Source organism: Acinetobacter sp. AR_0276 (assembly GCF_003000705.1).
GTDB lineage: Bacteria > Pseudomonadota > Gammaproteobacteria > Pseudomonadales > Moraxellaceae > Acinetobacter > Acinetobacter nosocomialis.
The window spans coordinates 3,802,269-3,859,939 of the sequence record NZ_PSQO01000004.1; the positions used below are offsets into that span (position 1 = coordinate 3,802,269).

Annotated in this window: 49 protein-coding genes and 1 pseudogene (1 of these 50 only partly in view); 32 read left to right on the forward strand and 18 right to left on the reverse strand. The window is 37.2% G+C overall.

What is annotated here, in order from left to right:
• The 4 genes in view from entS to fes are tightly spaced (at most 29 nt apart) and all read right to left on the reverse strand, a layout consistent with a single transcriptional unit that may run on beyond the window.
• Positions 1 to 275 carry the beginning of an enterobactin transporter EntS gene (gene entS, locus CSB87_RS19210; protein WP_004887256.1) on the reverse strand. It extends 976 nt beyond the left edge of the window, so only the first 275 of its 1,251 coding nucleotides appear in the window; its start codon is at positions 273 to 275; the stop codon falls past the left edge of the window.
• Positions 272 to 7,423, reverse strand: a complete 7,152-nt coding sequence (locus CSB87_RS19215; RefSeq protein ID WP_031952544.1) for a non-ribosomal peptide synthetase — start codon at positions 7,421 to 7,423, stop codon at positions 272 to 274. Before CSB87_RS19215 ends, entS begins: the two co-directional genes overlap by 4 nt.
• A 12-nt stretch (positions 7,424 to 7,435) precedes the next feature.
• Positions 7,436 to 7,651: an MbtH family protein gene (locus tag CSB87_RS19220; RefSeq protein WP_004708805.1), complete on the reverse strand. Its 216-nt coding sequence runs from the start codon at positions 7,649 to 7,651 to the stop codon at positions 7,436 to 7,438.
• A 29-nt stretch (positions 7,652 to 7,680) separates the two neighbouring features.
• Positions 7,681 to 8,880: an enterochelin esterase gene (gene fes, locus CSB87_RS19225; RefSeq protein ID WP_004887252.1), complete on the reverse strand. Its 1,200-nt coding sequence runs from the start codon at positions 8,878 to 8,880 to the stop codon at positions 7,681 to 7,683.
• 265 nt (positions 8,881 to 9,145) lie between these two features.
• On the opposite strand from fes, the gene CSB87_RS19230 reads away from it, so the two are divergent.
• The 5 genes and pseudogenes from CSB87_RS19230 to CSB87_RS20130 all read left to right on the forward strand — a co-directional run bounded on the left by CSB87_RS19230 (position 9,146) and on the right by CSB87_RS20130 (position 13,750).
• On the forward strand, positions 9,146 to 9,916 hold the full coding sequence (locus CSB87_RS19230) for an SDR family oxidoreductase (protein WP_004887251.1): 771 nt from the start codon (positions 9,146 to 9,148) through the stop codon (positions 9,914 to 9,916).
• Between the two features lie 44 nt (positions 9,917 to 9,960).
• Positions 9,961 to 11,184: an isochorismate synthase gene (locus tag CSB87_RS19235; protein WP_004887250.1), complete on the forward strand. Its 1,224-nt coding sequence runs from the start codon at positions 9,961 to 9,963 to the stop codon at positions 11,182 to 11,184.
• Positions 11,185 to 11,195: 11 nt separating this feature from the next.
• Positions 11,196 to 12,860: a (2,3-dihydroxybenzoyl)adenylate synthase gene (locus tag CSB87_RS19240; protein ID WP_004887249.1), complete on the forward strand. Its 1,665-nt coding sequence runs from the start codon at positions 11,196 to 11,198 to the stop codon at positions 12,858 to 12,860.
• 20 nt (positions 12,861 to 12,880) lie between these two features.
• Positions 12,881 to 13,531, forward strand: a pseudogene (locus CSB87_RS19245) (isochorismatase family protein); the annotation flags it as partial.
• An 18-nt stretch (positions 13,532 to 13,549) separates the two neighbouring features.
• Entirely contained in the window at positions 13,550 to 13,750 is a 201-nt protein-coding gene (locus CSB87_RS20130) for a phosphopantetheine-binding protein (RefSeq protein ID WP_371508613.1), read from the forward strand.
• Between the two features lie 45 nt (positions 13,751 to 13,795).
• Here the strand turns inward: CSB87_RS20130 and CSB87_RS19250 are convergent, their stop codons facing one another.
• A complete protein-coding gene (locus tag CSB87_RS19250; RefSeq protein ID WP_106105132.1) occupies positions 13,796 to 16,930 on the reverse strand; it encodes a multidrug efflux RND transporter permease subunit in 3,135 nt (1,044 codons plus the stop codon).
• A 217-nt stretch (positions 16,931 to 17,147) separates the two neighbouring features.
• Between CSB87_RS19250 and CSB87_RS19255 the strand changes: the two genes are divergently transcribed.
• Positions 17,148 to 19,109, forward strand: coding sequence for a TonB-dependent receptor plug domain-containing protein (locus CSB87_RS19255; protein WP_004887246.1), 1,962 nt, complete (start codon positions 17,148 to 17,150; stop codon positions 19,107 to 19,109).
• Positions 19,110 to 19,245: 136 nt separating this feature from the next.
• Complete coding sequence (locus tag CSB87_RS19260; RefSeq protein ID WP_004887245.1) at positions 19,246 to 19,647, forward strand: Fur family transcriptional regulator; 402 nt, start codon at positions 19,246 to 19,248, stop codon at positions 19,645 to 19,647.
• 72 nt (positions 19,648 to 19,719) lie between these two features.
• On the opposite strand, the gene CSB87_RS19265 is transcribed toward CSB87_RS19260, so the two are convergent.
• Complete coding sequence (locus CSB87_RS19265; protein WP_006580913.1) at positions 19,720 to 21,501, reverse strand: bifunctional metallophosphatase/5'-nucleotidase; 1,782 nt, start codon at positions 21,499 to 21,501, stop codon at positions 19,720 to 19,722.
• 307 nt (positions 21,502 to 21,808) lie between these two features.
• Between CSB87_RS19265 and ppk1 the strand changes: the two genes are divergently transcribed.
• From ppk1 to CSB87_RS19315, 10 genes are all read left to right on the forward strand, one after another.
• Positions 21,809 to 23,884: a polyphosphate kinase 1 gene (gene ppk1, locus CSB87_RS19270; protein WP_004887241.1), complete on the forward strand. Its 2,076-nt coding sequence runs from the start codon at positions 21,809 to 21,811 to the stop codon at positions 23,882 to 23,884.
• Positions 23,885 to 24,107: 223 nt separating this feature from the next.
• Entirely contained in the window at positions 24,108 to 24,182 is a 75-nt protein-coding gene (gene pqqA, locus CSB87_RS19275; protein WP_001982218.1) for a pyrroloquinoline quinone precursor peptide PqqA, read from the forward strand.
• Positions 24,183 to 24,257: 75 nt separating this feature from the next.
• Positions 24,258 to 25,169 (forward strand): pyrroloquinoline quinone biosynthesis protein PqqB, encoded by a 912-nt coding sequence (gene pqqB, locus CSB87_RS19280; protein ID WP_004887239.1) that lies wholly within the window; start codon positions 24,258 to 24,260, stop codon positions 25,167 to 25,169.
• An 8-nt stretch (positions 25,170 to 25,177) separates the two neighbouring features.
• Positions 25,178 to 25,936 (forward strand): pyrroloquinoline-quinone synthase PqqC, encoded by a 759-nt coding sequence (pqqC, locus tag CSB87_RS19285; protein ID WP_000195110.1) that lies wholly within the window; start codon positions 25,178 to 25,180, stop codon positions 25,934 to 25,936.
• Positions 25,933 to 26,217, forward strand: a complete 285-nt coding sequence (gene pqqD / locus CSB87_RS19290) for a pyrroloquinoline quinone biosynthesis peptide chaperone PqqD (protein WP_004887236.1) — start codon at positions 25,933 to 25,935, stop codon at positions 26,215 to 26,217. The genes pqqC and pqqD overlap by 4 nt, the downstream gene beginning before the upstream one ends.
• On the forward strand, positions 26,214 to 27,368 hold the full coding sequence (pqqE, locus tag CSB87_RS19295) for a pyrroloquinoline quinone biosynthesis protein PqqE (protein WP_004887235.1): 1,155 nt from the start codon (positions 26,214 to 26,216) through the stop codon (positions 27,366 to 27,368). Before pqqD ends, pqqE begins: the two co-directional genes overlap by 4 nt.
• Positions 27,369 to 27,384: 16 nt before the next feature.
• The gene (locus CSB87_RS19300) at positions 27,385 to 28,437 is read left to right on the forward strand and encodes a dipeptidase (protein WP_004887232.1); all 1,053 of its coding nucleotides are present in this window, start codon (positions 27,385 to 27,387) and stop codon (positions 28,435 to 28,437) included.
• A 579-nt stretch (positions 28,438 to 29,016) separates the two neighbouring features.
• Positions 29,017 to 29,193 carry a hypothetical protein gene (locus tag CSB87_RS19305; protein WP_000920232.1) on the forward strand — a complete coding sequence of 59 codons (177 nt, stop codon included), beginning with the start codon at positions 29,017 to 29,019 and terminating at the stop codon, positions 29,191 to 29,193.
• Between the two features lie 252 nt (positions 29,194 to 29,445).
• Complete coding sequence (locus CSB87_RS19310; RefSeq protein WP_000044007.1) at positions 29,446 to 29,682, forward strand: hypothetical protein; 237 nt, start codon at positions 29,446 to 29,448, stop codon at positions 29,680 to 29,682.
• A gap of 162 nt (positions 29,683 to 29,844) precedes the next feature.
• The gene (locus CSB87_RS19315; RefSeq protein WP_000582748.1) at positions 29,845 to 30,432 is read left to right on the forward strand and encodes a uracil-DNA glycosylase family protein; all 588 of its coding nucleotides are present in this window, start codon (positions 29,845 to 29,847) and stop codon (positions 30,430 to 30,432) included.
• Positions 30,433 to 30,441: 9 nt separating this feature from the next.
• Here CSB87_RS19315 and CSB87_RS19320 read toward each other — a convergent pair whose 3' ends face one another.
• The gene (locus CSB87_RS19320; protein WP_002084057.1) at positions 30,442 to 32,001 is read right to left on the reverse strand and encodes a phospholipase D family protein; all 1,560 of its coding nucleotides are present in this window, start codon (positions 31,999 to 32,001) and stop codon (positions 30,442 to 30,444) included.
• 436 nt (positions 32,002 to 32,437) lie between these two features.
• Between CSB87_RS19320 and CSB87_RS19325 the strand changes: the two genes are divergently transcribed.
• Positions 32,438 to 32,905: a hypothetical protein gene (locus tag CSB87_RS19325; protein WP_006580909.1), complete on the forward strand. Its 468-nt coding sequence runs from the start codon at positions 32,438 to 32,440 to the stop codon at positions 32,903 to 32,905.
• A 728-nt stretch (positions 32,906 to 33,633) separates the two neighbouring features.
• Complete coding sequence (locus CSB87_RS19330) at positions 33,634 to 33,993, forward strand: hypothetical protein (protein ID WP_004887222.1); 360 nt, start codon at positions 33,634 to 33,636, stop codon at positions 33,991 to 33,993.
• 99 nt (positions 33,994 to 34,092) lie between these two features.
• Here CSB87_RS19330 and CSB87_RS19335 read toward each other — a convergent pair whose 3' ends face one another.
• The 3 genes from CSB87_RS19335 to CSB87_RS19345 all read right to left on the reverse strand — a co-directional run bounded on the left by CSB87_RS19335 (position 34,093) and on the right by CSB87_RS19345 (position 37,098).
• Complete coding sequence (locus CSB87_RS19335; protein ID WP_004887221.1) at positions 34,093 to 35,256, reverse strand: catalase family protein; 1,164 nt, start codon at positions 35,254 to 35,256, stop codon at positions 34,093 to 34,095.
• 99 nt (positions 35,257 to 35,355) lie between these two features.
• A protein-coding gene (locus CSB87_RS19340) for an IS5-like element ISAba27 family transposase (protein ID WP_076611894.1) occupies positions 35,356 to 36,178 on the reverse strand; the annotation gives its coding sequence in 2 pieces (ribosomal slippage) (positions 35,356 to 35,796 and positions 35,798 to 36,178; 822 coding nt in all).
• Between the two features lie 97 nt (positions 36,179 to 36,275).
• A protein-coding gene (locus CSB87_RS19345; protein ID WP_076611894.1) for an IS5-like element ISAba27 family transposase occupies positions 36,276 to 37,098 on the reverse strand; the annotation gives its coding sequence in 2 pieces (ribosomal slippage) (positions 36,276 to 36,716 and positions 36,718 to 37,098; 822 coding nt in all).
• A gap of 113 nt (positions 37,099 to 37,211) precedes the next feature.
• Here CSB87_RS19345 and CSB87_RS19350 point away from each other — a divergent pair.
• Positions 37,212 to 39,083 carry a hypothetical protein gene (locus CSB87_RS19350; RefSeq protein ID WP_031952546.1) on the forward strand — a complete coding sequence of 624 codons (1,872 nt, stop codon included), beginning with the start codon at positions 37,212 to 37,214 and terminating at the stop codon, positions 39,081 to 39,083.
• Between the two features lie 228 nt (positions 39,084 to 39,311).
• Complete coding sequence (locus CSB87_RS19355) at positions 39,312 to 40,421, forward strand: S-(hydroxymethyl)glutathione dehydrogenase/class III alcohol dehydrogenase (protein WP_004887215.1); 1,110 nt, start codon at positions 39,312 to 39,314, stop codon at positions 40,419 to 40,421.
• A 55-nt stretch (positions 40,422 to 40,476) separates the two neighbouring features.
• On the opposite strand, the gene CSB87_RS19360 is transcribed toward CSB87_RS19355, so the two are convergent.
• The 7 genes from CSB87_RS19360 to CSB87_RS19390 form a co-directional block, all read right to left on the reverse strand.
• Positions 40,477 to 41,433, reverse strand: a complete 957-nt coding sequence (locus CSB87_RS19360; RefSeq protein WP_004887213.1) for a DUF4882 domain-containing protein — start codon at positions 41,431 to 41,433, stop codon at positions 40,477 to 40,479.
• A 109-nt stretch (positions 41,434 to 41,542) separates the two neighbouring features.
• Entirely contained in the window at positions 41,543 to 42,553 is a 1,011-nt protein-coding gene (locus CSB87_RS19365) for a fimbrial protein (RefSeq protein WP_002049906.1), read from the reverse strand.
• Entirely contained in the window at positions 42,550 to 45,108 is a 2,559-nt protein-coding gene (locus CSB87_RS19370; protein WP_004887210.1) for a fimbria/pilus outer membrane usher protein, read from the reverse strand. Before CSB87_RS19370 ends, CSB87_RS19365 begins: the two co-directional genes overlap by 4 nt.
• A gap of 60 nt (positions 45,109 to 45,168) precedes the next feature.
• Positions 45,169 to 45,903 carry a molecular chaperone gene (locus CSB87_RS19375; protein WP_000774082.1) on the reverse strand — a complete coding sequence of 245 codons (735 nt, stop codon included), beginning with the start codon at positions 45,901 to 45,903 and terminating at the stop codon, positions 45,169 to 45,171.
• 86 nt (positions 45,904 to 45,989) lie between these two features.
• Entirely contained in the window at positions 45,990 to 46,523 is a 534-nt protein-coding gene (locus tag CSB87_RS19380) for a fimbrial protein (protein WP_106105133.1), read from the reverse strand.
• Positions 46,524 to 47,009: 486 nt separating this feature from the next.
• Entirely contained in the window at positions 47,010 to 47,300 is a 291-nt protein-coding gene (locus CSB87_RS19385) for a hypothetical protein (RefSeq protein ID WP_004887207.1), read from the reverse strand.
• 1,032 nt (positions 47,301 to 48,332) lie between these two features.
• A complete protein-coding gene (locus CSB87_RS19390; protein ID WP_032051889.1) occupies positions 48,333 to 48,539 on the reverse strand; it encodes a hypothetical protein in 207 nt (68 codons plus the stop codon).
• Positions 48,540 to 48,649: 110 nt separating this feature from the next.
• On the opposite strand from CSB87_RS19390, the gene CSB87_RS19395 reads away from it, so the two are divergent.
• From CSB87_RS19395 to CSB87_RS19435, 8 genes are all read left to right on the forward strand, one after another.
• Complete coding sequence (locus CSB87_RS19395) at positions 48,650 to 48,868, forward strand: hypothetical protein (RefSeq protein ID WP_032051890.1); 219 nt, start codon at positions 48,650 to 48,652, stop codon at positions 48,866 to 48,868.
• Complete coding sequence (locus CSB87_RS19400) at positions 48,868 to 50,025, forward strand: replication initiation factor domain-containing protein (protein WP_106105134.1); 1,158 nt, start codon at positions 48,868 to 48,870, stop codon at positions 50,023 to 50,025. Before CSB87_RS19395 ends, CSB87_RS19400 begins: the two co-directional genes overlap by 1 nt.
• On the forward strand, positions 50,025 to 50,345 hold the full coding sequence (locus CSB87_RS19405) for a hypothetical protein (RefSeq protein WP_106105135.1): 321 nt from the start codon (positions 50,025 to 50,027) through the stop codon (positions 50,343 to 50,345). Before CSB87_RS19400 ends, CSB87_RS19405 begins: the two co-directional genes overlap by 1 nt.
• Before the next feature lie 428 nt (positions 50,346 to 50,773).
• A complete protein-coding gene (locus CSB87_RS19415; protein WP_106105136.1) occupies positions 50,774 to 51,028 on the forward strand; it encodes a hypothetical protein in 255 nt (84 codons plus the stop codon).
• Between the two features lie 140 nt (positions 51,029 to 51,168).
• Positions 51,169 to 52,554 carry a hypothetical protein gene (locus CSB87_RS19420; RefSeq protein ID WP_106105137.1) on the forward strand — a complete coding sequence of 462 codons (1,386 nt, stop codon included), beginning with the start codon at positions 51,169 to 51,171 and terminating at the stop codon, positions 52,552 to 52,554.
• 95 nt (positions 52,555 to 52,649) lie between these two features.
• Positions 52,650 to 52,931 carry a DUF2523 family protein gene (locus tag CSB87_RS19425; protein ID WP_031953744.1) on the forward strand — a complete coding sequence of 94 codons (282 nt, stop codon included), beginning with the start codon at positions 52,650 to 52,652 and terminating at the stop codon, positions 52,929 to 52,931.
• Positions 52,931 to 54,160 carry a zonular occludens toxin domain-containing protein gene (locus tag CSB87_RS19430; RefSeq protein ID WP_106105138.1) on the forward strand — a complete coding sequence of 410 codons (1,230 nt, stop codon included), beginning with the start codon at positions 52,931 to 52,933 and terminating at the stop codon, positions 54,158 to 54,160. Before CSB87_RS19425 ends, CSB87_RS19430 begins: the two co-directional genes overlap by 1 nt.
• Before the next feature lie 392 nt (positions 54,161 to 54,552).
• Positions 54,553 to 54,786, forward strand: coding sequence for a hypothetical protein (locus CSB87_RS19435; protein WP_106105139.1), 234 nt, complete (start codon positions 54,553 to 54,555; stop codon positions 54,784 to 54,786).
• Between the two features lie 271 nt (positions 54,787 to 55,057).
• On the opposite strand, the gene CSB87_RS19440 is transcribed toward CSB87_RS19435, so the two are convergent.
• Positions 55,058 to 55,264: a hypothetical protein gene (locus CSB87_RS19440; protein ID WP_032051889.1), complete on the reverse strand. Its 207-nt coding sequence runs from the start codon at positions 55,262 to 55,264 to the stop codon at positions 55,058 to 55,060.
• Positions 55,265 to 55,374: 110 nt separating this feature from the next.
• Here CSB87_RS19440 and CSB87_RS19445 point away from each other — a divergent pair, with 110 nt between their 5' ends.
• Genes CSB87_RS19445 through CSB87_RS19455 form a run of 3 tightly spaced genes read left to right on the forward strand, consistent with a single transcriptional unit; the run spans position 55,375 to position 57,070 of the window.
• Entirely contained in the window at positions 55,375 to 55,593 is a 219-nt protein-coding gene (locus tag CSB87_RS19445; RefSeq protein WP_032051890.1) for a hypothetical protein, read from the forward strand.
• Positions 55,593 to 56,750, forward strand: a complete 1,158-nt coding sequence (locus CSB87_RS19450) for a replication initiation factor domain-containing protein (RefSeq protein WP_106105134.1) — start codon at positions 55,593 to 55,595, stop codon at positions 56,748 to 56,750. Before CSB87_RS19445 ends, CSB87_RS19450 begins: the two co-directional genes overlap by 1 nt.
• Positions 56,750 to 57,070: a hypothetical protein gene (locus CSB87_RS19455; protein ID WP_106105135.1), complete on the forward strand. Its 321-nt coding sequence runs from the start codon at positions 56,750 to 56,752 to the stop codon at positions 57,068 to 57,070. The genes CSB87_RS19450 and CSB87_RS19455 overlap by 1 nt, the downstream gene beginning before the upstream one ends.
• Positions 57,071 to 57,671: the final 601 nt, after the last annotated feature.

Genomic DNA, 57,671 nt, shown 5'->3' on the forward strand with positions numbered 1-57,671 from the left:
CACACACCACGTGCTAATAGAATCAGCCATTTTCGATCTTTGCGGTCTGAAAGTAAGCCACCAAGTAATATACCAATAAACATGGCGATGCCTTCAAAAGCCATAGCAACTGCAACATTTAACGAACTACCCGTAATTTCATAGACTTGTTTTGGAATAGCCACGACCAACATGCCAATGGTTAACAATGACAATGTGCGGGCAATAAATACATGTCGGAAATGAGCATTACGTTTTAAAAGAGTAAAATCGGTCAATATAGATTTGAAGCTCATGGCGTGTGCTCCTCTAAACCGCGTGCCTGACAGATCATGCGGTTTAAAATCGGGCCAAGTGTTTCAAGCTGCTGCGGTGACAATATATCAGTATGGTCTGCTTCGCTTAGTCGAACAATATTGAGTTTTTTAACTAAGGGTGACCATTGTTGTTCTGGTTGGATATAGGGTAGCAAGTCTTTTTCAGCGACAACTAAATGTAGTTCACCATCAAAATGTGGCATTTTATAAGGTTTTAATAAACGGACGGCATCGCGATAGTTTGCGAAAATATCCTCTTGTAAACGCCGTGTTTCTTCACTTAATGCCGTATCTGCATCGGCTAAAATATCATTAAAGAATTGAAGCTGCTCTTGTTCAGCTTCAGCATTCATTTCCTCTACTGACAAATCTAACCACTGATGAATTTCAGCAGGGTAAGTGTCTAATAAGCCGAGATAATCAACTTTTTCACCTTGTTCAATTAACTTCGCTGCAACCGCATAAGCCACCGTACCGCCAAGTGAATAACCTAATAAAGTATATGGGCCTGTTGGTTGTTGCTTGCGAATAATCTCAAGTTGTTTTTCAACCAGCTCATCCATATCTGTACTATTTGCCAATAAGCCATCTGGGCGAGGTGACTGCAACCCAATAATTGGTAAATCAGGATGTAGATAACGGTTCAATACCGTATATTGCCATGCGGAACCAGAACCTGGGTAAAAACAGAACAATGGATGCGCAGAGCCAGAACGGATCGGTAAAATGGGTTGCATGCCAGTTTGTTCGACTTCTGCCAAACGTTCTTGTGTAAGAAGTAAAGCCGCCAAACGTTGAATTGTGACATGACTCATCAACTGACCTATTGGAATGGTCCGCTTAAATACCTTTCGGATTTCAATTGCAAGCTTCATTACTAAAATAGAATGTCCACCAAGGGCAAAGAAATCTTCATTCACACCAATATTTTGATCCGTATTTAAAACTTGCTGGAAAATACGTGTCAGTTCGTGTTCAAAAGCAGTGGTGGCGTACTGTTTTTCTGTATTTGTAGGATTAATTTTTGGTTGCGGCAGTGCTTTACGATCTAGCTTCCCATTATGACTTAATGGGAATTTCTCAACTAGCACATAGTGTGTAGGCACCATATAAGCTGGAAGCTGTTTCGCTAATTGTTTCTTTAACTTCTCAATATCCACAGGTGCTGTTGTTTGCAAGTAAGCAACCAACTGAACATCAGCTTTATTTTGTTCAGAAGAAATAGGATGTACAACTACATCAAGGCTGCTGATTAAGCACAATTGCTGTTCAATTTCACCCAGTTCAATACGCTGCCCACGTATTTTTAACTGGTCGTCAGCACGGCCCACATATTGAATACTGCCGTCTGCATGCCAACGGGCAATATCACCAGTGCGGTACATGCGTTGACCTGCTGCAAATGGGTTTGCCACAAAACGTGTTGCTGTTAAGTCCGCTCGATGTAAATAACCCATAGCCAGTTGGTGGCCTGCCAGATAAAGCTCACCATCTACTCCAACAGGAACAGGGCGTAAGTATTGATCCAAGATATAAAGCTGGGTATTCCAGACTGGATAGCCAATTGCAACGCTACTTTCTTCTGGGTGTAATCCCAGTGTTGCATCCATATAACTCACATCTACCGCAGCTTCTGTTGGGCCATATAAGTTATGCAACTCACAGCTAAAGTGCTCGGTAAATGATTTTGCTAAAGCCGTTGGTAATGCCTCACCACTACAGAATACTCGGCGGATTGGCAAACTTTGGAGCTGAGCAGATGACAAAATTTCGGTGGCAGCATTTTCAAAAACAGCCAGCATTGAAGGTACAAAATGTAATGTCGTTATCTGATATTTTTGAATAAGGCTTAATAATGCCAATGGATCACGGTGTGCATCTACAGGTGCCATAACCAATCGTGCACCTACTAAGTACGACCAGAAAAATTCCCATACAGAGACATCAAAAGTGCATGGCGTTTTTTGCAAAATCGTATCGTTGGCTGACAGTGGATATTCTGATTGCATCCATAAAATACGGTTCACAATGGCGTGGTGAGAAACCATGACACCTTTGGGTTGGCCTGTTGTACCCGATGTATAGATTAAATATGCTGGATGTTGTGGGGTAATAACTGTCGTTTTATAACTACTTAAATCAACCTTTGTTTCATCAAATAAATCATTAAAAGCAAAGGTAGCTATTGATGGATGGGCAATAGCAGCTAGATCTTTTTGTTCACCAATCACAAGTTTAGATTTGGCATCCTGCAACATAAATTTGATGCGCTCAGACGGATGTTGTAAATCAATAGGTAAATAAGCTGCACCTGCTTCAATCACCGCTAAAATAGCAATACTGAGTTTGATTGATCTTGGCAGGGCAACGGCAACTATGTCTCCAGCCTGCACGCCCATTTTTTGTAATTGCTGAGCTAAAGCACAAACTTGAAAACGTACGTCACTAAAACTGAGCTGATGATGTTCATCACATAACGCTGTTTTGTCGGGAGTATTTCGAGCTTGTTCTCTGAGTAATTGCTGTAAGGTTGTTGGAGGAACTTCATGTTGAGTTTGATTAACTTTCTGGATTAAATCACGCTCCCCAGCAAGTTGTAAGCAATAGTGACCTAGACAAGTCTCCGGTTCATTTAATGCGATTTCAATTAATTGAACCATTCGCTCAAGAAAATGCTCAGGCTGATCAATTACACCACGCTGTTCGAGCAACAGCTCAATTTGATGATCAGGGATGACCAGTAACGCAAGTGGATAGTGACTATAACCGCGATTTGTGAGCTTTGAAATTGCAGCATTACCAAGTTTTTGCTGTAAATATTGGCTATCTGGGTAGTTTTCTACAACTAGCAAACTATCAAAAAGATTGCCTTGAGCTATTAACTGTTGAATACCGTGTAGGCCTAAACCATCATGTTCTAAATGCTCAACATGCAATTGCTGTAAATGAGGTAATTGTTCCCAAAGTGATTGCTGCATGTTGAGCTTCACACGCACTGGAATTGTATTTAAAAATAATCCGATTTGCTGTTCTAAACCATTAATAGGTGCTGAACGCCCAGAAACAGGTGTACCAAATACAATATCTTCACGATGAGCATAAATATTTAAGGTTATTGCCCAAATCATTTGCATGAAGACATTAAGCGTGATGCCTTGCTGGCGTAATTTGTGCTGAAGTTTTGCACCCAACTCAGCACTTAAACGATATGAAGTTTCCTGTACAGCTTTCTGTGGTTGATTAAATAAAATAAGTGGCTGCAAATCAGCTAAATCACGTTGCCATATCACTTTTGATATTTCATGGTCACGTACAGATAAGGCTTTAATGACCTTTTCATAACTATGTTCAAGTGCAGGCAATGGCTGGTTAACTTGCTGATAGGCCTTAATAAAATCATGTAAAAATAGTGGAGTTGACCAGCCATCTGTTAACAGATGATGCACCATAATCAATAGTTCTGACTGTTCAGGAGCATGTTGAATTAAAGTCGCCCGAATCAGGCCATAAGGTTGGTCAAGGTGAATCGGCTGCTGTAAGACTTCTTGAATGCTTTGCTCAAGCAGATCGGGAGTGACTGAACAAAACTGAACTGGCCAAGCTTGAGTAGGGTGTAATGAATAAATAAAAACAGGTTCTTCAGCTAATTCGCTATCAAAATGTCCACCTAGTTGAGGATGACGTTTTAATACAGTAATCAACGCTTGCTGCAAACGTACCGGATCAATGTCTCCATTTAAGCTAAGACGAGTAAAAGCATTATAATTCGATTGTTTTTCAACTTGAGACAAGAACAGCATGCCTTTTTGCAAAGGAAGCAAAGGTAAAATGGTGCTGTTTTTACCATATTTTTCTTGAACCTTTTGTTCTAGTTCAGCTGAAAATAACGGTTTTGAAATGGCTGCTTGTTGCTCATCTAGTCGGGTGAGTTGCTGTGCTATAGCGGCGACTGTTTTAAATTGGAATACATCACTTGGTCTTAAGCCGTACCCACGTTGGCGCAATTGAGTACAAAGCATAATCGCAGAAATACTATCACCACCTGTCATAAAGAAGTCGTCATCAATTCCAATAGCATCAAGCTTAAGAACAGATGCAATAATTTGACATAGAAGTTGCTGTTCAGGTGTTTCGGGCATTCGGCTATGGGCACGAATTTGAGGACGTGGTAGCGCCTTTTTATCGACTTTGCCGCTTACATTTCGTGGAAATTCGGACATAACCGTTAGGGCAGAAGGCACCATGTACTCAGGTAAGTTTTGACGTAACTGACTTAGATATTGCTGACTTAATTGCTCACTGGTTTTTTCATCAAGTTCAATGTTTTTGACTACACAATAACCGAGTAAACGATGACTATTATTAATCGGTTCTGCAATCACGACAGCACTTTCAACATTGGCTAAAATCGAAAGCGCATTTTCAACTTCACCAATCTCCACACGATAACCACGAATTTTAATCTGGTCATCACAGCGTCCCATAAATTCAAGTTTACCCACGCTATTCCAGCGAACTAAATCACCTGTACGGTACATACGCTGTCCATGTTCAAATGGATTTGCTACAAAGCGGGCAGCACTTAAGTCCGCGCGACCTAAATAACCGTTGGCAATCCCAAAACCAGAAATATAAAGCTCACCAATAACGCCAGTCGGGCATCGTTGTAAATGACGATCGAGTACATAGGCTTGTGTATTACCAATAGGGTTACCGATAACAGGACGAGCTGTCTGTTTTAATTCTGCTCGGAAAGTATCAACCGTATATTCCGTTGGGCCATATAAGTTATGAGCAAAAAGTTCAGGCTGAGCATTAAGTTGTTGCCATAAAGCTAACGGTGCAGCTTCACCACCAATTAAAATAAGCGTTGGTTGATGCTGGTTTTCAGTAAATAAACCATTCGTCATCATTTGCGCACAAAAAGATGGCGGTAAATCAAGTGTATCGATTTGTCGTTGCTGAATCTCTTGCACTAAACCAAATGCATCACGCCGCATATTTTCATCAAAAATATGTAGCTCTTGGCCCCATAACATCCAGAAAACTTGCAACCAAGATGAGTCAAAAGAGAAAGAGTGTGTATGCGCTGCACGTAGTGGACGGTTAGGGAAACGCTGATTTACAGCTTCTAATACAGGCCAATAAATAGTTGGTTTATGTGTTAAAATAAGGTTAAGTAAAGAACCATGTGTATTCATTACACCTTTAGGACGGCCCGTACTTCCCGAGGTAAAAATTACATAAGCGACGTCTTGGAAATTAAATTTACGATTTTCGGCAGGAATATCACTCGCATCTTGCTTTCGGATTTGTATTTGAACATCTTCATGATCAAGATATAACTGCGGAATATTTTGCGGTAGCTTTTGTGCAAGTTCTTGAGTGGTTAATACAAATAATGGGTTGGCATCTTCACACATCATTTGCATACGATCGATTGGATAATCTAAATCTAGAGGCAAAAAACTCGCACCAGAGTTTAGTACAGATAACATCACCACAACTGAGTCAATCGAACGAGGAATAGCCCCAGCAATAACCTTTTGCTTTTTAGCACCATTTTCTTGTAAAAAACGAGTCAATTGATTCACGCGTACTGCAAGCTCAGCAAAACTAAGATGCTCAAGATTTGGACGTTCGCCACTCACGATTGCCGTACGTTCGGGATACTTTTTAACTTGTTCATAAAAAATATCTAGAACATTATTATATTGTTCAGGATGACTAATACGCGGACCAATACCACTTTGAGTCAGGGCAGCAAGTTCCTGCTGTGGGGTAATATTAAAACTATTCCATTGTTGTTCTGGTTGAATCAGCGCTTGTTCAAGCAATAGAGTTAAACGTTGCCCATGCATAAAGAGCTCATCTTGTGTATAGCGCTCTGCATCTGCACGCAGTTCTATAATGAGTTCTTGATCTTGAACAATAAAAGAAAACTCAAAATCATCAATTGGACCTGTAGAAATGTGGTGTGTTTTAACTTTTTCACCATCCAACACCAGATCTTGGTCAAAAGCTTTATAGTTTAAAATAGGGCCATACATTCGTTCATGAATGTCGATACTATTTAAATCTCTTAAAATTTGTTCAGCATCATATTTCTGATGTGGACGTATCTGTTGCAATTGTGCCTGCACATGCAGCGCTAAGCTCGCCCAACTGTCTTTTTCACTCACACTGAACTTTACCGGTAAGACATTTACCGCGGGTAAAGTCGAGCGAATTGCTTTTGAACCTAAACGGCGCATAAATGGAATACCGACAACCAATTCTGCTTTGTCGGTCATTTTGTTAATATATTGTAATGACAATGACATCATCATGTCATTCAAACCAACTTTGAGATTTGAAGCAATCTGTTGTATCAGGGCTAAAATTCCTGAAGAAAAACGAAGATGATGTTTAACAAATTGTGCAGTAGTTTTTGATGCTAAATGATGCGTACTTAAAGTGACAGGACTTGGTAAATCTTGGCAATATGTCTTCCAGAAATTTTGATCTTGCTTAAATTGATGACTATTTTCATAAGCTTGACGTTCATGAATAACCTGTTGAACATCAATAAAAGGCGAAGGGTTAAGAGCTTTTCCTGCTTGCAAGTGCTGGTACAAATCAACAATACGTTTTGTCAGGTTAATCATACTAAAGCCATCCAGCATGATGTGATGATAACGCTGATACCAATACACTTTATTATGAGTAATAAATAACACTTGACGATATAAGTGATTATCGGTTTCTTTGAGTGATTTTGCGCATAACCGATCGGTTGGCATCCAATCCCATAGGCGTTGCTGAGCTTTTTTAGGTGTTAAATGACAAAAATCAAACTCCTCTATTTGTATTTGGACCTGATGATTAAGCTCAATAAAAGGTTTTGACGGGTCAGATGAATATGAAGCAATAACGGTATCAGCCTCATTTAAACCGATTTGAATGGCTTGTTTAAATAATGAAAGATCAACTGATTTAGGCAGTTCAAGACAGTGTGCAATGGTATATAGATCGTTAATAGAACTTAAATGGTCGGCTAGAAATATCCCCAATTGTGTAGAAGCCAGCTCAAAACGTGTTGGACCAGAAAGATCTTGGGTAAACTCATTATGTAATGCTTGATTCATAGCTGCTCTCCATTACGCTTGCTGAAAAGGATTAATGGTTAACCAATGCTTTTCTACATAAGCAATGCATGAAGACCGTGTGTCAGGACCATACTGCACATCCCATCCAGACGGAACGGGATGCTGCGCAGGCCATAAACTAAATTCACCTTGCTGATTTTTTAGAACTTGAAAAGACAAACTTTCGTTATCAAATGGATTGATATAATTTTCCTGTAAGTTACTCATAGTATTGTTATCCTTGATGAAACAAATGGTTATAGTGAAAGAAAAACTTGCAATGCTTTAAGTAAGTCTGGGCGCCAGTTCACAGGATCATGGCCTCCTGCAAAACATTGGAAACTCACGTCATTAAATGCTTGCAATTGTTGGTAAAGTTGAAGTGCATCTTCTTGCATATCGGTTTCATAGATGCCTGCACTGATATAAATCTGTGCTTTTTGAGATAAAGCATTTGGAGATTTTTTAACGAATTCTAAAAGGTTACCTATGTGTTCTTTGGCTAAAGCACTTTTTGAAAAATCCGACCACCAATACGATCCGGATTGCAAAATTAGCCGCTGAAAAATATCTGGATAAAGCAGAGCGCTATAAAGTGCACATAACCCGCCTAGGCTTTGCCCACACAATGTGATATTTTGATGTGAAATAAAGGTGTATTTTTGAATAAGTTGTTCAATTAACTCATTTAAAAGTGCCTGACAAAACAGATCATGACATCCGTAATCTCGCTGACGTTGTTGGCTATTTAAACTATGAACAAAAACATAAACTGCTGGTCGAATCTTAGATGAAACAGTTAAATGTTGAATTTCAGGAAGAAGAGAAAGCTCTCGACTCCAGATTTGGCCATCAAGCAAAATAATTAATGGCAGATTTTCTTCTGTTAATTCACCACTAATAAAAATATCAACCAAGTAATCTTGTTGGCATAAGCGACTTGACCATTTAAATGTCTTTGTAATTCGGCAATCGTCTATTAAAGATTTTGTGTTTTTGAGTTGAATCTGATTGATATAACGCGCTAAATGTCCTGTATAAACTGCTTGGTGGCTTAAAGGATCAATTTGAGCGTTTTCCTTTAGTTGTGTTTGCCACCACTGACGTCGAGTAGTAGTACAGGTTGAGTTTGGAGCTTCATCTTTCGTGACAACTAGAACGTAACTCCCAGACCAGTCTAGAGGAAGTTCTATTTCAAAAAAGTACACATCCGTTCCAGCTATATGGCTAAAACGATTCCACTTTTCATAGATAGAAGGGCTCTGTGAATAGATATCGATGTAAACACCAATACTTTCTTTAGACTCAGCACTACGCCAAACAAAGGTACATAGCGCTTTATTTTTTTGTAGGTTAACGAGTGGGCTACCTACTTTTTTAATGGTATTCCACCAGAGTTCACTCCCAACATTGAGTTGTTGAAATAGGGGATGTAAAGGATGAGAAAATGGCTTCATTTTGAGTCCATCTTGACAAGAAAGCGCGGTCAAATTATCAAAATGATTCTCATTAGTAAATGAAAACAATTATCATTATAATCAATAAAGAAATGCTTATTTTTATAATATTAATTAAAAACAATAACTTAATTTAAAATTATGGTTAATAAATAGCTGGATTTAGATTGTAATCATATGTTTGATATTTATTGCACTTGATAATAATGATAATTATTTGCAATTATGTTGCGCAATTTAATATCGCTTCAAATAGGAGTTAAATATGAGCTCTACCATCGTGGTCACAGGTGCTGCAAGAGGTATTGGAGCTGCTATTGCAAAAAAATTATTGCAGCAAGGGCATCAAGTGATTGGTATTGATCAACAGGAAAACCCAGAACAATGGGAAATCATTCAAAAGCTAGAAAACCATGAAATATCACGTTGGCAAGGAATTTCACAAGACATTACACAGCAACAAACTACTCAAAATTTAATTGCAGAGCTTTTGGAAAAGCACAACATTACAGGATTAGTAAATGCAGCGGGCGTATTAATTATGCGTTCTATGCTTGAAGCAAAACCGGAAGATTGGCAAACACTTTTTGCGGTGAATGTCATGGCACCCATCGCAATTAGTCAACAACTTGCCAAGCACTTTTGTGAAAAAAAACAGGGAAGTATTGTCACTATTAGCTCAAATAGTGCACGTATGCCACGTATGCAGCTCGGCATGTATGCAACGAGTAAAGCGGCACTGAGTCATTACTGCCGTAATCTTGCACTTGAAATCGCACCTCATCAAGTCAGACTCAATATCGTTTCGCCAGGTTCTACTTTAACGCAAATGCAACAACAGCTTTGGACAGACAATTCGCCTCCACCTGCTGTTATTGATGGCGACTTAAACCAGTACCGCACTGGCATTCCACTTAGAAAACTTGCCCAGCCTGAAGATATCGCTAATACCGTTAGCTTTTTACTTTCAGACCAAGCAGCACAAATTACTATGCAAGAAATTGTGGTCGATGGGGGAGCCACATTAGGCGTTTAAATATTAATTCATCACAACAAAATAATTTTATAAGGAGTTGCGAGATGTCGGTACAGCATCCGTATTTTATCCAACGAGAAAATTTTACTGAAAGCAGAATTACACTCGCAAAAGAAGTTTTAAATTGCACTGATAACGCTGGTTTTATATTTACGACTCCTGAATACATCATATCGAGTCATCAAAAACTTAAAGATATTGAGGTTACAAAAGACACTCAGCTAAAAGAGTGGCTAAACGAAGCCCGTCTACAATTACAACAAGCAATTGCAGATGGTTATAGCGATGCCAAGGTTATGGGTGGGTTGCCATTTAGTTCATCGGCAGATGTCAATTTAATGCTAATGCTAGATGCCAAGGTTTACCAGAAAGCTTTATTTTCACAAACTGATATTAATCTTGATGACTTAATCTTAAAGCAGGCCGATTATTTACCTTCAGGTGAACACTATAAACAACAGGTTGAATATTTAGTACAACAAATGCGGGCACAAAAGCTAGATAAAGCAGTACTTGCACGTATTTTACAACTTGAATTTGAAGAGAATCTTCCAGTCTCAGATGTATTTTATAACTTGGCCAAGCATAATCCTGAAGGATATAACTATGCAGTCGCAAGACACCCTCAAAGCGAAGGTTGGTTTGTTGGTGCAAGTCCTGAACTATTAATTGCAAAGCAAAATAATAAAATCTGGAGTAAACCTGTTGCGGGCACATTAGCACGCGATGATGACCCAATTGTTGACCAAAATAATGCAAGAGCTTTACTGGCTTCACAAAAAGATCAACATGAGCATGCTCTTGTCATCGAAATGATTGCCGATGAACTCACTCCTTTCTGCAAGCAACTACATGTGCCCAAACAACCTTCACTTATTCGCACCAAACGTCTTTGGCACTTGGCCTCACACATTACGGGCGAGCTTAAGCAAGCCGATACTCATGTTTTTGACTTAATTGAACGTCTACATCCAACACCTGCAATTTGTGGTGAGCCAAGTTCCGTAGCAAAAAATTTGATTCAGCAACTTGAACCATTTAACCGTGAACTATTCGCCGGAACCATGGGTTGGGCCGATGCCGAAGGTAATGGTGAATGGTCTGTGACCGTGCGCTGTGCTCGTATTTATCAAAATATTGCCCGTTTATTTGCCGGTGCAGGAATTGTGGAAGCCTCACGTCCACAAGCTGAACATGCTGAAACTGCTGCAAAGTTCCGTACTGTACTTGATGGCCTGCACATTTCACCAGACCAATTACCACGATAAGGAATATACAGATGACAACAATAAAGTATTTAGAGGGCGCTGTACCATATCCAGAAGAATTTGCCATGGCTTACCGTAAAAAAGGCTATTGGATTGGGCAAAATCTGAGTGACTTTTTACGGGAAAGTGCTCAAAAGTATGCGAAAAATATTGCAATTTATGATGGAGATAAAGCTGTTAGCTATGAAAAATTTGACAACTTAGTTGACTGTTGTGCAAGCCATTTATATCAATATGGCTTACGCGCGGGTGATAAAGCCGTCGTACAAATGCCAAACCACTATCAGTTCTATGTTCTATTTTTCGCCCTGATTCGATTAGGTGCTTTACCTATCATGTCATTGCCTGCCCATCGATATGCTGAACTCAGTAGCTTTTTTAAACAAACGCAAGCAAAAGCTTATTTCTGTTCTGATTTTGGTGCACAAAAATTTGACTACCGAGAGCTTGCCGGAAAGCTTCAGCAAACAGCAGCTTGCTTAGAGTATGTATTTGTACTTGGAGATGCTGGCAATTTTGTTGCTATCGAAAATCTATTAAAAGAAACAGAAATTCTAGCGGAAGCAATCTCGCCAACTACAGCAGATCAAGTGGCTTTTTTACAGCTTTCGGGGGGTAGCACAGGTGTTCCAAAACTGATTCCACGTACTCATGATGATTATCTATACAGTGTGCGTGAAAGTGCCAAAATTTGCGAACTCAATCAGACTTCACGTTTATTGATGGTTTTACCTGCGGCACATAACTTTTCAATGAGCTCGGCTGGTTCTTTAGGCATTTTTTATGCTGGCGGCGCGGTGGTTTTAGGTACAGATCCAAGCCCTGAAACTGCATTCCCACTTATTAAAAAACACGGTGTGACAGATGCTTGTTTGGTTCCTGCCTTGGTTCGACCGTGGATGGATAAAGCAGCCAAAGATCAAGATTCAATATTATCAACTCTACGTTGCTTGCAAGTCGGTGGAGCACGCTTACCCGATGCTGCTGCCTTACGTTTAATTGATGAATTTAAGGTTAGTTTGCAACAAGTCTTTGGAATGGCTGAAGGGCTTGTGAACTACACCCGTTTTGGCATGTCAAAAGAACAAATTATTCATACCCAAGGTTTAAAAATCTCGCCAGATGACGAAATTTTAGTACTAGATGATCATGACCAACCCGTAGAAGCTGGACAGGTAGGGCATTTGCTCACTCGTGGCCCCTATACCATTCGCGGCTATTACCAAGCACCGGAGCATAATGCTCGTTCTTTTACACCAGACGGTTTTTATCGCACAGGCGATTTAGTCCGTATCCGTGAAGATGGCTGCATTGTTGTGGAAGGGCGTTCAAAAGAACAAATTAATCGTGCTGGTGAAAAAATTGCGACTGAAGAAGTGGAACAAGCGTTATTAACTCATCCACAAATCCGCTTGGCAGCGCTGGTTGCTATGCCCGATGAAGTTATGGGTGAAAAAAGTTGTGCTTTCGTGGCATGGCAATCACAACCTGATGATCCAAGTCCAATTCGCCTTGCGATGTCAGTTCGACAACATCTGAAAGACTATGGGCTTGCTACCTACAAAATTCCTGATCGTGTCGAATTTATCGAGCAGTTTCCATATACAGCTTTTGGAAAAATCAACAAAAAAAGATTACGTCAACAACTTGAAACTAAAACCAATGTTCTTGCCTAAAGATAAAAAAGGAAAATTTAATGAGTATTCCCAAAATTGCTAGCTACAGTATGCCTCAAGCCCATGAGTTTACGCCCAATAAAACCCATTGGCAGTTACATACCAATCGCGCCGTGTTACTGGTCCATGACATGCAGCAGTATTTTTTAGATTTTTATGACCAAACTCAAGCACCTATTCCAGAGCTCATTAGAAATACCAAAGAACTGATTAAAACCGCACGTAAATTTAATATTCCAGTGGTTTATACTGCACAGCCCGGTAATCAGACGCCTGAACACCGTCAACTATTGACCGATTTTTGGGGAACCGGGTTAAAAGATGATCCGTATATTACTCAGATTTTGCCGGAAATCTCGCCTCAGAAAAATGATACTGTTTTAACAAAATGGCGTTATAGCGCATTTAAGTTTTCCCCACTTGAACAACTCATGCGTGAGTCGGGCCGTGATCAACTTATTATTTGTGGTGTTTATGCCCATATTGGCTGTCTCATGAGTGCCGCAGAAGCATTTATGCTAAACATACAACCATTTTTATGTGGAGATGCACTCGCTGACTTTAGTCGCGAAGAGCACGATATGGCATTAAAATATGCGAGTACACGTTGTGCTCAGGTGATGACAACTCAACAAGTGACTCGTGCTTGGGAACTCGAACAAGCAACCTCGCCATTAACCCCAGAAGGAATTGTTCTCGCGGTAAGTGAACAATTACAAATTCCAGCTTCAGACATTCAGTTAAATGATGATTTACTCATGCTTGGGCTTGATTCAGTTCGCTTAATGACTTTAGTGGGTAAATGGCAGGCTTATGGTGCTCAGGTAAGCTTTGAAGATTTGGCAGAACAACCTACATTAGAAGTATGGATTGAGAAACTAGTCGCTTAAATTCAAATGATAAAAAAAGCAGATCATTGATCTGCTTTTTTTATTTTATAAAGATGAATGGTCTTTTCTATATCTAAATACACGGCCAAGCGACCATTTTAAAACCGGTAAACTATGTACCAAAACAAAGAAAAAGACCGTAAATACAGGCACCAGTAAAGTTCCTATAACTACACTGCCAAATACACTCATACCAATTTCATGGCGACTCACGGCACCAGCACCTGTAGCAACGACAAGGGGAATAACACCTGCACCAAAAGCTAAAGACGTCATTAAAATTGGACGTAAGCGTAAAGCTAAAGCCTCACACGCAGCAGTAACATAGCCTTTACCTTGTTTTATGGCTTTAGTTGCGAACTCCACAATTAAAATCGCATTTTTACAAGACAAACCAATACCCGTTAGTAACGCGATTTGGAAATACACATCGTTTGGTAAGCTAAAGATTTGAGCAAATACAAGAGTTCCAGTAATTCCTAGTGGAAGTCCTAGTAAAATAATAAGAGGTACTTTCCAGCTTTCATATAAAGCGGCTAAACATAAAAAAATAAATAAAATAGAGATAATGTATAAAAATAAGGCTTGTTGGCTCGATTGCTGCTCTTGTAAAGAGAGGCCACTCCATGCGACATCTACACCAGACTGTTTGCCCACCATATCACTTAACTGTTGCATCGCCTGACCTGAACTAAAGCCAGAACTGACATTTGCTTCAAGTTGTATGGCAGCAAGCCCCATAAATCGCGTTAAGGTCTCTGGGCCACCAATCCATTCGCTTCGACCAAAATGTGCAAGAGAAAGCATTCCACCTGTATTATTACGGACGTGCCAATAAGCTAAATCTTCAGGTTTAGAACGAAATTCAGCATCACCTTGCATAATAATTCGTTTAATTTTGCCTCTTTCAACAAAATCACCCACATAGTTTCCACCCCAAGCAGTTGATAGGGTTGAGCGAATCGCTTGTTGATCAATCCCTAATATTTTGGCTTTATTCTGATCGAGCTGAATGAAAACCTCAGCCTTATTCTCACTTACAAGCGGGCTTAAATTTTCAAAAGCAGGATAATTGCGAGATTCATTTTCTAAAGCTTTATATTGTTTAATGAGTTCATTGCGTCCTTGACCATTTACATCTCTGAGCCAAAGTTCTAGAGCATCAGATTGGCCCAAACCAGAAACACTTGCAGGCATACCCACCATAACTTTAGCTGGTAAGTTTTTTTGCAAGTAATTTTGCGCACGTTCACGAATAGCACTTGCAGTATTAGCTTCACCTTTACGTTCATTCCAATGCTTTAAGGAAACAAAGGCCATGCCTAAATTTGGACCACTTCCTGAAAAGTTTTGTCCATTAACTACTAGTACGGTATTAATATTTTTAGCTTCATGTTCAAAGAAATAGTTATTGACCAGTTTACCTACTTCTTGTGTTTGGCTCATAGAAGCACTGTTATGCAAACTATAAGGCACAGCCAACAAACCTTGATCTTCATTTGGAATAAAGCTCGTCGGCAAACTACGATAAATCACAATTAAAACAGCAACTAAAGCCAACACGACAAGACATGAAAGTGCTTTAAATTTGATTAAACTTGTTGCTAAAAAACTAAAACCAACTTTAACTTTTTCAAGCAAAGTCTCAAGTTTTTGTCCCCATTTAGGTTTTTGAGTTTGTTTTTTTAGTAAGACAGCACACAAAGCTGGCGTAATAAACATGGCTACCAATAAAGATAACAACATCGCAGCCGCTAGGGTAATTGAAAACTGGCGGTAAATCATACCCGTTGAACCACTAAAAAAAGCCATCGGGATAAATACGGCGGTTAGTACCAAGGTAATACCAATCAATGCACCAGTAATTTCCTGCATCGATGCTAAGCATGCATCCCGAACACTTAAATGTTGTTCATGCATAAGCCGTTCAACATTTTCAACCACTACAATCGTGTCATCGACTAATAATCCAATCGCTAAAACCAGTGCAAACAGGGTAAGAGTGTTAATACTCATACCAGTCAAATACAACACAACAAAGGTACCGCAAATCACAATAGGTACAGTAATGGTTGGAATAAGTGTAGCGCGCCAATTTTGTAAAAAGAGATACATGACAATGACGACCAACACCACAGCTTCAAGCAGAGTAATGATGACTTGTTTAATGGACTCTTCAATAAACGGTGTATTGTCACGTGGATAAACAATTTTATATCCAGTAGGTAGATGCTGCTTGAGCTGTTCAATTTTTGCTTTAATTAGACCAGAGGTTTCAATCGCGTTCGCATCAGGACTGAGTGAAATACCTAAACCAGCGGAAGGGTAGCCGTTTAGCGTATTGATACTTTCATAGTTTTCGGCGCCTAATTCAACTCTCGCCACATCTTTTAAATAAACCAGACTGCCATCTACATTAGCTTTAACGACAACCGATTTAAAATCATCGACTGTTTTTAATCGAGAACCAGCAGTAACTTTGGCATAAATATTCTGATCAGAAGCAGAAGGCATAGCACCAATTGAGCCAGCAGCTATTTGAGTATTGTAATCTTCAAGTGCCTGTTCAACATCACTCGGCATAAGTTGATAATTTCTAAGTTGATTTGGATTTAACCAAATACGCATTGCATAACTTGAACCAAACACATCCACTTCACCAATTCCTTGCAATTGTGAGAGTGGTTGTTCAAAGTGATTGACCATATAGTCCGATAATTCGATATTGCTGGCTTTTCCTGTTTCATCGTATAGCCCCACAATTAACAGCATATCACCTGTGGTTTTCCAAATATTTACCCCTTGTCGTTGGACCTGTTCAGGTAGACGGTTTAATGCACTGTTAATGCGATTTTGTACTTGTAATTGTGCCTTATCGATATCTGTACCAATTTTAAAATGAATATCAATACTGGTCGTTCCTGACGATTCACTATTTGATGTGAAATAAAGTAAGTTATCTAGTCCTTTAATTTGTTGTTCTAAAATCTGAGTTACGCTTTCTTCAACAGTTTCAGCAGACGCACCTCGGTAATTAGCAATCACTGTGACACTTGGAGGAGCTAGGTTTGGATAACGCTCAACCGGCATTGCACGAATAGAAAAAAAACCAAAAATAAGAATAGTGATGGCAATGACAGATACAAAAATAGGGTGATAAATAAAAAATCGAGAGAGCATTGTTATGTCTACTTTAAGCTTGTTTTCAATAGGTTTTTAGGCACACCAAATTGCAATATTAACTTTTTTAAACCAAACAAACAATAATGATTATCATTATATAAATAATAATTACTTTTATCTTGAACAATAAAAGTCATGGGGCTATCATGCTCGGCACATCATAAATGATAACAATTATCATATGGTAATCGTTATAAAATATAAGGACCGAGAAATGACGTTAACAAAAAAGGCGCTGGTGGTCGCCCTCTCAACACTGCTTCCATTTGCAGTCCAAGCAAATACCGATATTGACCAACAAGGCACAAATGAACCTGTTCAAAAACTTAAAACTATTGTGGTTTCTGCTGCTTTAAAAGAACAAGATGTAGATAAAGCACCTGCATCGATTAGTGTAATCACAAGTGAAGATATTGAACGTAGCGCGGCACTCAGCCTTGCCGATGTTTTACAAAAACAAGCTGGGGTTTATAACTATAACAGTGGTCAAGATAAAATCGTTATACGGGGAATGCTGAATACCTCAGGGAACTACACCTTAATTCTTTTAAACGGTAAACGCATGTCATCTAATGGCGCCATGTGGCGAGGCAATGACTTTGACTGGAGTGCGATTCCTTTAAATAGTATTGAGCGTGTTGAGGTGATTCGTGGGCCAATGTCATCTCTCTATGGTGCAGATGCGATGGGCGGTGTTATTAACATTATTACCAAAAAAGCAGAAGATGGACAATTACACGGTTCTATTTTTGGTCAATATAACCGAGCAGACCGTGGTGATGGTAAAAACCAGTACCGTTACGGGTTTAATCTATACGGTGGTTTAACCGATAATTTAAGTTTCACTCTGGCAGGTGATGCTTATAACCGCGATGCATGGTATAGAAAGGGCCAGCCAGATCCAGATGGTGCATATTTTGTAGAAAAAGACACCAAAAACGTAAATGGTACTTTAAGCTGGAATATTAATGACCAGCAAACCTTAGATCTAGATTTGGGCTATAACAACGATAAACGCCCGCTAACTCAAGATGCAGCTACCTCCATTCAAGAATCAGAAATGAAACGTACCAATGTGGGGATTGCTCACCGTGGTAAATGGGCTTGGGGTAAAACAGAAGCTTATATCGGTAAAGAAACCGCCAAAATTTATGACTATGACAGTGAATACGATGCGCCTCAAAGCCGTCACTATAAACAAGAAAATTTAATTGGCCGTGCTTTTGCCAACTTTGACTGGCTCATGAATAATACGACCAGTGGTTTTGATTATAAAGATCAGAAAATTACAGATGTCGTAAGTTATATCGGCACTGGAAAGAATCAGCAAAAGAGCTACGGTATATTTGTTCAAAACGATACCCATATTAATGACGCACTTACCTTAACATTAGGTGGTCGTTATGACGATTTTGATGACTTTGATGGTAAAACCACAGGTAAAGCCTATTTAGCATATCAACTCGCTGAAGGAGTCATACTTAAAGGTGGCGTGGGACAAGCTTATAAAGTTCCGGCTCCTGCTCAGTTAGACATTAACTACTCGATGATTTCATGTGGAGGTAGTTGTCACATTCGAGGTAATCCAAACCTAGCACCCGAAGAAAGTACAAACTATGAAGCATCCTTAATTGTGACCCGTCCAAACTGGAATGCTGGCGTTACAGTTTTCCAAAACGATGTGAAGAACTTGATTGAAGCAATTACCTTGAGTGATGGTGACCCGCGTTTAGTAGGTGATTTTAGAAAAATCTGGACCAATGTGAGTCGCGCAGAACTCAAAGGTGTTGAGCTTACAGGTGGATATGATTTCACTGACAATTTAGGTGTTAAGGCAAACGCAACTTATCTCGACGCAAAAAATAAAACCACAGGTAAAGACTTAACCGAACGACCAGAATGGCTTGCCAATGGCTCTATTTCCTGGGCACCAGTTCAAGACTTTCGTGTAAATGCAGGCGTGAGTTATGTAGGCAAACAAATGTACTCTGCAACTAAAGAGTTGCCAGCTTATACCACCTATGACGTGACATTTACTTCTCCTATTACGCCACGTTTAACACTGGACTATGGTGTAAAAAACCTGACCGATGTTGATTTGGAGGATAAAAACAAAACCTTTAATACCAAACTTTATGGCCGCAATTACTTCTTAAAAGCGACTTATAGTTTCTAAGCTAAATCTAGACTCAAAGCTTATTCATAGGGGAATAGGCTTTGAGATTTTTAGTAAAACACCCATGATTTCAAGTAAATATAGACAAAATAATTTTTAAAAATTCCTATATTTCTAAACATTCAGGTTAATTAACATGACGACAATATCAAAATCATTATTAAATGGACTACCGATAAAAAAATCGAGAATACAGGTTTTTGAAATTTTAAATCAGAACCCACATGGCTTAAGTGCGGATAGTATTTATGCACAACTTAAAAATGAATATAAAATTACGCTAGGAACTATTTACCGAATTTTATCTGAATTTGAAAATCGTAAACTCGTCAAAAGAGTGTTTTTGGGAAAAAGTAAAAGTATTTATAAACTCAGAAAAGACAAAATGAGTTGTAATCTGATTTGCTTAAAAACAGCCGAAACTTCAAGCTTTGAACATGAAAAAGTGAAGGAACTATTACACGAAGTTATAGATATTATTTTTGCAAATACTGGAACAGACATCAGCAGTGTAGAACTTAACCTCTATACTGAATAAAAATTTCGTTTAAATTTTCATATAAAAATAAAGGACAGCTTCGTACTGTCCTTTATACTTCATTAAATGAAATTATTTGATGACTTTAATTCGAGTTGTAGACGGAATAATGAGTGGTGAATTTTTAGCAACATAGCTTTCAAAGGCATCAATATCTTGACCACCACCAACGCGGTTCTGGCCATCTTTTAATACAGTGAAGTTGTCACCACCATCTGCTAAGAAACTATTTACCGTTACACGGTACACCTTCGTATCAACCAATGGGGAACCAGCAACCATAATATTGCTTGCTCGTGGTGAAACGGTTGTGTTTGCTGAATATTGATAACTTAACTCTTTAGACGGCTGTAAAATTTTAGGAGAACTTGCATTTCCACCAGACCATTGCTGCTCAAGCACATCTCGAATTTGTTTACCGGTTAAACTCAGTGTCACAATAGAGTTACCAAAAGGCTGAACCGCAAAAATATCACCAAAAGTAATTTGGTTATTGTTATTAATTAAGAGGTCGGCACGTACACCACCTGGGTTCATGAGTGTAAAGTCTGAACCTTGATCGCTTGCTTTAAGAGCAGAGGCTTGTTGTGCGTCGGCAATCATATCACCTAACGGACTTTCACCACTTTCGACTTGAGTACGGCTCACAACGGCAGTAGAAGTTCCAACTACGCGTCCAGAAATGGTTGTTACCGCCTGACGGTATTTATCTAAAATCGCTTCAATACTTGGTGTCTTACTAAATTTTTGATAAAGATCTGTAAGGCTTACGGTCATTGTGCCTGAAGTATAGGCCTCACTTTGAATCGGAATTTGTTTAGCATCTTTTTTAATGATATCGCCAGTTTTACCGTCTAGCTCAATCTTAATATCGGTAATAAGTGTGCCGTATTGGCCAGCTGAAGTCAGTAAGAATGGCTTAGCTGGATTTTTAGTTGCATAGTCACAAATATAAGATTGATGCGTATGCCCTGAAACAACAATATCAACTGCCGGATTTAAGCGATCTAAAATACCTAAAATAGGTCCACTTAAGCCATCACAAGTTTTTTCATTAAGTTTAGTACTTGGTGCAGCACCTTCGTGAACAACTACAACAATTGCCTGAATTCCTTGTTTTTGTAGTTCAGGAATTAGCGCATTGACCGTATCCGCTTCATCACGAAATTCAACATCTTTAATGCCGGCTGCAGAAACAATACTTGGAGTCGCTTTAAGCGTTAAACCAATAAATGCTACTGGAATTCCGCCATACATTTTGACTTTATAAGCTGGAAAAATAGTTTTACTTGCATCGTTTTTCATTGCGACGTTAGCTGCAAGGAAATTAAATTTCGCCCCACTAAAGTTTTTATTAATTTGGCAGGGTACTGTACTTGTATATTGTTGACATCCACCATTTTGCAAACGGCGTAACTCATCTGTACCTCGGTCAAACTCATGGTTACCGACTGCATTAAAGTCAATTTGAATATCATTCATGACGTCAATGGTTGGCTCATCTAAAAATAATGAAGAAGTGAGTGGCGAAGCACTAATTAAATCACCCGCTGAAACAACAGCATTATTTGGATTTTGAGCTCTAAGTTTTTTAATTGCGTCTGCAAGGTAACTCACACCACCAACTGGAATACGAACTGTTCGAGACGCGTCATTAGGGTTAGCGGCATCAACGTAGCGTTTAGGTGGCTCTAGATTTCCGTGAAAGTCATTAAAAGCTAAAATATCGACAATCTGGTTACTTCGGGGCGCAGATGTATTTGAATCACTGTCATTGTTATCATTACAACCGGCTAATAAAGCCATCGCCAGACATAAAGATGTTGTCTTAAATAATATATTTAAAGTTGTCATTTTTTATCAATTGGTGAATTAAGATGCATAAAAAATACGCATACTGTGTGAATATTTGATGAAAACTAAATCTTAATCAAAATCAGATGATCTTTAAAAAATTAATGCTAAGATAATATTAGAGGTAAACTAATAAAAGGAAATATTTAAGACACATAAATAGATGTTAATTTTTAAGTTTTTCATAAAAAATTCATGAATTTGCAATAAAACAGTTACAAAATGTTCAGTGAATAAAATCGGTTATATATTTTTAAATTAATCTTTTTTATTCATGTTCACTTTTTATCCATTATAAGAGTCAAGAATGACATCATTACCTACATTATCTAGCTCAAACCAGCATAATTTAGAGACATATATCAATAGAGAACTCTCTTTATTAGAGTTTCATAAGCGTGTGCTCGCTCAGGCCAAAGATATTGAACACCCATTACTTGAACGTTTAAATTTTTTAATTATTTTTTCACGTAATCTGGATGAATTTTTTGAAATTCGTGTGGCAAGTTTAATCCAGAAAATTAGCCTAATGACACAAGCGACTGGACCAGAAGGTCTGCCATTACCAGAAGTATTAAAGCAAATTTCGAAAAATGCTCATGAAGCCGTTGAAGAGCAATATAAGATTTTAAATTATACGTTGTTGCCACAGTTGCAAGGCTATGGCGTCCACTTTATTCAGCACGGCGATATATTAGAAAAACATAAAGAATGGATTAAAGAGTACTTTTTTAAAGAAGTACAACCTGTAGTTACACCAATTAGTCTTGATCCTGCACACCCATTTCCACGGTTAGTTAATAAAAGTCTTAACTTCATTGTGACTTTGGAAGGCAAAGATGCTTTCGGACGTCAGATTGATTTAGCTATTGTGCCGGCACCGCGTTCTTTACCAAGACTTGTTAAAATTCCGGAGCATATTTCCGGTGGTGCAGAACATTACATTCTGCTCTCTGCCATTATTCACCAGCATATTTCGGATTTATTTCCGGGTATGAAAGCGACAGGCTGTCATCAATTTCGTGTGACCCGAAATGCTGATTTAACCGTTTCTGAAGATGTAGAAGACTTGGCGGCAGCTTTAAAAGGTGAATTATCTTCACGCCGTTTTGGTCAAGCAGTTCGTTTGGAAGTAGCAAAAAAATGTCCTGAAGAAATTGCGAACTATTTATTAGAGCAATTTGATTTAGATGCAGAACATCTTTATTACGTCGATGGTCCTGTCAATTTAGCCCGTTTTATTTCCAACTTTGATTTGCCAGAGTTGCGCTATAAACCGTATCAACAGGTTTTACCAAAACTTCTCTATAGCAAAAAGCCAATTTTTGATGTGTTAAAAGCAGGGGATGTTTTACTTCATCATCCATTTGATTCTTTTGCACCCGTTATTAAGTTTCTTCGGGAAGCTGCTCAAGACCCAAATGTCTTGGCAATTAAACAAACCTTATACCGTAGTGGTGCCAACTCGGAAATCGTTCAACTTCTTGCAGAAGCGGCGCGTAACGGTAAAGAGGTCACTGCTGTTATTGAGTTACGAGCACGTTTTGACGAAGAGTCCAATATTGAAGTAGCTAACGTATTGCAAGAAGCAGGTGCAGTTGTCGTTTATGGCATTGTTGGCTATAAAACTCACGCTAAAATGATTTTAGTTGTTCGCCGTGAACAAGACAAAATTAAAAGATATGTCCACTTAGGTACAGGCAACTATCATGCGGTGAATGCCAAAATTTATACCGATTTTGGCCTGCTTACGAGTGATGCTGAAATTTGTGAAGACGTACATAAGATTTTCCAAGAACTGACCGGTATGGGCAAAATGGCAAAGCTTAAGAAACTTTTTCATGCACCTTTTACCTTGCACTCTCAGTTGCTAGAGCTTATTGAACAAGAAATTAAAAATAGCCTTGCTGGCAAAAAAGCACACATCATCATTAAAGTGAATGCGCTTACTGAACCACAGCTCATCAGCGCGCTTTATAAAGCTTCTCAAGCGGGTGTACAAATTGATTTAATTATTCGCTCAATTTGCTGTTTAATACCACAAGTTACAGGGTTGTCCGATAATATTCGAGTACGTTCAATTGTTGGACGCTATTTAGAACATACTCGAGTTTACTATTTTTATAATGATGGTGATACAAAAGTGTTTTGCGCTAGTGCAGACTGGATGGAACGTAATTTGTTCTCTCGTATCGAAACCTGCTTCCCAATCGAAAGTAAAAAATTAAAGAAACAAGTGATTGAAGATGGGCTAAACAATTATCTAAAAGATAATCGTCAAGCATGGGAACTACAAGCCGATGGAACTTGGGTGCAATGTCAGCCTAAACCAGAGCAAGATCTTTATATTGCACAGCAATACTTAATGAACTTAGCCGTGTAAAAGTTCGGTCATAGCAGAATATTTGTCTGTTATGACCTTTTAATCACCTTTGATTGATAAGGAGTTATTAAAATTTGGACAAAAAACACAATTATCGAACAATATCTTGTATCAACCTTATCTACAAACGTGGCATTTTTAATTAGAATAAATTTTTAATTGCTTTATAAGATTTAATCAAGTGATTCATTTCGCAAGATTAATCCTGACTGGAGAAAAATTTATGCAATGGACAAAACCAGCTTTCACTGATTTACGTATTGGTTTTGAAGTAACAATGTACTTTGAAGCACGTTAATTATTTCTATTCAAATCTGACATAAGCCCTAGTTTTGTTCTAGGGCTTATGTCTTTCTAATAAGATATTAATTTTATGTATATTTATATTTTAGGTTCAGCGGCTGGAGGCGGCTTCCCTCAGTGGAACTGTAATTGTCCTAATTGTCATGGTGTTCGTACAGGTAAAATTAATGCCAAAGTACGAACTCAATCTTCAATTGCGGTTTCAGAAAACGGCGTAGACTGGATTTTATTAAACGCATCACCAGATATCCGTCAGCAATTATTTGACTTTAAAACAGCTCAACCTGCACGTAAATTACGTGACACGGGCATTACCAACGTTATTTTGATGGATAGCCAACTTGACCATACCACTGGACTGTTAACTTTACGTGAAGGCTGTCCAATGAATGTGTGGTGTACAGAAATGGTCTATCAAGACCTGACCACAGGTTTTCCAGTCTTTAATATGTTGAAGCACTGGAATGGCGGTCTTCAATACAATGAAATTAATCCTAAACAAGCTTTTAAAATTGATGGTTTTGAAAATTTAGAATTTTTACCTTTAATTATTCAAAGCGCGGCACCGCCATATTCACCACATCGCCATGACCCGCATGAGGGCGACAATATTGCCTTAATCATCAAAGATCGTAAAACACAAAAACAGTTGTTTTATGCACCAGGGCTTGGAAAGATTGATGATCAAATCATGCAGATTATGCAAAATTCTGACTGCGTCATGATTGATGGCACACTCTGGACCGATGATGAAATGCAGCAAACGGGTGTAGGTAAAAAAACTGGCCGTGAAATGGGACATTTATATATTAGTGGGGAAGGCGGTTCACTGTCTTATTTGAACCAACTCAATACACCCAAAAAAGTGCTGATTCATATTAACAATACCAATCCGATTTTAAATGAAGACTCTGCTCAATTTGCTGAACTAAAAGCACATGGTGTAGAAGTTGCCTATGATGGCATGCAGATCGAACTCTAAGGTGAAACATGACTCAAACACCTGAAGCTTTAACAACCGAACAATTTAAACAGGCCATTATTGATAAAGGTCAGTATTATCATATCTATCATCCATTTCATGTGATGATGTATGAAGGTAAAGCCACTCAACAACAAATTCAGGCTTGGGTTGCAAATCGCTATTATTATCAAATCAATATTCCACTCAAAGATGCCGCGATCATGGCAAATTGCCCAGACCAACGCGTACGTCAGGAATGGATTCAGCGCATGATTGACCAAGATGGTGAATATCCTGACGGTGGTGGACGAGAAGCATGGTTACGATTAGCCGAAGCTGTAGGTTTGAGTCGTGAACAAGTGATTTCCGAAGAATTGGTTTTGCCGGGTGTTCGCTTTGCTGTAGATGCCTATGTAAATTTTGCACGTCGTGCATCATGGCGTGAAGCCGCAAGCAGCTCTTTAACTGAATTATTTGCACCGCAGATTCATCAATCTCGCCTTGAATCATGGCCACAACATTACCCTTGGATTGATGACAAGGGCTATGAATATTTCCGCTCTCGTTTAAGTCAAGCACGCCGTGATGTTGAACATGGTTTAACAATTACGCTTGATTCATTTACCACTCATGAGCAACAACAAAGAATGCTGGAAATATTGCAGTTTAAACTGGATATTTTATGGAGCATTTTAGATGCCTTAACACTGGCATACGTACACAATGAAGCACCATATCATAGCGTGACTCAAGAACGGGTATGGCACAAAGGACTATTTAAATGAATAAAGAACAATTTGATGTAAATCTTGTGCCTACATGGCGACAAGGTTATCGCTTTCAATTTGAGCCTGCTCAAAATAGTTTTGTCATTTTATATCCTGAAGGCATGATTAAATTAAATGAAAGTGCAGGGGCCATTGGACAGTATATTGATGGGAAAAATAATGTCTCTGCCATTATTTTCCAGCTCAAGCAACAATTTGGCGATATAGCCGAAATTGACAACGATGTTATTGATTACATGTTAGTTGCCCAGCAACAACACTGGATTGATTTAGTATGACAGAAGGTGTTGGCCTACCTTTATGGTTATTAGCGGAGTTAACTTATCGTTGCCCGCTACAATGTCCATATTGCTCAAACCCTTTAGACTACGCGCAGCATAAAAATGAACTGACCACACAAGAGTGGTTTGATGTTTTTGATCAAGCGCGTCAAATGGGGGCAGTACAACTCGGTTTTTCCGGTGGCGAACCTTTGGTGCGTCAAGATCTGGAACAGCTTGTGGCGCATGCACACCAACTAGGCTTCTACACCAACCTGATTACCTCAGGCATGGGACTTACCGAACAGCGTATTTCGCATTTAAAGCAAGCTGGCCTAGACCATATTCAAATCAGCTTTCAAGCGAGTGATCCGGTCGTTAATGATGCTTTAGCTGGGTCGAAACATGCTTTTGAACAAAAGTATGAAATGTGCCGACTTGTTAAGAAATATGATTATCCGATGGTCCTCAATTTTGTAATTCATCGGCATAACATTGACCAGATCGATAAAATTATTGAGCTTTGCCTTGAACTCAATGCAGATACAGTCGAACTAGCAATTTGTCAGTTTTATGGTTGGGCATTTTTAAACCGTCAGGGTTTATTACCGACACAAGAACAACTCATACGTGCTGAACGTATTACCAATGAATATCGGGAAAAGTTAAAAGCGCAAAATCATCCTTGCAAACTTATTTTTGTAGTGCCTGATTATTATGAAGAAAGACCAAAAGCCTGTATGAATGGCTGGGGTAAAATTTTCTTTACAGTTGCTCCAGATGGTATGGCTCTGCCTTGTCACGCAGCAAGACAATTACCGATTTCTTTCCCAAATGTTCGTGAACAAAGCCTATCAAAAATCTGGTATGAGTCTACCGGTTTTAACCACTTCCGTGGTGATGCATGGATGCCAGCAGGATGCCGTAGTTGTCCAGATAAAGACCGCGACTTTGGTGGCTGTCGTTGTCAAGCTTATATGTTAACAGGCGATGCAAGTAATGCAGATCCTGTTTGTAGTAAATCGCCGTATCATCAGCTCATTGAACAGGCACGTGCCGAGAGCGAATTCGATGCAACTCTAGAAAAACTGGTATTCCGTAACACTAAAAATTCAAAGCAATTTACGGTTCAACAAAACATTCCGGTTCAAAATATTGTAGATGATTAGCTATGAGAAAACCGATATGAACCATGGCATATTGCCTGTTTTTGATGGCCATAATGATATATTAACCCGTTTGTGGTTAAGTGATCATAGCAATCCTGCTCAGGCTTTTATTCAGGAACGTTTAGCAGGGCATCTCGATTTAAAACGCTGTCAAGAAGCGGGTTTTGTCGGTGGGATGTTTGCTATTTTCTTGCCGCCTTTTCATTATGTTAAGCAGCATCATCCCAACAAACTATTTGACCAAAACGCGTCTGACTTTACCCAACAGCAAATTGAGCAAATTTGTCTGGCACAACTCGATTTAGCAAAACAACTTGCCGAGTATTCTAACGATATTCAAATTTGCACAACTGTTCAGCATATTCAGCACTGTTTAGCAAAACAAAAGTTAGCCATTGTATTGCATATGGAAGGCGCCGAAGCACTACAGCACAATCCAGATTTACTCGATGTATTTTATGATGCAGGGCTTCGTAGCATTGGGCCGCTTTGGAATAGACCCAGTCGTTTTGGACATGGTTTAAATGCTAAGTTTCCCCATTCACCAGATACGGGAGCCGGCCTTACACACGAGGGGAAAGCATTTATAAAACGCTGTACTGATAAAAAAATGGTGATTGATGTTTCCCATATGAATGAACGAGCTTTTTGGGATACCGCTAACATTCTTCAACAGCCCATAGTCGCGACCCATTCGAATGTACATGCCTTATGTCCACAAGCCAGAAATCTAACAGATGACCAACTTAGGGCGATCAGGGACTCTAAAGGCATAGTCGGGGTAAATTTTGACGTTGCATTTTTACGTAAAGACGGGCAGCGCGATGCCAACACATCTATTGATGTACTTTTAGAGCATCTTGAATATTTAATAGATCAAATGGGAGAAGATTATGTCGGTTTTGGTTCCGACTTTGATGGAGCACTTATTAGCGATGAAATTGAAGATGTAAGGGGACTACACCTACTTATTGAAGCAATGCAAAAGCGACATTATTCCAATGAAAGTATAGAAAAAATTTGTTTTTCTAACTGGTTAACCGTACTCAATCGCATTCTAGATAAATAATTTATTGCTAAACATATTGAAAATAGCGAATTATTTTGCATTTTTTATTGGCCGAAATGACTAAAAAAAGTACAAATGGTTTAATTGTCAACCATTCGGTAAATTAATTAGAATCAATATTACTGAATGTAAGAACATTTGGTATTTCAGGTCTTTAGTGGTTTTCACATGCGCCCATTTCTTTTTGAGAAGTAGAAATGGGCGTTTTTTATTGCTTATTTTAAAAATGAGAATTTCATCACAAGAATGACCAATTAATTGCAAATGGTCCCTTTCCCATCTTGACTAAAAGTTCAGCATTAAATACATTGGAACTGTATTTAAAGATAAATAAGATTGCTTAAAGCAATTAATAATACTGCTTAATCCTGAAATACAGTAAAAAGCCTATTCCATTTTTAGAATAGGCTTTTTGCTTTGTATCAAAATTTATTTTTGAAACTACTATACTCTTCAATTAACATAAAAATTAAATACCTTACAAAAGCGACTCAAATCAAAGCCCTTAAATAACAAATAATGTGCTATTAATTTAAGTTAATTTCTCAAAAGTTTCTCCGTCAACTGAAGAGGTGCAAAATGTTAAAATCAATTTTAGTACTAGGAACAGGTATTGCCATTGGCATGTGCGTATACAAGAAGAAGCAAAAAAATAGTAAGAGTTTTAGTACCGATAGCGATACTGACACATTGATTAGTAAAGATAATAATAAAAACAAAGATGATAGTTCTCTAGATAATGCTGTACAGGTTTAAAAGTAAATAAAGGGGTTCATACGTGGGCCCTTTAAATATTATTTTCTATAAATTAAATTTATTTAAAATAATAAACTTTTTTACAAGTTCATCTAATATTAATTTTTATTTTAAATAATTATTTCACTATTCATTTAATTATTAAATAAATATGTTTAAAACAAAAAAAACACTTCAAATGCTAAATTTTACATGTTGTAGCAAAACTCCCTTTATTATCTTTAACGTTAAGAATAAAAAATGGAGACTAAAATGTCTAAACGTCATATTTTAAAAGAAGTTAATGCAAAAAGTATGTGTGGTATGGAAATTGTGGTAGAGCAAATTTTTGAAAATGCGTTGGAAAAAAATTTAGCTTCAACCGAAGTAGAGCAAAACTGGTTACCACTTTCGAAGATTGTCATTTCAGACAAAGTTATCAATTTAGATCAAGACAATACCTTTGCCCATCCAAGAACAGGTAAAGTCTTTAAAATTTTAAACTCTTAAGCAGTTTGGTTACTAACATGCATATAAACGAAATGATTGAGGCGAAACAACAAAATGTTTCGCCTCAATCATTTAATTAAGTGAATTTGCATTTCTTGACTCGTGATTAACCTAAAAATGCGTTAAGTTACTTATAATTTTTGAAGTAAATACTGATTTTTTATGATAATTGAGATAGAAACCCATCCACTACAACCATTTTTACCTGAAAATGCCCGTTTATTAATGCTAGGGAGTTTCCCACCTCCTCGTAATAAATGGAAGATGGACTTTTATTATCCAAACTTTCAAAATGACATGTGGAGAATTTTTGGCTTAATCTTTTTCCAAGACAAGACCTATTTTTTAAGCGAAAATCAGAAAACATTTAATGAAGAACGTATCCGAAACTTCTTAACTGAAACAGGTATTGCCATTTTCGATACGGCTTATCAAATTAAACGCCTCAAAGGTAATGCTTCCGACAAATTTCTGGAAATTGTCACACCCACAGACTTGGCGGCTTTGCTTCAAAAAATCCCTTTATGCCAAACTATTATGACTACAGGGGACAAAGCAACTGATACCTTAATTTCAGTTTTACCTGAGAACACTGAAAAACCTTTAATTGGAACATCGACAACAACTTATTTTGCCGACCGCAATATTCATTTATATCGGTTACCGTCATCTTCTAGAGCATATCCACTAGCGCTTGAGAAGAAAGCAGAAGCCTATCAAAAATTCTTTAATGAAATAGGTTTCTTGTAATATTCAAACTTACATCATCCACTCAATAGGCAGGTAAGAAACAGCTTTAATCATTGTTCGTTGAAAACGGCTGGTTCCCGGGTCTTTATCGTATTCAATGACTTGCCCATTCGACTGGTAATCTAGCCAAGTAATTTCACCTTGGCTATTTAGTTTTAACTGATAGGCCACTTGTGGTAAATGTTGATCTAACATAACGGAAATCTGAGTTTGTAATTGGCTAGATTCAATGACTAAACCTACTTCGGTATTTAAATAAGTAGAGCGAGGGTCAAAATTAAAAGAACCAATAAATACTTTGCCATCTACATCAAAAAATTTCGCATGCAAACTTGATTTATTTTTACCTTTTGCCGGTATAACGCTACCCGTTACGATTTCGTACCAAGTTCTACGTCGCCGTTCTAAAACAGGTTTAAACTCATAAAGCTCAATACCATTTTTAAGCATTTCTACACGGTATTGACTATAAAAAGCATGTACGATCGCAACATCATTCGCAGCAAAAGAGTTAGTTAAAGCACGAACTTTAATTCCTTCAACTCGCAGTTGTTTCAAATAATACGTACCTTGTTGAGTGGGTACAAAATAAGCAGAAGCTAATTCTAAGTGCTGCTTGGGTTTACCCATAATAGACATGACTTGCCCATACAGCATTTCATGTTCAGCTGCGGTACCTAAAATTTTCTTGGGAGAGTCTGCTACAAAGTGTGCTTTAGACCATTGTATAGGGTTGTGCTCTAAAAGCTCTTTTAGATAAGACTGAGCATCATAAAGTTTATCTTCAGTCAGACTATGGTTTTCATGGTGTAATTGTTCGTAATGCTCTCTTAGTGCTTTTAAATGATGCTCAGCACAAGTACCAATCACTTTAGTCGCGTCTACACTTAAGGTACTTTCCCAAAAGTCAGCAAATACAGCTTGGGCATGCCGTACAGCATCTCCATAAAACAAAATATCTAAATCTGTAAATTGAAACTTACTGCTTGCTTCAAAATATTCACTACTGATATTCCTACCACCGGTTACTGCAATTGAAGCATCTGCAATTATGAGCTTGTTATGCATACGGTGATTCACTTTTTTGAAGCGAAAAATATAGTCGAATATTCTTAAATATCTAAATTTATAAGGATTAAATAACCTAATTTCAAAATTGGAATGCTGTAAAAGGCTTCTTAATATGCCATCGAGTTTTATACCGTTTTGATCATCAATTAACAGTCTGACTTTTATGCCTCGATCTGCCGCCTTCAGTAATTCATGCAAGATCAGATTACCCACAAAATCATTAGTCCAAATGTAATATTGTAGATCTATGGTTTCTTTGGCATTTCTAATTAAATAAATACGTGAAGCGATACTCATAAATGCATCATCGAGGGCTACAAAAGCGGTAAGACCCTGACGTGTTTTTTCTTCTGCTGCCTCATCATTCAACCAATTATTTGTCTTTATCACTATATCTTTCTCATTAGGATCGTATGTATCTGTATAAGAAGGTAAATCAGTAAAACCCCAAGCACTTAAGGCCATAGTACTATACTGCTCATATAGCTGATTGATCATGTAAGCATTTAATTTGCATCCAAGTTAGATCTATCAGAGCATTCTTATATTCAATTTATATGTCAAAAACCTCAATAACTGTATGATTTTGTTGTACTCTAAAAAACTATAAAATTAAAATATAATGAAAACAATGTATTAGTAGAGATTAAAATTTTACTAGCGGCGTGTTAAATAATCATTTTGATTGTGTGAGCTGTATTTTACTGCAAGAAATTATTTCGATAATTTATGAATTTCACTTATAAAACTGTGACATATTACTCCTTATTTTTATAAGTTGTGTTTTAACATGCGCCCTAATTTCACAAGTTCACATTACTTACAATGAGGACACTAACTACTACATTAAAACACATGATTTCTATCATACTTCCTTAAAAAGCTGCATAAGCAACCTACCAAACAATGGAAGGTAGAAGGAAGGAGATAGGAAATGCCACAATATTTAATGATTGCTGAAAAGGTATATAAAAAAATTGAAGAAAATAATCTTTTTTCTGATACTCCGACTGAACATTTGAATAACTTGATAGGCGTAATCCGTAAAGAGATTAAAGGTACAAAATTTAAGCTTAAATATAACTTTATTGACTTTGAAGAATGTTTAACAAAGCCACTGGATGAATGCGCCGTTAAGATTGATATTAGCCTAATGCCAAGCCATAAAAATAAAGACGAATATATTTTATGGTTAGCGGGATTTATAGAAAGAATGACGACAGGTGGGGAGACTCATCTTCCTCCTATTTCAAAATTTATTCCACCAGACTTTAAATTTAACTGTGAATTTGATAGTGGTCATACTCAGCCAGTAGAAGTACAGAGACATGATGAGGGGGAACTTATCATTAATTACTTTAAATCAGAGCCCTTCATGAAAATTATAAAAGAAGAAAAATAATTTAAAGAATAGAAGTGTTTCCACCACACTTCTATATCGCTGTCAAAATTCAGCGACCGCCTTCTGGGGCGGTTTTTTTATGGAATTAGCAAAATTCCTTGTTATGTTGATGTCTTCACATAAGTTTTCACTATGAACATAACTCACTTGTTCGCTATAAAAATGGATACAGAAATCAATGTTAGCTTTTTATTATCTTCATGATTTAAGGAGATATAGAAATTTTAAAAGAGAGTTAAATTGCTTCCTTGTAGACAATTTAGTCTAGATGTATTCTGAATCTATAAAGAACTTTCATGTTTGTTAGTTTTTTAAAGGAGGTGTCTATGCTCCATAATTTTAGACAGTTTTTCTGCATGCACATCTGGGAATATGATTTTGATATTTCTCATGATGAGATAAGAGAATGTAGAAAATGTGGGAAAATTCATAAAGTGAAGAGTTCCCATAAAATGACTTAAGATTAAAGAAAGTGATTTTAAGCATATTAACAAAATAAGCCCAATAATTTAAAAGTATTGGGCTTATTTATGAATAATAAAAAACCTATTAATTTACTCAGAATATAATTCAAATTAGATCACATTTTTAAATTATAAAAGGTTTCAATTTACATAAATTTATATTAAATTTAAAAAACAAATAACACTTCAATAAAAACTAAAAACTTAAATTTATAACTTTAATCTTATACTTATATTTTACAATAAATTAATAAGGAGATAGAAATGCCAAAATATTTACTATTAGCAGAAAAAATTTCAAAAAATATAAAAAAAGAACATACCAATAATCATCTAAAAAACCTAAATAATTTAATTATGGAAATCAAAAAAGCAATTAATGGTACAGAATTAAAGTTTTTATATAATTTTTTTGATTTCGGAGGCACACTTCTTAATCTTCAGGATGAGTTACCTTTCAAGTTAGATATTAGCTTGATTCCCATCTATAAAAGTGAAGAAGACTTTATTTTTTGGTTAGCAGATTTCATTGATCGAATCACTATCGACACAAGTAAAGGAGATTATTCAATAAAAAAGAAGTTAGCCATCCTACACTCTATTGTTGAGAAAATTGATCTATAGGCTTTAGCTTAGTATAGCCATTTTTTTAAAGGTCCATTGATATAGAACTATCTTTTTTATCGGTAGTTCTTTTATATGTAAAGTATGACGAACTCATTTTTAAGGCTCTTGTCGAGGGGCCGAGTTCATATCGTGTCTCACTTTACTTATATTTTCATAAATAATTTTACGTAATCTGTTTATTGCACCTAAAGGTTTGTGCTCAGGTAAAGCATGCCACGGCGTAAAGGAGAGATTTTCACAAAATTGATTCTGTTCCGGTGTATCAAAGCTTTGCTTTGGAATACGAATAGTTGCAACCTGATAAAAAGGTGCTTCTGCTTCTTTCCATTCTGTCATTGCATCTTCAACTTGCATTTGGGTTGAAGTTCTTGGCTGTATAAGAAACTCCATACAAGCGTCTTGTTTTTGCAGCGTATCTTGTAGTGCAGCTCTTAAAAAATTATGGTTTGGATGGTCAGGTAGAGATGTAGACACCTTAGAACAATTTCTTACGGAGTACTTAACAGCTTGACGGTCATTATCTAATCCTAATTGATAGGGCACCATAGACCAGTAACGTACATATAATGGATTAGAAATTTTAGAATTATGCGCTCCTAAAGCATTGATTGTTCCTTTAAGCCCTAAAGCAAACGGAATATGAAGCTTTCTGAGAGTACTTTTGCTGTTAACATCCTGCATAAAAGAAAGATATCTTTGCCCATCATTTACGAAAAAGACAGGATGATTGATCATAATAAAATCTTGAGTTGTCGCTTCTTTTTCACTTTCTAAAATTTTCTGACCCGGTACGCCTAAGACTTTTATGGCTATGCCGCGAGCATCTTTTTCAATGTCTGCTTGAGATGCATCGTTAGATGCATTCGAAAATCGAATCCAGGCTTGATAGCTCTTATCAGGAACAAATATACCTTTTGCAAGTTGAGTTGGAATATTTTTAAGTACATGGAACTCGGCACGCACACATCCATGTGCTTTAGGATGTGCATCTCTTAAGGCTTTACCAGGTGCATACTCTTTACGTATTGATTCTTCAATAACGGTAGAGATTTCTTGAGCCAGTTTTTTTTCATTTGGTTGGAGCTTTTCATTTAAATATTCATCAGGGATTGGATAATTAGTTGTATAGGTAGAAGTAGAAATAGCAGAAGCTTTAGTATTTTTATAAAATATTGGATCACTACAGCCACTTAATAATGAAAGAACTGGAGTAAAAATAACGAGTAGTCTAAAGTGGCTTAAATGAGAAAAGTTTGGCATTCATTGCTCCTTATTGCAAAGTCCACTTTAGAATTAAAATAATATGTTAGCTTTACATTATTTTAATGATTCCAACCATTAGACCTCTTGCGAAAGTCGTTATTGCAAGTTCATCCGATTTACCAGTGCAGCGATTAAGTTAATGCGTAAACCGAATCTTTTCCGTCTATTTCGATAGCGTTCACTTAATATTCTAAATGTTTTCAATTGACTATTAATATGTTCGATCACAACTCGTATTTTTCCAATCATTTTATTGTACTTTTTCTCAACATCAAATAAGGGTAAATTCTTCTTTTTCTTTATTGGCATCAATAATTTAAAGCCATCTTGCTCTAATCCGTAGTACCCTAAATCGGTCATAACATATTTACAATGTTTGAATTTTTTAACCGTTCTTCTTGCCAATTTAATGTCATGCTGACTGCCATTCGATATATCTAGCCCTATGATTTGTTTGCTGTTCGGATGATAGATCACTTGTGCTTTTAGCGTATGTTTCTTCTTTTTACCACTGTAGAACTTACTCTGATTTTTTTTTCGGACGTTCTATTGAACATTCTGTCGCATCAATAATGACCCAGTTAAACTGTTCGTCTGCTGTGGTAATGCTTCGTTTTGGCAGAGTAAACCGTCTTGATTTCATCAATGCATCTTCAACCTTTTTAATGGTTCGATTCACATTACTTTCAGCGATATGGTAATTTGCAGCCAACTCCAATTGAGTGCTGTAATTCCGTAAGTAATTGAGTGTTAATAATAATTGATCCTCTATAGCTAAAGTATGAGGACGCCCAGATTTCTTTTTAAGTGATTCTACTTCTTTTAAAACTTCGATCATTTCACTAAAAACTGGTCGAGGTACACCAACCAAGCGCTGGAATTCAGAATCTGAAAAACGATTTAATTTCTGATATCTCATGAAATTTAGATTGAGGTGGTTTTTACTTTCGCAAGAGGTCTATTATCTACTGTTAATAGATTAGACTAAATTGTTACTAGACCTCTTGCGAAAGTCGTTATTGCAAGTTCATCCGATTTACCAGTGCAGCGATTAAGTTAATGCGTAAACCGAATCTTTTCCGTCTATTTCGATAGCGTTCACTTAATATTCTAAATGTTTTCAATTGACTATTAATATGTTCGATCACAACTCGTATTTTTCCAATCATTTTATTGTACTTTTTCTCAACATCAAATAAGGGTAAATTCTTCTTTTTCTTTATTGGCATCAATAATTTAAAGCCATCTTGCTCTAATCCGTAGTACCCTAAATCGGTCATAACATATTTACAATGTTTGAATTTTTTAACCGTTCTTCTTGCCAATTTAATGTCATGCTGACTGCCATTCGATATATCTAGCCCTATGATTTGTTTGCTGTTCGGATGATAGATCACTTGTGCTTTTAGCGTATGTTTCTTCTTTTTACCACTGTAGAACTTACTCTGATTTTTTTTTCGGACGTTCTATTGAACATTCTGTCGCATCAATAATGACCCAGTTAAACTGTTCGTCTGCTGTGGTAATGCTTCGTTTTGGCAGAGTAAACCGTCTTGATTTCATCAATGCATCTTCAACCTTTTTAATGGTTCGATTCACATTACTTTCAGCGATATGGTAATTTGCAGCCAACTCCAATTGAGTGCTGTAATTCCGTAAGTAATTGAGTGTTAATAATAATTGATCCTCTATAGCTAAAGTATGAGGACGCCCAGATTTCTTTTTAAGTGATTCTACTTCTTTTAAAACTTCGATCATTTCACTAAAAACTGGTCGAGGTACACCAACCAAGCGCTGGAATTCAGAATCTGAAAAACGATTTAATTTCTGATATCTCATGAAATTTAGATTGAGGTGGTTTTTACTTTCGCAAGAGGTCTACTTATCTGAACAATATAAATAAAATTATTATTTAATATAAAGCTTCTTAAAACTATTAAGAGCAATATGACATGATAAATAATTCAGAAAATGTACAAAATAATTCGACTGTTTCACCTCAACCCATTACTCAAAATATACTTATTGATAGGTTCAACCCAACTTATTGGAGAATAGATGGTCCACAAACCATGTCTTTTGCGATTACCAATTATGGCAACGGTTTTGAGGCGTCTTTCCGCTCACGCATGACTACAGACTTGGCTGGTATTAGTTGGGACTCTTACGACTCTAAAGACCATAAATTTTTAGCTTATGAAACTAAATATAGCTATTCAGGTGTGGTATGGGACTTTGATATTGAACTATCACCATCTATGCCAGTTCTAAATAATGAGTCGCTAACTCCAACTTTAACGGTTTATTATAACGACAATGGAGTAGATAAAATTGCATATATCGTCTTGTTCAACTATGCAAATACTCCATCTTCAAGGTCTGCCCATATTCATATCAACTGGGATACGGTCAAAGCAGGTTTTTCAGCTACAGACAGTTTTCCAGTTACCAATATTCAGCAAATTACATTTTCGGCTTTTACAAGTAGTTATAACCCACACTCATCATTGCCCTTAAGTCAGGCTGAAGATGGTTATATTCGCATTACTAATTCAGTCGTGACAGGTGCAAATGCAAAACTAAATCTAAGCCGAGTGGTTGTACCACAGCATAACTATGGCTTATGTACCAGCTATGACGATCATTACGACCTGAACCCGCAGCGTATAGTAGATAACATGGCTGCTTTGGGTTATCACGGTTTCATTAATCATTACTGTGGTATGTCACATTATCCTGAAATAATCTGGAGAAGTGATATTAATAGATTCCAGATTCCTGACACACTCGTTACAGGACAGGATGTTATTAACCCATGTACCCGTAAATGGCATGAGAAATATGCCCAAGCTCTGCATAATGCAAATATGCAACCCGTTTTTGGGGTAAGTTTTGAAATGTACTCGCTAGGCGCAAATGAATTTTGGGCACAGCGAGACTGGAATAGTAATTTGGGTAAAACAGGCTACCAGCCACCAAGTTATTTCTTCAGTTTAAGTGATCAAAATGCTTTGGCATATTTACATAAAGTTTTTTTTGAGTTTGCAGATACCATGGTGACGGGTGGGTGTGATGTCAACATGCAAATTGGTGAGCCTTGGTGGTGGTATAACACAGATACGAACTTACCATGTGTCTATGACTATCCAACCAAGTTAGCTTTTAATGCAGATACAGGTTTATATGCACCAGACTTAGGAACAATTTATGAGGCGATGAATAAAACAGGAACGCCGTATGATGAATTTAAAACATGGTTAAGAAATAAGTTAGGGCAGACCTGCCAAGATATTAGAACAGCAATTAAAACAAAATATGCAAATGCCCAAGTGTGCCCATTAATCTTTTTCCCATCTATTCGCTCACCAATACAAACCCTAGCAACTTATATTAATTATCCAAGTGAGCATTATTCATACCCTCATTTTGATTACATTATGACTGAAGCCTATGATTGGCTTTTAGAAGCGAAATTAGATTTAGCCCATCAAGCTGTTTCACAAATACCAACTCAAGATTTAGGCTATCCTGCCAGTAAAGTTGCTTATTTATCAGGGTTTGTACCAGATGCATCTATTGCTTATATCTATGGATTCGACAAAAACAAACCATATCGAACACCTATCTGGCAACGTATTTTTGGAGATATGCAAAATAATGTATCTCTAGGGCTTATGAAGCAATTTATCTGGGCATATCCACAAGTTATGTTTGACTCGATTACAATCGATACTACTCAAGCTCCAAATGGCTTCTTTGTTGAAAATACGCTCTATACACCTATTAGTGATAACACGCCATACCCACCGGATATTTACCTATAAGTAAAAATAAGCTGGTTACAAGATAATGATTTGATAAGAAACCTCTTCAAGTAAGGGGTTTTCTCGTTTTTTAAATGTAGGCTTGCTTAGACGTATGTGACTGGCTATGCTGTAATGGATTGCTATGAAAGCCAATTTTGATTTAAGCAAAATTAAGCTCTTGTATTAGCATTACATTATCTATTTTGCTCGACTATAAATACCGAATGATATAAAGGAAACCCAAAGATGAAATCTCGTGCAGCTGTCGCCTTTGCTCCAGGAAAACCTTTAGAAATTGTTGAAATTGATGTTGCACCACCCAAAGCGGGAGAGGTTTTAATCAAGATTACCCATACTGGAGTATGTCACACCGATGCATTTACCTTATCTGGCGATGATCCGGAAGGTGTTTTCCCGGCAATCTTAGGTCATGAAGGCGCGGGGGTAGTAATTGAAGTTGGTGAGGGGGTAACAAGCGTTCAGCCGGGTGATCATGTTATTCCGCTTTATACGGCAGAATGTAAAGAATGCTTATTTTGTAAATCTGGAAAAACCAATCTTTGTGTTGCTGTACGTGCAACTCAAGGTAAAGGCGTTATGCCAGATGGTACTACACGTTTTTCATATAAGGGCGAACCAATTTACCACTACATGGGCTGTTCAACCTTTAGTGAATATACGGTAGTAGCCGAAGTATCTTTAGCTAAGATTAATCCTGAGGCGAATCACGAGCAAGTATGTTTATTAGGTTGTGGGGTAACTACAGGTATTGGTGCCGTGCATAACACAGCGAAAGTACAAGAGGGCGACTCTGTTGCTGTATTTGGCTTAGGTGGTATCGGTTTAGCCGTTGTACAAGGAGCACGTCAAGCAAAAGCAGGGCGCATTATTGTCGTAGATACAAATCCAGATAAATTTGAGCTGGCAAAACAGTTTGGCGCTACAGATTTCTTAAATCCTAAAGATTATGACCAACCTATTCAGCAAGTCATTGTAGAAATGACAGGCTGGGGCGTAGATCATTCATTTGAATGTATTGGAAACGTCAATGTTATGCGCTCAGCTCTAGAGTGTGCACATCGTGGTTGGGGACAATCTGTCATTATTGGTGTAGCGGGTGCAGGCCAAGAAATTTCAACTCGTCCGTTCCAGTTAGTTACTGGCCGTAAATGGTTGGGTACAGCATTTGGTGGTGTGAAAGGGCGCTCACAACTTCCTAAAATGGTCGAAGATGCTATGAAAGGTGATATTCAACTTGAACCTTTTGTTACTCATACCATGCCTTTACAAGACATTAATACTGCTTTTGATTTAATGCATGAAGGTAAATCAATTCGTACTGTCATTCATTTTTAAAGGAAATAAAAAGGGCTATGATTTAGCCCTTTTTTACGCTTCATAGTTTTATATTTTAAATGGTATTACCACAAATATCAGTTGTATCTGGTGGGTAAATAAATTGAAGATCATCTCGATCAGTTATAAGTTCACTAGATAACTCTTGTCCAAATAATTGTTCAGAATATATTGCTATACCATTCATAATAGAAAAACGTATATTCGCAAGCGGAGCTGGCAAATTAGATTGATACCCCTGATCAACTCCATTTAAAATAAAGCCTACTTGCTTCGTGTTCTGATTAATATATATACCCAAGCGTTGGTATCCATTCATATTATTTGTCATATTTTGACTTTTGAAGTAAGGATGATCAGGTCCGCTATTATCACTAACTCGATATGCTAAAGAGTAATTTAAAGTTGGAGGATTCTCGCCAAAATCTGGGTCATAAGTCCCTGTATGAAACCCGTAGTTTGATCTAACGGTATATCCATTATTTGTTACGCCAGTAAAATCAATATTAGAGATATAAGAAGAGTTACCAACGGCTACAGTTGGAATTTTTAGTTCCATTTCAAAGGCAATAATGCCCTTATTAGGTATAGAGAAATCGCCAATATCATTAGTCGAGTTGAGACCTGCTTTACTTCTCGCTATATAATCTATATTGCCATATTCATTTTCTAGTATAGGATCTACTTTAAGGCTAAATTTTTGCCCACTTATTATTGGAAATATTTTCATAGGAAAATAATCAGGATGTTCATTATTCCATAGGTCATAATCTTCTTGAGTTGCATCAAAATGATATTGGCAGATTGGGGTAGAAGAATTAGGGGAATTCATTTGAGTCAAAAGGGGTTGAGATGCCAATTTTTCATTCTTTGTAGTTGATGAAATTCTTTTAGATGCGACTTTTTGGTTAGATTCATTACGTAATGCTGTATTGGTATTATCAGATGATACCTCATACATGGCCCAGCATAAGGTAATTGCACTAACAGCAACTATGCCTATTTTTTTCATAGATGTTCCTATAAAGTTAAGTAAATTCTTAGAAAGTATGGATAAAGAAAAAGTTATTATTAATTCTTAAATATTTGATATTGTTAAATTTAAAAACTATTGAATATGATTAATCATATTCAATAGTTACAGTTGCCATAGCACGAACTTTACCCGGTGTAACATTCGTTGCTGTTTGATAGTAGCGGGCAGTCATCGGTACGTTATATTGAAGTGTCTGGTTAGAAGACAATGTACCTAAAGCCAGCTTGTCACCTTTTTTGATAACCTGATTTTTATTTTGATAATTCCAAAGTAACTGAACGCCTACACCGTTTGCTTTTTCAGAAGCTGCAGCTGTATTCGCTAAAACCTGATTGTTTGTACCATCTTGAGTAAAGTCATAGGTCAAACTAATAAGATTTTTCTCTTCATAGCCAGTAGGGTTAATACCACCATTACATAGGATGTTCATATCAAAAGTTTGTTCACCTTGAGTTGAACCAACACCTTTAAAGCCAGCTTTAGTAACTGTTGGTAGTTGTACAACTTTATTGATATTACCTTGAATTTCACATGAAGAAGATGCAATGGTAATCGCATTGGCATTAACAGTACTTGTTAAGAAAGGCTTATCTGGAAAACCACGGATATAATAACTACTATATCTACCAGGAACTAAAGTCCCAGAACCTGTTTGTGAGGCAATTTTAATTATTTCCACAACAAAATAGCCATCTGCTAAGTAACGATTACCTGAGATTCCACCACGTTGATAAGGGTAATAACCAGAAAAATTGGTATTATTATCTGCTTCACGGTATAGGCGAATACCAATACCAGGAATATTGGTTGTATAGATGCTATTGCCTAAGGAGCTTAACGGATAAGCCTGTGTTAATTCCGCAACGGCAACATCGCGGCTATCACAATTATTTGCTTGTGTTCTAGTCCGGGTAATAGGAAAAGTCGCTTTTCTTAAAATCGCACCTACTTGATCACTAGGACGTACGACAACACGTCCCACCGCCATAAGAACATCATTTGCTTCATAATTGACTATATAGCATGCAGCATTAGCTTCACCATACACACCTAAGCCCGCGGTAAATAGAGCACCCGTTAATAATATTCTTTTCATTTGCAGACAGCCTCCGTCATTACCACGCTTTGTTGCTTGTTTTGCAACTGATTACCAACATTGTACTCAACCGAACAACGCTCATTGCTTTCGTCTCCCCATTTTACATACAGACGATCTTGAGCAAGTGGGGTACGTAAGTAAATCATACTACCTTGTGCAACAATACCTACAGCTTCGTCTTTTTGATTAAAGACTTGTGCTGCAAAAGGTAAGCTGTTGCCATCTGCAGTCTTACTATTAATATAAACTGCATAACCTGTCTTAGTCGCAAAATCTACTTTAGCAATTGCACCAGCAAACGGTGCAATACGTTGACTTGTTTCTTCAAGTTCTACTTTGCTAGACATTTCTTGAGGGTCAAGGGTAATGTCATTAAGACGGTATGGAGTAACATATGGAACTACGGCATAACCTGCTTTATTAATGCTTAGACCAACGGTATTACTTACTTTTGCGCCAGCTGCATCAGGTGCATGTACAAGTACCATTGTTTGACCTTGTTCAGGTCCAAATAACACACCTTTTGAGTGAGCAACGATACTACCGCTTAAGCTCACCATAGCTTGTTGATAAGAATCAGCCACACTATAAGAACCGCCAACAGTTGTATAGTTAGTACGATAACGACCATTTACGTTAAATGTTGGGTTTGCATAGTCCTGATGCGACATAGAAGCACCATAACTAAAGCGATCACCCACCATTCCACTTGCACCCACTGTACGACTATCTTCAGATGCAGTAATGTTGACATTAACTGAGTTCTTCTTGAAGTTCATTGGGAAAGACAATGTCATTAAGTATTCAGTATCACGTGATTGGTTACTTGCGCCGTATTCAACTTTACGATTGATCGCAGACAAACCATAAGTTAAGCCATGGTAATTATTGCTATAACCAATCTGATACTGTTTAGTTGTTTCACTACGGTTCCAATAATCGACCCATGAACCTACCATATAGAAGTTACCCCAACCCTCAGGGAGTCCTTGGTTCAAGGTAATCTGGAATTCACTACGTTGGCGACCCGCAGCGTAAGTATTGATACCTTTTTCTTCTAAATCACGAATAAGAAGGGCATCACGCAATTTATAGAAGTTTTCTGTTGAATAACGATAAGCTGCAAGTGTTAAGTTCGTATTGGTTGGTGAAATTAATTTACTGTAGCTTAAACGGAAACTTTGACCAGACTGCGAAGCTTGTTTTTCAAAGTCCGCCTCAGAATGCGTAACGTCAAATGCAACAGCACCAATAGGTGTTGCAAAAGCAGCACCCAGCAATAAAGCTGTATAATTTTCAGAAGCCTGAATTCCGGTATAACCCGTTAAATAGTTATTAATACCTTGTTGATATTTACCCTGAACCACCCAAGGATTAAGATCAATATCACGATCACGGAATTGACCTACAGTGAGTGAGTAACGGTTTACACCCGGACGTAACATCTGAACAACAGATGCATAAGGCACAGAAAATTTTTGTATTTCCCCATTCGCCTCAATAACGGTAACTTCAATCTCGCCACCAAATCCAGTAGGGTACAGGTCATTAATTTCGAAGTTACCCGGTGCTACCGTTGTTTGATAGATAAGTTGGCCTTGCTGACGTACTTCAATTTTTGCATTAGTTTTAGCATTACCACGAATACGTGGGGCATAACCAAGCATACTATTCGGCAGCATTCGATCGTCACTTGAGAAATCAATACCACGATAGCCATAAGAGTCAAATACTTCGCCGTTTGTAAAACTATCACCAAGTGTTAAAACACCACGATATTTCGGGAATGCTCGCTGTAAATAAGTACTTGTTTCTTCGTAACTTGACTTAGATTGATTTTCAGCAGGTGTATCTTGCCATTGCCACTGACCATTGTGACGTAGCTGCCAACCACCTAAATTTAGTCCGGCTGTGATACCCATAAACGCATTTGAGGTTTCACTTCTATCATTCGATTGAGTGAACGTTTTATAAGCACTACCGTTATAAGATAAAAAGCCTGCATTAATACCGCGATCCCATACGCTCGGATCGACATAACCTTGCGCATTTTTTTGTAATGCGACTTGAGGGATTGAAATATCGACACGTAAACGAGAGTTATCAAACTCGTAAAATGCATTTTCAACCCATTCTTCTATTTTGTAGCAACTATTATTTTCTTTTTGAAGGGGAGCATGCTTAGACAAAACCTCTTGTTTTACGCCGTATTCAAGAAGATTCATTCCTGTAAAGCAAGTGACCGCATTTTGTGTTGGGTCTACCGCCTTAAACACCATACGACGTTTACCAAACCATTGACCATTTACATATACGTCAACGTTATATTCGCCAGGTAAAACAGGGTTGCCATATTTAAAGCGAGAAATATCAACTTTTTTTGCATCGCCAATTAAGAAAGCAGAATCAAACTCAGCTTCGACAGGAGCACTCGCAGCTGTTTCTTCAGCGTGCACGAATACAGGCATTGTCATGGTAACAACACCGGAAGCCAAGTAATAACAAATATGGCGTTTTAATAATTTATAAGATTCTTGCCGTTTTTTTGGCATAGCTAAGTCCGCCTACTCACATAATAGGTGCTTAAAATTTATTAAAAAATATAAATCTGATTATTGAAGTTTTATTGAGTGTTCGACTCGGCCACCGTAGTCATTCACATTAATAAAACTCATATCCTGAAGATTGCCATTCTTAAGCTGAATGGATGCATCAGAAAAAGGCTTAACCATTAGCCCTTCAGGTAATAAATCTACTTTTTTATCGCCGACTTTCTGATAAACAGAAGTCATGGTGATATGAAAAGGTGTTGGATTTTTTACCGTTAAGTTTTGACCAGATTTAACCCATTGAAGCTTATCTGCCGCTAAGTTCGCATCATCTTTAATCGAAGCTGGACGATAGAAGAATTTAATACGTGAACGAATTGCTAATTGCAGAAAATTATCAGGTGTCGCATCTGAGCCCTTTGAGGTAGGTCTTGGAGGAATATCCAAAACATTTAACCATAAGACAGTTTCTTGCTTCTGATTTAACTGAGAAGCAGTGGGTAGAGCAGTAATACGAAAAGTCTGACTTTTTGTTGCTTCAACACGAGAAATTGGAGGAGCAATCATAAAAGGAACTTTTGATTGATCCGGAGTACTTTTTGGGTCGCCTTCATCAATCCAAGCTTGGACAAGTGCTGGTTTTGAACCGTTATTGCTAACTTGTAGCGTAACTTCTCGGGCATCTGATGGATAAATTACACGAGTGCCATGAATTACAATTTCTGCATGAGAGGCAGGTGCGGCTACCGCTGAAGCAAATGCCAAACCTAACAAAAAATTATAACTGTTCAATTTCATTTCAGGATTCTCAGCCAAGGAAGTTCGGGAAAGCGTTACACAAAATAGGGCTTCTATACGGATATAGAAACCCTATCATCCATCAATTATTGATAGATAATTGTGTATTGAACAGAAGTGTTGACTTTACCAGCAGTAGAAGCGCCAGTTGCATAGTATTCAGCATAGTAGTTAAGGTCTGCACTACCAGCTGCTGCAACGTCAACCCATTGAGAGTTTGCTTGAGCGCCATTTGCACCAGCAGCAAGAACTGGAATTACTTGGTTGTTGCTACCTAAAAGTTGAACGTTAACGTTTTTAGCACCAGTAGCGTCTTGGTTAAGTAAACGACCAGTATTGAAGTCAACCGTTGCACCTGGTTCGAAGTAAGTCGCAACTTTACCTTCTGAACAGTTAACTAATTTGATCTGGAAAGGAGTACGACCAGCAACGTTACCAGCAGCTGCTAAAGTTTGTTTAGAAACAGTTGGAAGAGTAACTGTGAAATCTTTACCAGCAGGTGTAACGATGTCACAAGTTTTGTCTGTAACTAAACCATTAATTGTAATTGTACCATCAGCAGCTTGAGCGTTCGCAATCCCTACAACTGAAAGAGCAGCGATCAAAGCAAGTTTTTTCATAGTGTTTTCTCAAAAAGTCTGGATAAAAGTTTAATCTGTTACTTTTCCAGAGGTTGACATCTTGAAAAGTAATGCGGCGATACTAACATTTTTTAAACAAAATGCAAACTAGATCACATATTTTTTAAAGAATAAGAAAAAATACCATGAATTTAGAGTAAACATGACAAATGCTCTTTTTGAGTTAAGATTTTGTTTTTAAATATGAAATATTTGATAGAAGTTCTATTAAGAATAATTGCAAAAGAAAAATACAATTAAAGAAAATTATTTTAAGAAAAATTTAATGAAGTAATTATATAGAACAATTTATCTTTATGCATGAAAAAACGTGAAAAATTTATCATTTATTAAGCAAATAAGAGCGAATTGTTAACTCTAGCTAAGTATTGCACTATAAAGTCAAAAATTCACTCTTATAAGGCCATTCATACTCAAGTAACCGTAAAGAGTTAAGACTGAGTTGATGTTGAAAGCTCGTTCATTTCAATGATAGTTAACAAGCACTACTTTTTTATTAGCACTTATAGTTTCAATACTCGTATCCATTTTTTCAGTATGTCGCGCTAAGTTGAATACATTATCTTTGTTTAAATATTGAGTATCAATAGTTGTATTCAAAGAATTGATTTGAGCGCATTCTTTTTCAATATTTACTGTAGAACAAGTATCTTCAACAATATTTCCTTTAATCATTATTGTGTTATTCGCATAACAAAATAGTGGGGAAGTGGAAAGTACCGCCAAAACTACAATTTTAAATATATTATTTTTCATTTTATATATACCTATTTATTAAATAGTTAATATAAGAGATACAATAATTTTTATTTAAAAACAATATGAAAATTCATTTTAATAAAAAAATAATAAATAACATGTGACGCATATCTCACTAATTATTTTATTTATATAAATAGTTATTGCTTTATAGCTATTTTGCTAAAAATGATAATAAAATCACATTTTAAACAAATAATGAATCTTAGTTTGTATAAAATTAAATTACTGATAATGAATGCTTTAATTTAAAATATTCTTATTTTTTTAAAAAAATTAAAAAACTCGATGATTTAAAAATTTATATTATTTAATAAAATAATATATTTTACTAAAAAACAATTATGTAATTAGATCTTTAACTCTAATTTGTGGTGATTTATATAAATTAAAATATAAAAGCTTTAAGTTAATAAGAACAATATTGAATACATTTTAAACAGTAAGTAGAGTTGTTTAGCACAATTAAATAAACTCTCATTGTATGAGGCAAGTTGTAACTTTGCTGAAATCTAGGTAATTTAATTTTAAATAAGTAGCATTTAGATATAAGAAAATTATTTTACAGTTGTAGAGAAGAAAGCTGCCTAAATTTGGTTATTCAATTAACAATTAAGTTTCATATCTGTAATTTAATTCAAATTTTGAATTTTTAGTTAAATCACAGTTTTGGCGTTAATGCACAATGAAGCTTAAAAAAGTAAAGAAATAATTTATAAAAATGCCATGCTTTCTAGGATGTAGTGCAATAGCTAAAATGGAGCGTGAAAGATAAGATATAATATTTTTATCAGACTTTAGCCAAAAATTTCATTGTTGGCTAAGCAAAGCACAGCACCAGTGTATAAAAATAAGGAGGATCAAAGACCTAGGTGTAAATTACACAACAGTTCGTATAATGTGATGCCTGATTATGTAACATAGCCGATTTGCCATACTTTCATAGCAAATCGGCGTTTTTTTACATAGTCGGCATTATGCGAACGCCAGAGCAGGGGAAAGGTTAGTAGTCGGGATCAACAAATACTACTAATCTGCTTTTTTTACTTCTTCGATATATTTTGTTACATCTTTCGCTGTTATCGAGCTTAAATGCTTATAAATCAAAGCATTAATAATATCCGCTTCCTCAATTCTTTCTTTCGTTTCGATAATGAAATCTAAAGATTTCTCTTTGATCGATTCTACGAATTCCCCACGAACTCTATATGTTTTTGATAAGTCTGACTTTTTCATTTCATTGTCCCAACAATGTTTAATGCAACAATATTATTGTGTCACACGTTGCAGTGTTGCGCGCAATTCTGTTATATTTCTGTCAAATAGTTGCATGTGATGCTGTTGCAATGGGTAAAGAAGAAGCTTTTGAGATCGTAGCTAAGATCGTCCACGACCGTGGCGTCGAGCTAATAGTGGGGGGCAATCCAGCTTTCGAGACTGAGTTTGTTCTTTTTTACATTGAGTCGACCATGCTTGCTTGGGGCTATAAGAATCCTAAAGTCGCAGCTTACTGTGACGCTATCAAAGCAGAGAATGACAATTTTAGAGCGATGGGGATTTGCTAATGGATAAGTATAAAAAACAACCAATCCCCACTGTATTATCGGGGGGAATGAAAAAAGCGGCAGTTGTAACCCCCATTAATAAGATGGGGGTAAAGGTATCTGATACACAACCTCAAGACGCCGATCTCCCGTTCCAAGAGCATTCGCTATATACCATTCCTCGGACTCACATGATCATGACGAATGATGGTGTGAAGCACATCGAGTACAGAATGCCTGCTGACAATGAAATTGCTGTGATTGACTGGGTCAATTTCACATTTGGTATCGAGACTGTTGGCGATAGATTCTGGCAAGAAGACGAATTTATTCTTGAATCACATCGTATTACTGCTGCTGTAGAAGCTCTTGAAGCCGACTTAGAGCATATCTTTGGCTTTACAACGACTTTATGTCGTAAGAAAGGCCTTAATTTCTATGATGAAAGTTATGTTTTAGGCGAAGATTTTGGCTTTTTATGTATTGGTGGTCAGCGTAATACGATTCTAATTATGATCAATGGCCGTGGTTGTAATTTCGCTAAAAGCGGTTGGGAATTAAGACTTTATCACTTCTTAGTTACCAAAGCGAAAAGAGCGAAATTAACCCGTGTAGACATTGCACACGATGATTTTGAAGGTAAACATGTCAGTGTAGATTGGGGCAATATGCAAGATGGGTTAGGGGGTTTTCAGCTCGGTAACCGTGCTCCAAACATTGAACATAAAGGCAATTGGCGCAGACCAAATGGTAAAGGTCGTACTTTATGTATCGGTAGCCGTGATTCTGGTAAGTATCTGAGATTGTACGAAAAAGGTCGTGCCGAAGGTGATCCTGATGATAATTGGCAACGTGCTGAGGTTGAATTTAAAGCAATTGATCGTGTCTTACCGTTTGACATGTTACTTGCTCCTAGCGAATTTTTTATTGCTGCTTATCCATGTTTCCGTGATTTAGCTAAACATTTACAGCCTGAACGCATTGAAACTATTAGTAAAACAGCTCAAATCAATTTCCAGACTGCTATTGATAATCTCAAGCACCAGTATGGCAAATATATCAACGTCTTTAAGGACGTATTCGAACCTGAAGAACTCATTAATTTAATTTGTTGCTCTGATCCGCTTGCATATCCCAAGCGACTTGATCATGTGCTTCTAACTGCTCGGAGAATGTAATGCATACATCTAAAGTAAAAATTTTAGGCGCTAAAGCTGTTGATTTTAAACCGACTGACGGCTCAGGTCGTCATTACGATCATGTTGCGCTTTATTGCCAAGTTCCAATGGATTTGTCACAAGGTACAGCTATTGGTAATGGTTGTGAGACTTTCAACTGGCAGGATTCTTCAAACATTGCGTTACTGCGTAAGTTTAAGCAATCAGACTTTCCAATCGAAGCTGATATTACTTTCGATATGGTTACATCAGGCAAAGGCGTTAAATATGTTGTAGTAGATGTACAGCTACCAACACCGCCAAACAAACCAGCTATTTAAAACTAAAAAAGCCTTTGAAATCAAAGGCTTACTTTAAAACAATACGATTGTTCGTATAATGTATAATATGTTAAAAATCAATAACTTATATTAAATATTGGGGATATTATGAGCTGTTTGATTTACATTTGTCAAGAATGTGGAAACACCTATTTTTATGAAGGGGTGTACATGGCTCATATCTCTAATTGTAAAGGCTAAAGGATTCTGACGATGGTAGTTGACGATTGCTCAGTTACAACTGTGATTGACGGCATAAATTACTGCATCGTCGTCTTGCATCAACAGTCTTGGATGGATGAATTAAACAATTTACCGCCTGAAAAGGTGGCAGCGTTAATCTCCGCTACGGCTTTGATATGGTACGTCGCTTCTGCGATTCGTACTAATTTAAAACTACTTGGCTCTAACGATATGGAGGTATAGCCATGCAAACTAAAAACACTACTCAACAACCAGTTAAAAAACCTAATACAGCAGTTCGCTATGCACTTGCTACTACAGGCGTAACACTTGTAACTATGTCAAATGCTTTTGCGGACACAGGTTCTACATCTATCGACTTAACCGTTGGTCTTGCGGGTGTTGCTGTAATTGGGGGCCTAATGGCTTCTGGTACGCTTAAAGCATTACCAACTTATGTAGCTTGGGGAATTCGTAAAGCCTTATCTATGTTGGGCTAACGAATAACATAAAAAAGGCGGATAGGAGCGCACGACCGTACGCACCGCATCCGCCTTTTTTAATGGAGTAAATGAAATGACATTCTATTTCATCTTTGTAGTTCTAGCAGCGTTTTGGATTGTATTGTCTGGGGATTAGTATGCTCATTCGTTTATTACTGATTTGTCTTGCTTTATTTAGTGTTGAGGCGCGTGCAACCGATGAGGGTGATTGGTGGTTACAACGTGAAATTAAGCTACAGCAAAATCGTGAGGATTATGCAAAACGAGTTTATGGTCGTTCTGCTCGTTCATTTGTTGAAACTGACCCAGTAACAGCTAAGAGTAAAACAGTTACTAAAATTGCTATTGCTGAAGCAACTCCAACAGCTAGCCGAGTCGGTTCTACAATGCTACAACGTGTGGCTTTCTATGCAAGAAATCCAGGCGTGCAGATGGTTGGGGTTTATGCTGTTACACAGCTACTTGAAGCTATCGGTTGGGTCATGGATGAAGGTTCAAAATCATATATGAAATATAAGCCGACTAATCAAGTATGTCAGACTCTAGTTTATGCAATGAATGGCGGTAAAAATAATACATCTGCTTGTACTGTCCGTGATTCTTGTTTACTTGAAGTTGAGTATTTAAAAAAACAATTTCCTGCACGTAATTATGCTTTTAAATCTTCTACTGAGAACCCTAGAAATTGTACTTTTACTTGGGTTGATGGTACAGGAGCTATAAAAACAGGAAGTTCTTCATTTACTCCTTATACAAATCCTGATTACAACCCCAATGCCCCAAAACAAAAGATTCCTTTAACACCTGAACTTTTGGGTGCTGCAATGATGGGTGAAGGATATGACGACCCAGTTGAACCGGCTCGATATAATCCAATTGCAAATAAAGGTCAGATGGACCCGTCTGTAGCTAATGCTTATGAACATGACCCAACCGGTATTGGCGATGATTTAGCAAAGGAAATGGATGACAAGATTAAAAATGCTCCGCCTACTTCAGATGGACAGCCTGCACCGTTTGGCGACTCTCGATATAAAAATGCTCCTACAACTGATAAACCAAATGCTAATGACCGCTCATGGCGTGATGATGGTGCTAAGGCAGATGGTAAAGCAGAACCTATCAAGGACCCTGATGGTAATCCTACAGGTGGACAATCCATTTCTTTTACATTTCCTGTTTTTTGTGAATGGGCTTTTACGGTCTGTAAATGGTATGACGATTGGAAAAAAACAGATGAGTGGATGAAGGATAAACCAGAATTAAAAGATGAAAAATTAGAAGTAGAAAACGAAGATATTGAAACATATCACCGTCAAGACATGGTTGTTTTTGGTAAAACATGTCCTTTCTCACCTGAGCGTGTCTCTATTCCAATGGGTTTAATTGGTTCTATTGATTTTGATAAAGATTTAACTTTTTTCTGTACTTATGGAGAGCAAGCTGCGCCCTATATACAGGGGCTTGGTTATTTGGGAAGTCTTATTTTTTTAATGCTTGGTTTGAGGAATGGAAATGCTTAAATCTTTGCAATTTTTTTTAGTTGATTTATCAAAAAATCATGGGCTTAGGTTATTTGGTAAGCCGTATTTTTTAATGCTTGGATTGAGGAACGGTAATGCTTAAGTTTCTTGCAATTCTCGGTGAATGGCTTCTTAAAAATTCAGTACAAAAGGTTATTGCTGGCGCTGGTTTATCAGTTGTTAGTTATGTCGGAATTTTGGTTGCTGTACGTGCTGCATTCAATTCAATGATTGGTGATCTTAATTCTATTCCTTCAATGCTTTTACAGATGATGGGCATTTGTCGAATTGACCATTTTATTAGCTCTTTTGTTTCAGTAGCTCTATTTCTGCTGACACTTAATTCAGGCAAATTAATGATTAGGAAGAAACAATAATGTTTGATCAAAAACAAGCAGGTGGAACACTTCGTTTAACCTGTGGCGCCTTTGGCGCAGGTAAAACCTATCTTACTGTTAAAGATGCTGTAGCTGCTTATAAAAGCGGTATTTATAAAAACATTTATTCTAATGTTCGGGGGCATGCTGAGCTATGTGATTACATTCAACCTTTGCCTGATGATTGGCGTGAGTGTGAGCATTACAGTCTGATTATTATTGATGAAGTACAGACACATGAGAAGTTTTCAAAACACTTTTCTAGTCGTCGAGATTCTGAGATTGTTGATATAACCATGGTGCGTCATAACCACTGTGATATTTGGATGACCTCGCCAGATCCTGCGCTCTTAAATGCGGATGTACGTAAATTAGTGAATCAGTATATTTACTGTGAGGCTAACGGTAGTAAAACTTCAAAGGCTTACTGTTTTACGAAGGTTCAGAATTCGATTACTAAGTCTGTTAAGGTTCAGGCTTATGATGAATATACATACTCAATCGAGGAGAAGTATTACAAGCTGTATACGTCTACGAAGGACGGTAATTCCTCTGGTCGAGCATATCATCGCAACATTAAGTTAATGGGCTTTATTGGTGGTATGGCTATTATTGTGGCCATTATTGCGGGGCTTTCTTGGTATCTTATGAAAGGTACAAAAGAGGATGCTAAGAAGTTTACAACTGCTGTTGAAAAGAATGCACCTAAAAAAGAAGCTGATCCTGTTAAAGATGTTACTAATCAGGTCAAACTGAGTGATGAGGATTGCCGTAAGGGTGTAAATGTTGATAAGCCAGAGTGTAAAGAATATTTCAATCGACTAACCAAAAATGGCGAATCTGTAGGCTCTACGACACAGCAAGTCAGCTATGATCCATCTAAGCCTTTTGAGTCTGCCGATAAGATTCAAGAAACGGTTACTTATCAAGTTACGGCTAAGCCTGTTTTGTCTGGTTGTATGACAGATCGTCACGGTAAACTAGTTGGTTATACTCAACAAGGTACAATTGTTCATGATCTTAATCCGTCTGATTGCAAACGGATTATTAAGGGTGATCGTCCATTTAATTATTTTGCTCAAAACCAATACCAACAAACTACACAGCAATATACTAGTACTCAAGTATCTAATGTTGTTGAGCCTGTGCAGGCTAATAACCAAGTACAGCAAAATTTACAACGTTCTAGTGTGAACGGGGCTAATGCACAAAGTTCTTTTTCTTTTTGATTATTAACTAAATTTTTGTTGTATTATTAAGGAACAAATTGGGGGGAAATAAAAATGCATAAAGTTGATTACATTGAGTTATTTTTAATCTTGTTAAACGTTTTTGTTTTTTGTGGTTATATTTGGTACAACTACATTCGTACCGCTTTTTTAAAAGATAGTGACCTGTAAATTCATTATTTTGAAAACAACAAATATTTCTAAAAATGGGATTCAAAATAGTCTAGCGTCTTAATAAATGGGAGCGCTGAGCGACCTAGCTAGCTTATTTGGTTGAATCCAAGATCGTTCTTATTTTAGCAATACATGGTCTTTGATAAGTGATTATGAGCTCGAATTTTTAGCTTAACTAGCGAAGTCTGTTAAGTTAAAAATTGAGCATTAAGGGGCATATGATTCACAATAAACAACGGATTTTTGAGCATCTTGAAAACAAAGCTCAGCAGGTAATTGATTCTTCTTTGACTCCTTTCGAATGTCTCAAACATATGAATGAACTTTCAGGAGCAATTGATATTTTAGTTAAATGCCATATCTTTGATGAAAAACAAGATATTGATAAAGCTTTTGATATTCTTGAACAAGTTACTACATTTGCTCAAGATTCATTTACAGAAGTTGATTAGGTGGGCAATATGGATTTTTTGAATAATATTACAATTATCGATGTGTTAGTCGTTGTGGGATTTGCGATTGCATATCCTCTTTATTGGTTCTTGGCACATAAACTTATGAATGAAATTTTTGGGGACTGAGAGTTCGCATAATGTGATGCCTGATTATGTAACATAGCCGATTTGCCATACTTTCATAGCAAATCGGCGTTTTTTTACATAGTCGGCATTATGCGAACGCCAGAGCAGGGGAAAGGTTAGTAGTCGGGATCAACAAATACTACTAATCTGCTTTTTTTACTTCTTCGATATATTTTGTTACATCTTTCGCTGTTATCGAGCTTAAATGCTTATAAATCAAAGCATTAATAATATCCGCTTCCTCAATTCTTTCTTTCGTTTCGATAATGAAATCTAAAGATTTCTCTTTGATCGATTCTACGAATTCCCCACGAACTCTATATGTTTTTGATAAGTCTGACTTTTTCATTTCATTGTCCCAACAATGTTTAATGCAACAATATTATTGTGTCACACGTTGCAGTGTTGCGCGCAATTCTGTTATATTTCTGTCAAATAGTTGCATGTGATGCTGTTGCAATGGGTAAAGAAGAAGCTTTTGAGATCGTAGCTAAGATCGTCCACGACCGTGGCGTCGAGCTAATAGTGGGGGGCAATCCAGCTTTCGAGACTGAGTTTGTTCTTTTTTACATTGAGTCGACCATGCTTGCTTGGGGCTATAAGAATCCTAAAGTCGCAGCTTACTGTGACGCTATCAAAGCAGAGAATGACAATTTTAGAGCGATGGGGATTTGCTAATGGATAAGTATAAAAAACAACCAATCCCCACTGTATTATCGGGGGGAATGAAAAAAGCGGCAGTTGTAACCCCCATTAATAAGATGGGGGTAAAGGTATCTGATACACAACCTCAAGACGCCGATCTCCCGTTCCAAGAGCATTCGCTATATACCATTCCTCGGACTCACATGATCATGACGAATGATGGTGTGAAGCACATCGAGTACAGAATGCCTGCTGACAATGAAATTGCTGTGATTGACTGGGTCAATTTCACATTTGGTATCGAGACTGTTGGCGATAGATTCTGGCAAGAAGACGAATTTATTCTTGAATCACATCGTATTACTGCTGCTGTAGAAGCTCTTGAAGCCGACTTAGAGCATATCTTTGGCTTTACAACGACTTTATGTCGTAAGAAAGGCCTTAATTTCTATGATGAAAGTTATGTTTTAGGCGAAGATTTTGGCTTTTTATGTATTGGTGGTCAGCGTAATACGATTCTAATTATGATCAATGGCCGTGGTTGTAATTTCGCTAAAAGCGGTTGGGAATTAAGACTTTATCACTTCTTAGTTACCAAAGCGAAAAGAGCGAAATTAACCCGTGTAGACATTGCACACGATGATTTTGAAGGTAAACATGTCAGTGTAGATTGGGGCAATATGCAAGATGGGTTAGGGGGTTTTCAGCTCGGTAACCGTGCTCCAAACATTGAACATAAAGGCAATTGGCGCAGACCAAATGGTAAAGGTCGTACTTTATGTATCGGTAGCCGTGATTCTGGTAAGTATCTGAGATTGTACGAAAAAGGTCGTGCCGAAGGTGATCCTGATGATAATTGGCAACGTGCTGAGGTTGAATTTAAAGCAATTGATCGTGTCTTACCGTTTGACATGTTACTTGCTCCTAGCGAATTTTTTATTGCTGCTTATCCATGTTTCCGTGATTTAGCTAAACATTTACAGCCTGAACGCATTGAAACTATTAGTAAAACAGCTCAAATCAATTTCCAGACTGCTATTGATAATCTCAAGCACCAGTATGGCAAATATATCAACGTCTTTAAGGACGTATTCGAACCTGAAGAACTCATTAATTTAATTTGTTGCTCTGATCCGCTTGCATATCCCAAGCGACTTGATCATGTGCTTCTAACTGCTCGGAGAATGTAATGCATACATCTAAAGTAAAAATTTTAGGCGCTAAAGCTGTTGATTTTAAACCGACTGACGGCTCAGGTCGTCATTACGATCATGTTGCGCTTTATTGCCAAGTTCCAATGGATTTGTCACAAGGTACAGCTATTGGTAATGGTTGTGAGACTTTCAACTGGCAGGATTCTTCAAACATTGCGTTACTGCGTAAGTTTAAGCAATCAGACTTTCCAATCGAAGCTGATATTACTTTCGATATGGTTACATCAGGCAAAGGCGTTAAATATGTTGTAGTAGATGTACAGCTACCAACACCGCCAAACAAACCAGCTATTTAAAACTAAAAAAGCCTTTGAAATCAAAGGCTTACTTTAAAACAATACGATTGTTCGTATAATGTATATTATGTTAAATAGAATATCTGAAAACCTACCATATATATGACTCTGGCTACTCTACATTACTGCTACGCCGTTTATTCTTTACTACAGTAAATTTTTAGCTTGGTATCTGTTGCTCAAGCAACTTACCAAGCCGTGCCACTCTTAAAGACTTAAACTGGCTAACCCTATTTCTAATCTTAGCCAAAATAGTTCTGGCAGCTTTCTACAAAATGTAATTACACTTTTATATTTACCCTAGTGAGCCGAGCTACCTTACTAAATTCTAAATTTACGAGCCGTATTATGGCTACTGGCTGCTATACAAATTTCTTTTTCTAAATCACCTTTTAGTCTCAAAATTCTTAGCCTGCCCACGCTAAAGCTTAAAATACTAAATCTTTGTACTACATTGAAATTTAATAATAAATTTTTAAAAATCTCTTTACACGCCTGGAAAAACTGATATAGTACGTGTGTACAGCTATTGCTTAAATTTAACCTAATAGTTCATATGAACTTAAGCGCTGAATATATGATGTCATAGCAAAATTTAATC

Excerpts from the sequence above, each read along its gene's own strand:
- CSB87_RS19215 (WP_031952544.1), bottom strand. The coding sequence starts at position 7,423 with ATGAATCAAGCATTACATAATGAGTTTACCCAAGATCTTTCTGGTCCA.
- CSB87_RS19220 (WP_004708805.1), bottom strand. The coding sequence starts at position 7,651 with ATGAGTAACTTACAGGAAAATTATATCAATCCATTTGATAACGAAAGT.
- fes (WP_004887252.1), bottom strand. The coding sequence starts at position 8,880 with ATGAAGCCATTTTCTCATCCTTTACATCCCCTATTTCAACAACTCAAT.
- CSB87_RS19230 (WP_004887251.1), top strand. The coding sequence starts at position 9,146 with ATGAGCTCTACCATCGTGGTCACAGGTGCTGCAAGAGGTATTGGAGCT.
- CSB87_RS19235 (WP_004887250.1), top strand. The coding sequence starts at position 9,961 with ATGTCGGTACAGCATCCGTATTTTATCCAACGAGAAAATTTTACTGAA.
- CSB87_RS19240 (WP_004887249.1), top strand. The coding sequence starts at position 11,196 with ATGACAACAATAAAGTATTTAGAGGGCGCTGTACCATATCCAGAAGAA.
- CSB87_RS19250 (WP_106105132.1), bottom strand. The coding sequence starts at position 16,930 with ATGCTCTCTCGATTTTTTATTTATCACCCTATTTTTGTATCTGTCATT.
- CSB87_RS19255 (WP_004887246.1), top strand. The coding sequence starts at position 17,148 with ATGACGTTAACAAAAAAGGCGCTGGTGGTCGCCCTCTCAACACTGCTT.
- CSB87_RS19260 (WP_004887245.1), top strand. The coding sequence starts at position 19,246 with ATGACGACAATATCAAAATCATTATTAAATGGACTACCGATAAAAAAA.
- CSB87_RS19265 (WP_006580913.1), bottom strand. The coding sequence starts at position 21,501 with ATGACAACTTTAAATATATTATTTAAGACAACATCTTTATGTCTGGCG.
- ppk1 (WP_004887241.1), top strand. The coding sequence starts at position 21,809 with ATGACATCATTACCTACATTATCTAGCTCAAACCAGCATAATTTAGAG.
- pqqB (WP_004887239.1), top strand. The coding sequence starts at position 24,258 with ATGTATATTTATATTTTAGGTTCAGCGGCTGGAGGCGGCTTCCCTCAG.
- pqqC (WP_000195110.1), top strand. The coding sequence starts at position 25,178 with ATGACTCAAACACCTGAAGCTTTAACAACCGAACAATTTAAACAGGCC.
- pqqD (WP_004887236.1), top strand. The coding sequence starts at position 25,933 with ATGAATAAAGAACAATTTGATGTAAATCTTGTGCCTACATGGCGACAA.
- pqqE (WP_004887235.1), top strand. The coding sequence starts at position 26,214 with ATGACAGAAGGTGTTGGCCTACCTTTATGGTTATTAGCGGAGTTAACT.
- CSB87_RS19300 (WP_004887232.1), top strand. The coding sequence starts at position 27,385 with ATGAACCATGGCATATTGCCTGTTTTTGATGGCCATAATGATATATTA.
- CSB87_RS19305 (WP_000920232.1), top strand. The coding sequence starts at position 29,017 with ATGTTAAAATCAATTTTAGTACTAGGAACAGGTATTGCCATTGGCATG.
- CSB87_RS19310 (WP_000044007.1), top strand. The coding sequence starts at position 29,446 with ATGTCTAAACGTCATATTTTAAAAGAAGTTAATGCAAAAAGTATGTGT.
- CSB87_RS19315 (WP_000582748.1), top strand. The coding sequence starts at position 29,845 with ATGATAATTGAGATAGAAACCCATCCACTACAACCATTTTTACCTGAA.
- CSB87_RS19320 (WP_002084057.1), bottom strand. The coding sequence starts at position 32,001 with ATGATCAATCAGCTATATGAGCAGTATAGTACTATGGCCTTAAGTGCT.
- CSB87_RS19325 (WP_006580909.1), top strand. The coding sequence starts at position 32,438 with ATGCCACAATATTTAATGATTGCTGAAAAGGTATATAAAAAAATTGAA.
- CSB87_RS19330 (WP_004887222.1), top strand. The coding sequence starts at position 33,634 with ATGCCAAAATATTTACTATTAGCAGAAAAAATTTCAAAAAATATAAAA.
- CSB87_RS19335 (WP_004887221.1), bottom strand. The coding sequence starts at position 35,256 with ATGCCAAACTTTTCTCATTTAAGCCACTTTAGACTACTCGTTATTTTT.
- CSB87_RS19350 (WP_031952546.1), top strand. The coding sequence starts at position 37,212 with ATGATAAATAATTCAGAAAATGTACAAAATAATTCGACTGTTTCACCT.
- CSB87_RS19355 (WP_004887215.1), top strand. The coding sequence starts at position 39,312 with ATGAAATCTCGTGCAGCTGTCGCCTTTGCTCCAGGAAAACCTTTAGAA.
- CSB87_RS19360 (WP_004887213.1), bottom strand. The coding sequence starts at position 41,433 with ATGAAAAAAATAGGCATAGTTGCTGTTAGTGCAATTACCTTATGCTGG.
- CSB87_RS19365 (WP_002049906.1), bottom strand. The coding sequence starts at position 42,553 with ATGAAAAGAATATTATTAACGGGTGCTCTATTTACCGCGGGCTTAGGT.
- CSB87_RS19370 (WP_004887210.1), bottom strand. The coding sequence starts at position 45,108 with ATGCCAAAAAAACGGCAAGAATCTTATAAATTATTAAAACGCCATATT.
- CSB87_RS19375 (WP_000774082.1), bottom strand. The coding sequence starts at position 45,903 with ATGAAATTGAACAGTTATAATTTTTTGTTAGGTTTGGCATTTGCTTCA.
- CSB87_RS19380 (WP_106105133.1), bottom strand. The coding sequence starts at position 46,523 with ATGAAAAAACTTGCTTTGATCGCTGCTCTTTCAGTTGTAGGGATTGCG.
- CSB87_RS19385 (WP_004887207.1), bottom strand. The coding sequence starts at position 47,300 with ATGAAAAATAATATATTTAAAATTGTAGTTTTGGCGGTACTTTCCACT.
- CSB87_RS19390 (WP_032051889.1), bottom strand. The coding sequence starts at position 48,539 with ATGAAAAAGTCAGACTTATCAAAAACATATAGAGTTCGTGGGGAATTC.
- CSB87_RS19395 (WP_032051890.1), top strand. The coding sequence starts at position 48,650 with ATGGGTAAAGAAGAAGCTTTTGAGATCGTAGCTAAGATCGTCCACGAC.
- CSB87_RS19400 (WP_106105134.1), top strand. The coding sequence starts at position 48,868 with ATGGATAAGTATAAAAAACAACCAATCCCCACTGTATTATCGGGGGGA.
- CSB87_RS19405 (WP_106105135.1), top strand. The coding sequence starts at position 50,025 with ATGCATACATCTAAAGTAAAAATTTTAGGCGCTAAAGCTGTTGATTTT.
- CSB87_RS19415 (WP_106105136.1), top strand. The coding sequence starts at position 50,774 with ATGCAAACTAAAAACACTACTCAACAACCAGTTAAAAAACCTAATACA.
- CSB87_RS19420 (WP_106105137.1), top strand. The coding sequence starts at position 51,169 with ATGCTCATTCGTTTATTACTGATTTGTCTTGCTTTATTTAGTGTTGAG.
- CSB87_RS19425 (WP_031953744.1), top strand. The coding sequence starts at position 52,650 with ATGCTTAAGTTTCTTGCAATTCTCGGTGAATGGCTTCTTAAAAATTCA.
- CSB87_RS19430 (WP_106105138.1), top strand. The coding sequence starts at position 52,931 with ATGTTTGATCAAAAACAAGCAGGTGGAACACTTCGTTTAACCTGTGGC.
- CSB87_RS19435 (WP_106105139.1), top strand. The coding sequence starts at position 54,553 with ATGATTCACAATAAACAACGGATTTTTGAGCATCTTGAAAACAAAGCT.
- CSB87_RS19440 (WP_032051889.1), bottom strand. The coding sequence starts at position 55,264 with ATGAAAAAGTCAGACTTATCAAAAACATATAGAGTTCGTGGGGAATTC.
- CSB87_RS19445 (WP_032051890.1), top strand. The coding sequence starts at position 55,375 with ATGGGTAAAGAAGAAGCTTTTGAGATCGTAGCTAAGATCGTCCACGAC.
- CSB87_RS19450 (WP_106105134.1), top strand. The coding sequence starts at position 55,593 with ATGGATAAGTATAAAAAACAACCAATCCCCACTGTATTATCGGGGGGA.
- CSB87_RS19455 (WP_106105135.1), top strand. The coding sequence starts at position 56,750 with ATGCATACATCTAAAGTAAAAATTTTAGGCGCTAAAGCTGTTGATTTT.